The sequence below is a fragment of the Pseudonocardia sp. NPDC049635 genome (genome assembly GCF_040659795.1).
Taxonomy (GTDB): Bacteria; Actinomycetota; Actinomycetes; order Mycobacteriales; family Pseudonocardiaceae; genus Pseudonocardia.
In genome coordinates, this window is sequence record NZ_JBFAON010000023.1 from 1 (window position 1) to 56,699 (window position 56,699).

Annotated in this window: 54 protein-coding genes (1 of these 54 running past the window's edge); 34 read left to right on the forward strand and 20 right to left on the reverse strand. The window is 73.6% G+C overall.

Annotation, left to right across the window (positions count from 1 at the left end):
- Window positions 1-370: 370 nt before the first annotated feature.
- The 9 genes from hemB to AB0J24_RS22655 all read left to right on the forward strand — a co-directional run bounded on the left by hemB (window position 371) and on the right by AB0J24_RS22655 (window position 10,592).
- A complete protein-coding gene (hemB, locus tag AB0J24_RS22615) occupies window positions 371-1,348 on the forward strand; it encodes a porphobilinogen synthase (protein ID WP_358684434.1) in 978 nt (325 codons plus the stop codon).
- 73 nt (window positions 1,349-1,421) lie between these two features.
- A complete protein-coding gene (locus AB0J24_RS22620) occupies window positions 1,422-2,111 on the forward strand; it encodes a hypothetical protein (RefSeq protein ID WP_358684436.1) in 690 nt (229 codons plus the stop codon).
- Window positions 2,112-2,130: 19 nt separating this feature from the next.
- A complete protein-coding gene (gene hemL, locus AB0J24_RS22625; RefSeq protein WP_358684438.1) occupies window positions 2,131-3,453 on the forward strand; it encodes a glutamate-1-semialdehyde 2,1-aminomutase in 1,323 nt (440 codons plus the stop codon).
- A gap of 3 nt (window positions 3,454-3,456) precedes the next feature.
- On the forward strand, window positions 3,457-4,116 hold the full coding sequence (locus tag AB0J24_RS22630) for a histidine phosphatase family protein (protein ID WP_358684440.1): 660 nt from the start codon (window positions 3,457-3,459) through the stop codon (window positions 4,114-4,116).
- Window positions 4,113-4,715, forward strand: a complete 603-nt coding sequence (locus AB0J24_RS22635; protein WP_358684442.1) for a TlpA disulfide reductase family protein — start codon at window positions 4,113-4,115, stop codon at window positions 4,713-4,715. Before AB0J24_RS22630 ends, AB0J24_RS22635 begins: the two co-directional genes overlap by 4 nt.
- Window positions 4,716-4,797: 82 nt before the next feature.
- The gene (locus tag AB0J24_RS22640; protein WP_358684444.1) at window positions 4,798-5,619 is read left to right on the forward strand and encodes a cytochrome c biogenesis CcdA family protein; all 822 of its coding nucleotides are present in this window, start codon (window positions 4,798-4,800) and stop codon (window positions 5,617-5,619) included.
- 11 nt (window positions 5,620-5,630) lie between these two features.
- Window positions 5,631-7,268 carry a cytochrome c biogenesis protein ResB gene (locus AB0J24_RS22645; RefSeq protein WP_358684446.1) on the forward strand — a complete coding sequence of 546 codons (1,638 nt, stop codon included), beginning with the start codon at window positions 5,631-5,633 and terminating at the stop codon, window positions 7,266-7,268.
- 5 nt (window positions 7,269-7,273) lie between these two features.
- A complete protein-coding gene (ccsB, locus tag AB0J24_RS22650; protein WP_358684448.1) occupies window positions 7,274-8,281 on the forward strand; it encodes a c-type cytochrome biogenesis protein CcsB in 1,008 nt (335 codons plus the stop codon).
- Between the two features lie 844 nt (window positions 8,282-9,125).
- Window positions 9,126-10,592, forward strand: coding sequence for a MinD/ParA family protein (locus AB0J24_RS22655; protein WP_358684598.1), 1,467 nt, complete (start codon window positions 9,126-9,128; stop codon window positions 10,590-10,592).
- A gap of 127 nt (window positions 10,593-10,719) precedes the next feature.
- On the opposite strand, the gene AB0J24_RS22660 is transcribed toward AB0J24_RS22655, so the two are convergent.
- Together AB0J24_RS22660 and AB0J24_RS22665 are read right to left on the reverse strand one after the other, a co-directional pair.
- Window positions 10,720-10,950, reverse strand: a complete 231-nt coding sequence (locus AB0J24_RS22660) for a hypothetical protein (protein WP_358684450.1) — start codon at window positions 10,948-10,950, stop codon at window positions 10,720-10,722.
- Window positions 10,951-11,011: 61 nt separating this feature from the next.
- On the reverse strand, window positions 11,012-11,224 hold the full coding sequence (locus tag AB0J24_RS22665) for a BldC family transcriptional regulator (protein ID WP_358684452.1): 213 nt from the start codon (window positions 11,222-11,224) through the stop codon (window positions 11,012-11,014).
- Between the two features lie 256 nt (window positions 11,225-11,480).
- Here AB0J24_RS22665 and AB0J24_RS22670 point away from each other — a divergent pair, with 256 nt between their 5' ends.
- Entirely contained in the window at window positions 11,481-11,795 is a 315-nt protein-coding gene (locus AB0J24_RS22670; RefSeq protein ID WP_358684454.1) for a DUF4229 domain-containing protein, read from the forward strand.
- Window positions 11,796-11,804: 9 nt separating this feature from the next.
- On the opposite strand, the gene AB0J24_RS22675 is transcribed toward AB0J24_RS22670, so the two are convergent.
- The 3 genes from AB0J24_RS22675 to menE all read right to left on the reverse strand — a co-directional run bounded on the left by AB0J24_RS22675 (window position 11,805) and on the right by menE (window position 15,792).
- Window positions 11,805-12,677, reverse strand: coding sequence for a 1,4-dihydroxy-2-naphthoate polyprenyltransferase (locus tag AB0J24_RS22675; RefSeq protein WP_358684456.1), 873 nt, complete (start codon window positions 12,675-12,677; stop codon window positions 11,805-11,807).
- Window positions 12,678-12,780: 103 nt separating this feature from the next.
- A complete protein-coding gene (locus tag AB0J24_RS22680; protein ID WP_358684458.1) occupies window positions 12,781-14,367 on the reverse strand; it encodes a hypothetical protein in 1,587 nt (528 codons plus the stop codon).
- 249 nt (window positions 14,368-14,616) lie between these two features.
- The gene (gene menE, locus AB0J24_RS22685) at window positions 14,617-15,792 is read right to left on the reverse strand and encodes an o-succinylbenzoate--CoA ligase (protein ID WP_358684460.1); all 1,176 of its coding nucleotides are present in this window, start codon (window positions 15,790-15,792) and stop codon (window positions 14,617-14,619) included.
- A gap of 176 nt (window positions 15,793-15,968) precedes the next feature.
- Between menE and AB0J24_RS22690 the strand changes: the two genes are divergently transcribed.
- Window positions 15,969-16,184, forward strand: coding sequence for a hypothetical protein (locus AB0J24_RS22690; RefSeq protein WP_358684462.1), 216 nt, complete (start codon window positions 15,969-15,971; stop codon window positions 16,182-16,184).
- Window positions 16,185-16,205: 21 nt separating this feature from the next.
- Here AB0J24_RS22690 and AB0J24_RS22695 read toward each other — a convergent pair whose 3' ends face one another.
- Entirely contained in the window at window positions 16,206-17,108 is a 903-nt protein-coding gene (locus AB0J24_RS22695; protein WP_358684464.1) for a 1,4-dihydroxy-2-naphthoyl-CoA synthase, read from the reverse strand.
- A 21-nt stretch (window positions 17,109-17,129) separates the two neighbouring features.
- Window positions 17,130-18,023, reverse strand: a complete 894-nt coding sequence (locus tag AB0J24_RS22700; protein WP_358684466.1) for an aminoglycoside phosphotransferase family protein — start codon at window positions 18,021-18,023, stop codon at window positions 17,130-17,132.
- A 184-nt stretch (window positions 18,024-18,207) separates the two neighbouring features.
- Here AB0J24_RS22700 and AB0J24_RS22705 point away from each other — a divergent pair, with 184 nt between their 5' ends.
- Window positions 18,208-19,503, forward strand: a complete 1,296-nt coding sequence (locus AB0J24_RS22705) for a hydroxyacid-oxoacid transhydrogenase (protein WP_358684468.1) — start codon at window positions 18,208-18,210, stop codon at window positions 19,501-19,503.
- A 106-nt stretch (window positions 19,504-19,609) separates the two neighbouring features.
- Window positions 19,610-22,501: an FAD-binding and (Fe-S)-binding domain-containing protein gene (locus tag AB0J24_RS22710; RefSeq protein WP_358684470.1), complete on the forward strand. Its 2,892-nt coding sequence runs from the start codon at window positions 19,610-19,612 to the stop codon at window positions 22,499-22,501.
- Window positions 22,502-22,505: 4 nt separating this feature from the next.
- Here AB0J24_RS22710 and AB0J24_RS22715 read toward each other — a convergent pair whose 3' ends face one another.
- The 7 genes from AB0J24_RS22715 to AB0J24_RS22745 all read right to left on the reverse strand — a co-directional run bounded on the left by AB0J24_RS22715 (window position 22,506) and on the right by AB0J24_RS22745 (window position 29,262).
- Window positions 22,506-23,027 carry a histidine phosphatase family protein gene (locus tag AB0J24_RS22715; RefSeq protein ID WP_358684472.1) on the reverse strand — a complete coding sequence of 174 codons (522 nt, stop codon included), beginning with the start codon at window positions 23,025-23,027 and terminating at the stop codon, window positions 22,506-22,508.
- Window positions 23,024-24,100 carry an ABC transporter ATP-binding protein gene (locus AB0J24_RS22720; protein ID WP_358684474.1) on the reverse strand — a complete coding sequence of 359 codons (1,077 nt, stop codon included), beginning with the start codon at window positions 24,098-24,100 and terminating at the stop codon, window positions 23,024-23,026. Before AB0J24_RS22720 ends, AB0J24_RS22715 begins: the two co-directional genes overlap by 4 nt.
- Entirely contained in the window at window positions 24,088-25,770 is a 1,683-nt protein-coding gene (locus AB0J24_RS22725) for an iron ABC transporter permease (protein ID WP_358684476.1), read from the reverse strand. The genes AB0J24_RS22720 and AB0J24_RS22725 overlap by 13 nt, the downstream gene beginning before the upstream one ends.
- Window positions 25,767-26,792, reverse strand: a complete 1,026-nt coding sequence (locus AB0J24_RS22730) for an ABC transporter substrate-binding protein (RefSeq protein ID WP_358684478.1) — start codon at window positions 26,790-26,792, stop codon at window positions 25,767-25,769. Before AB0J24_RS22730 ends, AB0J24_RS22725 begins: the two co-directional genes overlap by 4 nt.
- A 7-nt stretch (window positions 26,793-26,799) precedes the next feature.
- Entirely contained in the window at window positions 26,800-27,585 is a 786-nt protein-coding gene (locus tag AB0J24_RS22735) for a metallophosphoesterase (protein ID WP_358684480.1), read from the reverse strand.
- The gene (locus AB0J24_RS22740; RefSeq protein ID WP_358684482.1) at window positions 27,582-28,247 is read right to left on the reverse strand and encodes a tyrosine-protein phosphatase; all 666 of its coding nucleotides are present in this window, start codon (window positions 28,245-28,247) and stop codon (window positions 27,582-27,584) included. The genes AB0J24_RS22735 and AB0J24_RS22740 overlap by 4 nt, the downstream gene beginning before the upstream one ends.
- Before the next feature lie 190 nt (window positions 28,248-28,437).
- On the reverse strand, window positions 28,438-29,262 hold the full coding sequence (locus AB0J24_RS22745; protein ID WP_358684484.1) for a MurR/RpiR family transcriptional regulator: 825 nt from the start codon (window positions 29,260-29,262) through the stop codon (window positions 28,438-28,440).
- A gap of 155 nt (window positions 29,263-29,417) precedes the next feature.
- Here AB0J24_RS22745 and AB0J24_RS22750 point away from each other — a divergent pair, with 155 nt between their 5' ends.
- Window positions 29,418-30,263, forward strand: coding sequence for a patatin-like phospholipase family protein (locus tag AB0J24_RS22750; protein ID WP_358684486.1), 846 nt, complete (start codon window positions 29,418-29,420; stop codon window positions 30,261-30,263).
- A 67-nt stretch (window positions 30,264-30,330) separates the two neighbouring features.
- The gene (locus AB0J24_RS22755; protein ID WP_358684488.1) at window positions 30,331-31,155 is read left to right on the forward strand and encodes an aldo/keto reductase; all 825 of its coding nucleotides are present in this window, start codon (window positions 30,331-30,333) and stop codon (window positions 31,153-31,155) included.
- A 4-nt stretch (window positions 31,156-31,159) separates the two neighbouring features.
- Here AB0J24_RS22755 and AB0J24_RS22760 read toward each other — a convergent pair whose 3' ends face one another.
- The gene (locus AB0J24_RS22760) at window positions 31,160-31,465 is read right to left on the reverse strand and encodes an NAD(P)H-dependent oxidoreductase (protein ID WP_358684601.1); all 306 of its coding nucleotides are present in this window, start codon (window positions 31,463-31,465) and stop codon (window positions 31,160-31,162) included.
- Window positions 31,466-31,643: 178 nt separating this feature from the next.
- On the opposite strand from AB0J24_RS22760, the gene AB0J24_RS22765 reads away from it, so the two are divergent.
- Complete coding sequence (locus AB0J24_RS22765) at window positions 31,644-31,961, forward strand: adhesin (protein ID WP_358684490.1); 318 nt, start codon at window positions 31,644-31,646, stop codon at window positions 31,959-31,961.
- 24 nt (window positions 31,962-31,985) lie between these two features.
- Here the strand turns inward: AB0J24_RS22765 and AB0J24_RS22770 are convergent, their stop codons facing one another.
- From AB0J24_RS22770 to AB0J24_RS22780, 3 genes are all read right to left on the reverse strand, one after another.
- Window positions 31,986-33,635 (reverse strand): ABC-F family ATP-binding cassette domain-containing protein, encoded by a 1,650-nt coding sequence (locus AB0J24_RS22770; protein ID WP_358684492.1) that lies wholly within the window; start codon window positions 33,633-33,635, stop codon window positions 31,986-31,988.
- A gap of 93 nt (window positions 33,636-33,728) precedes the next feature.
- The gene (locus AB0J24_RS22775; protein WP_358684494.1) at window positions 33,729-34,481 is read right to left on the reverse strand and encodes a dienelactone hydrolase family protein; all 753 of its coding nucleotides are present in this window, start codon (window positions 34,479-34,481) and stop codon (window positions 33,729-33,731) included.
- A 64-nt stretch (window positions 34,482-34,545) separates the two neighbouring features.
- A complete protein-coding gene (locus AB0J24_RS22780) occupies window positions 34,546-35,820 on the reverse strand; it encodes an MFS transporter (protein WP_358684604.1) in 1,275 nt (424 codons plus the stop codon).
- Window positions 35,821-36,079: 259 nt separating this feature from the next.
- Here AB0J24_RS22780 and AB0J24_RS22785 point away from each other — a divergent pair, with 259 nt between their 5' ends.
- Both AB0J24_RS22785 and AB0J24_RS22790 read left to right on the forward strand, forming a co-directional pair.
- On the forward strand, window positions 36,080-36,805 hold the full coding sequence (locus AB0J24_RS22785) for a PIG-L deacetylase family protein (RefSeq protein ID WP_358684496.1): 726 nt from the start codon (window positions 36,080-36,082) through the stop codon (window positions 36,803-36,805).
- A gap of 10 nt (window positions 36,806-36,815) precedes the next feature.
- Window positions 36,816-38,636 carry a thiamine pyrophosphate-binding protein gene (locus AB0J24_RS22790; protein WP_358684497.1) on the forward strand — a complete coding sequence of 607 codons (1,821 nt, stop codon included), beginning with the start codon at window positions 36,816-36,818 and terminating at the stop codon, window positions 38,634-38,636.
- Window positions 38,637-38,683: 47 nt separating this feature from the next.
- On the opposite strand, the gene AB0J24_RS22795 is transcribed toward AB0J24_RS22790, so the two are convergent.
- Complete coding sequence (locus tag AB0J24_RS22795; RefSeq protein ID WP_358684499.1) at window positions 38,684-39,943, reverse strand: isochorismate synthase; 1,260 nt, start codon at window positions 39,941-39,943, stop codon at window positions 38,684-38,686.
- Between the two features lie 95 nt (window positions 39,944-40,038).
- Here AB0J24_RS22795 and AB0J24_RS22800 point away from each other — a divergent pair, with 95 nt between their 5' ends.
- Window positions 40,039-40,515 carry a DUF3592 domain-containing protein gene (locus tag AB0J24_RS22800; protein WP_358684503.1) on the forward strand — a complete coding sequence of 159 codons (477 nt, stop codon included), beginning with the start codon at window positions 40,039-40,041 and terminating at the stop codon, window positions 40,513-40,515.
- Between the two features lie 15 nt (window positions 40,516-40,530).
- Here AB0J24_RS22800 and AB0J24_RS22805 read toward each other — a convergent pair whose 3' ends face one another.
- Window positions 40,531-41,337, reverse strand: a complete 807-nt coding sequence (locus AB0J24_RS22805; protein WP_358684505.1) for an inositol monophosphatase — start codon at window positions 41,335-41,337, stop codon at window positions 40,531-40,533.
- Window positions 41,338-41,502: 165 nt separating this feature from the next.
- Here AB0J24_RS22805 and AB0J24_RS22810 point away from each other — a divergent pair, with 165 nt between their 5' ends.
- From AB0J24_RS22810 to AB0J24_RS22880, 15 genes are all read left to right on the forward strand, one after another.
- The gene (locus AB0J24_RS22810) at window positions 41,503-42,663 is read left to right on the forward strand and encodes a glycosyltransferase family 1 protein (RefSeq protein WP_358684507.1); all 1,161 of its coding nucleotides are present in this window, start codon (window positions 41,503-41,505) and stop codon (window positions 42,661-42,663) included.
- 75 nt (window positions 42,664-42,738) lie between these two features.
- Entirely contained in the window at window positions 42,739-43,431 is a 693-nt protein-coding gene (locus AB0J24_RS22815; RefSeq protein ID WP_358684509.1) for a demethylmenaquinone methyltransferase, read from the forward strand.
- 318 nt (window positions 43,432-43,749) lie between these two features.
- A complete protein-coding gene (locus AB0J24_RS22820; protein WP_358684511.1) occupies window positions 43,750-44,115 on the forward strand; it encodes an NADH-quinone oxidoreductase subunit A in 366 nt (121 codons plus the stop codon).
- Between the two features lie 10 nt (window positions 44,116-44,125).
- On the forward strand, window positions 44,126-44,851 hold the full coding sequence (locus AB0J24_RS22825) for an NADH-quinone oxidoreductase subunit B family protein (RefSeq protein ID WP_358684513.1): 726 nt from the start codon (window positions 44,126-44,128) through the stop codon (window positions 44,849-44,851).
- Window positions 44,848-45,672: an NADH-quinone oxidoreductase subunit C gene (locus AB0J24_RS22830; RefSeq protein ID WP_358684515.1), complete on the forward strand. Its 825-nt coding sequence runs from the start codon at window positions 44,848-44,850 to the stop codon at window positions 45,670-45,672. The genes AB0J24_RS22825 and AB0J24_RS22830 overlap by 4 nt, the downstream gene beginning before the upstream one ends.
- A 19-nt stretch (window positions 45,673-45,691) precedes the next feature.
- Window positions 45,692-47,062, forward strand: coding sequence for an NADH-quinone oxidoreductase subunit D (locus AB0J24_RS22835; protein WP_358684517.1), 1,371 nt, complete (start codon window positions 45,692-45,694; stop codon window positions 47,060-47,062).
- Complete coding sequence (nuoE, locus tag AB0J24_RS22840) at window positions 47,059-47,889, forward strand: NADH-quinone oxidoreductase subunit NuoE (RefSeq protein WP_358684519.1); 831 nt, start codon at window positions 47,059-47,061, stop codon at window positions 47,887-47,889. Before AB0J24_RS22835 ends, nuoE begins: the two co-directional genes overlap by 4 nt.
- On the forward strand, window positions 47,889-49,238 hold the full coding sequence (nuoF, locus tag AB0J24_RS22845; RefSeq protein ID WP_358684521.1) for an NADH-quinone oxidoreductase subunit NuoF: 1,350 nt from the start codon (window positions 47,889-47,891) through the stop codon (window positions 49,236-49,238). The genes nuoE and nuoF overlap by 1 nt, the downstream gene beginning before the upstream one ends.
- On the forward strand, window positions 49,235-51,691 hold the full coding sequence (locus AB0J24_RS22850) for an NADH-quinone oxidoreductase subunit G (RefSeq protein WP_358684523.1): 2,457 nt from the start codon (window positions 49,235-49,237) through the stop codon (window positions 51,689-51,691). Before nuoF ends, AB0J24_RS22850 begins: the two co-directional genes overlap by 4 nt.
- A gap of 23 nt (window positions 51,692-51,714) precedes the next feature.
- Window positions 51,715-52,959, forward strand: coding sequence for an NADH-quinone oxidoreductase subunit NuoH (gene nuoH, locus AB0J24_RS22855; RefSeq protein ID WP_358684607.1), 1,245 nt, complete (start codon window positions 51,715-51,717; stop codon window positions 52,957-52,959).
- Entirely contained in the window at window positions 52,960-53,499 is a 540-nt protein-coding gene (gene nuoI / locus AB0J24_RS22860; RefSeq protein WP_358684525.1) for an NADH-quinone oxidoreductase subunit NuoI, read from the forward strand.
- Window positions 53,496-54,383 (forward strand): NADH-quinone oxidoreductase subunit J, encoded by an 888-nt coding sequence (locus tag AB0J24_RS22865; RefSeq protein ID WP_358684528.1) that lies wholly within the window; start codon window positions 53,496-53,498, stop codon window positions 54,381-54,383. Before nuoI ends, AB0J24_RS22865 begins: the two co-directional genes overlap by 4 nt.
- On the forward strand, window positions 54,380-54,679 hold the full coding sequence (gene nuoK, locus AB0J24_RS22870; RefSeq protein ID WP_358684531.1) for an NADH-quinone oxidoreductase subunit NuoK: 300 nt from the start codon (window positions 54,380-54,382) through the stop codon (window positions 54,677-54,679). The genes AB0J24_RS22865 and nuoK overlap by 4 nt, the downstream gene beginning before the upstream one ends.
- Window positions 54,680-54,718: 39 nt before the next feature.
- Entirely contained in the window at window positions 54,719-56,653 is a 1,935-nt protein-coding gene (gene nuoL / locus AB0J24_RS22875; protein ID WP_358684610.1) for an NADH-quinone oxidoreductase subunit L, read from the forward strand.
- Window positions 56,653-56,699, forward strand: partial view of an NADH-quinone oxidoreductase subunit M gene (locus tag AB0J24_RS22880; protein WP_358684533.1) — the start only. 1,606 nt of this gene lie beyond the right edge of the window; the window shows 47 of its 1,653 coding nt (coding positions 1-47); it begins with the start codon at window positions 56,653-56,655; the stop codon falls past the right edge of the window. Before nuoL ends, AB0J24_RS22880 begins: the two co-directional genes overlap by 1 nt.

The following is a 56,699-nucleotide window of genomic DNA, read 5'->3' on the forward strand; positions in this document are numbered from 1 at the left end:
CACCGAGGGTGTTGGTGATGCTGATGCAGGCGGCCTGCATCCACTCCCGGTTGATCGCCGAGTCCACGTTGGAGATCAGCTCGATCGGTCCGTCGCGCCCGGCGCGGAGAACATCGCCGCCGGGCAGCCGGACGCGGCCACCGTGGTCGCGGACTGGATGGCCTCAGGTGCATCTCGGCGCACGGGGAAGATGTGCCGCGGCGGAGGCAAATCGGTGGCGGGGCGGGGCGCGGCAGTCCGGCGGCGCGGTGCGGCAGGACGGCGCGGGGCGGCAGGGCGCGGCGGGGCAGGGCGGTGCGGTGCGGCGGGGCGAGCCGGTGGCGCGGCGGGGCGCGGCGGGGCCGTCGCGGCTGCGCTCTACCCTGGGCCAATGGCTTTCCCGGCGCAGCGTCCCCGCCGCCTGCGGACCACCCCCGCGATGCGGCGGCTGGTCTCCGAGACCGAGGTGCGGCCGCGCCAGCTGGTGCTGCCGATGTTCGTCCGCGAGGGCGCCACCGACCCGGTGCCGATCTCGTCGATGCCCGGTGTCGTGCAGCACACCCGGGACAGCCTGCGCAAGGCGGTCGCGCAGGCGGCGTCGGCGGGCGTCGGTGGGGTGATGCTGTTCGGCGTCCCGCAGGTGCACGATGCGACCGGCTCCGGCGCCGTCGACCCGGAGGGGATCCTGAACGTCGCGCTGCGCGACGTGCGCGCCGAGGTCGGCGACGAGATCGTCGTGATGTCGGACCTGTGCCTGGACGAGTTCACCGACCACGGGCACTGCGGCGTGCTGGACGCCGACGGCCGGGTCGACAACGACGCCACCCTCGACGTGTACGCGCGGATGGGGGTCGAGCAGGCCCGGGCGGGGGCCCACCTGGTCGGTCCGAGCGGCATGATGGACGGTCAGGTCGGTGTCATCCGGAAGGCGCTGGACGACGCGGGGTTCGCCGACACCGGGATCCTCGCTTACACGGCGAAGTACGCCTCGGCGTTCTACGGGCCGTTCCGGGAGGCGGTGAACTCCCAGTTGCGCGGTGACCGCAAGACCTACCAGCAGGACGGCGGCAACGCCCGGGAGGCGCTGCGCGAGCTGGCACTGGACCTCGACGAGGGCGCCGACATGGTGATGGTCAAGCCGGCGCTGGCCTACCTCGACGTGCTGGCCCGGGTGGCCGACGCCGCCGACGTGCCGGTCGCGGCGTACCAGATCTCCGGCGAGTACGCGATGATCGAGGCCGCGGTGGCGCAGGGCTGGCTGGAGCGGGAGCGCACCGTCCTGGAGACGGTCACGTCGATCCGCCGGGCCGGTGCCGACGTGATCCTCACCTACTGGGCGACCGAGGTCGCCGGCTGGCTGGACCGCTGACGGCGCGACACCACCTGCCCGCGGTACCGCCGAACGTGGCAAACCGGACACCCGTCCGGCTACCGTGGTGGACGTGAGCAGCAACCCCGGCGAGCAGGGCGCACCCCAGTACTACCGGCCCGGCCCGTCGACCGGGCACTACCCCCAGTACCCGCAGAACCCGTATCCGAACGGCTGGACGCCCGCCGCCCCGGCCCCGGCGCAGCAGCCCGGCCCGCAGTGGAACACCGGGAGCGCCCCGCAGGGCTGGGGCCAGCCCCCGGCGGGACTCGCCCCGGGCGGGACGGCGCCGGTCGCCCGGCCGCGGCAGGTGGTCACCGCACTGATCCTGTTGATCGCCGCGGCGCTGCCGTTCGTGCTGATGGGCGCCACCGCGATGGCCGCGGAGATCGACCAGGCCGCCCTGGACCAGGCCGGCGTCCCGCGCGCCGAGCTCGAGTCGGTGATGGCCCAGGCCGGGGTGACGATGGACCAGCTGACCCAGCTGGTCCGGGTGATGGGCGGGGTCTTCCTGGTCCTGGCGCTGGTCTACGCCGCGCTCGCGGTGGTCGCGTTCCTCGGCCGGCCGGGGGCGCGGCTCGCGCTGGCCGTGCTGACCGCGGTCTACGGGCTGCCCCTGCTGCTGCTGATGGCGCCGAGCATCCCGGTGTTCGCGGTCGCGATCCTGGCGATCGCCTCGACCGGCGTCGTGCTGCTGTACGGCCGGGCCGCCAAGGAGTGGTATGCGTCGCGCAAGGTCGGGGCCGCACGGCGCGCCGGGTGAGGGCTGCGAGACTGGCCCGGTGAGCAGTGCGCAGAATCCCGACCCGAAGGAGTCCGCCCGCCTCTTCGAGCGGGCGGCCGAACTGATCCCGGGCGGGGTGAACTCCCCGGTCAGGGCGTTCAACTCGGTCGGTGGCACGCCGCGGTTCATGGTCTCGGCGCAGGGTTACGAGCTGACCGACGCCGACGGCGCGAGCTATGTGGACCTGGTGTCGTCCTGGGGGCCGATGATCCTCGGGCACGCGCACCCGGCCGTTGTCGAGGCGGTGCGGGCGGCAGCGTCGAACGGGCTGTCGTTCGGCACCCCGACCCCCGGCGAGGTGGACCTGGCCGCCGAGATCGTCGACCGCACCCCGGTCGAGCAGGTCCGACTGGTCAACTCCGGCACCGAGGCGACGATGAGCGCGATCCGGCTGGCCCGCGGCATCACCGGCCGCCCGGTGATCGTGAAGTTCGCCGGCTGCTACCACGGCCACGTCGACGCCCTGCTCGCCGAGGCGGGCTCGGGGGTGGCCACGCTCGGGCTGCCGACCAGCCCCGGCGTCACCGGCGCGCAGGCGGCGGACACGGTGGTGGTGCCCTACAACGACCTGGACGCGGTGCGCGCGGTGTTCGCCGAGCGCGGCGCCGACATCGCCTGCGTGATCACCGAGGGCGCACCGGGGAACATGGGCGTCGTCCCGCCGGTCGAGGGGTTCAACGCCGCGTTGCGCGACCTCTGCCACGCGCACGGCGCGCTGCTGGTGATCGACGAGGTGATGACCGGGTTCCGCGCGTCGCGCCAGGGCTGGTTCGGCTGCGACGGCGTCGCGGGTGACCTCTACACCTTCGGCAAGGTGATGTCGGGCGGGCTGCCGGCCGCCGCGTTCGGCGGCTCGGTCGAGCACATGTCGTTCCTCGCGCCGGCCGGTCCGGTCTACCAGGCGGGCACCCTCGCCGGGAACCCGGTGGCCGTCGCCGCCGGCCTCACCACGCTGCGCCACGCCGACGAGGCCGCCTACGCCACGCTGCAGGCCAACGCCGACCGGCTCGGTTCGCTGATCACCGCCGCGCTGGACCGGGAGGGCGTCGGGCACACCGTGCAGTACGCGGGGACCATGCTCTCGCCGTTCTTCACCGACGCCCCGGTCACCGGTTACGCCGACGCGAGGTCGGCCGAGACGTGGCGCTACCCCGCGTTCTTCCATGCCCTGCTCGACCACGGGATCTACCCGCCGCCCTCGGCGTTCGAGGCGTGGTTCGTCTCCACCGCGCTGGACGACGACGCGTTCGCCCGGATCGAGGTCGGCCTGGCCGCCGGGGCGAGGGCGGCGGCCGCCGCCACCCGCCCGGACGGGGCCTGAGCCGTGGGCGACCGGACCAGCCCGGCGCCGACCGGCCCGGTGACCGTGGTGCACCTGCTCCGCCACGGCGAGGTGCACAATCCCGAGCGGGTGCTCTACGGCCGCAGGTCCGGCTACCGGCTCTCCGACCACGGCGAGGCACAGGCCAAGACGGTCGCGCAGTACCTCGGGGCCAACGACGTCGCCGCCGTCGTCGCCTCCCCGTTGCAGCGGGCCCAGCAGACCGCGGGCCCGATCGCCGAGGCGCACGACGTGCCGATCGGCACCGACGAGAACCTGATCGAGGCCGGGAACCTGTTCGAGGGCAAGCGGTTCGCCGTCGGCGACGGCGCGCTGCGGCGCCCGCAGGCGTGGCGGCTGTTGCGCGACCCGTTCACCCCGTCGTGGGGGGAGCCCTACCTCGACATCGCCCACCGGATGCTCGGTGCGCTGCACGCGGCCCGGCAGCTCGCACCGGGCCGGGAGATCGTCTGCGTGTCCCACCAGCTGCCGATCTGGACGCTGCGTCGCTACCTGCTCGGGCAGCGGCTCTGGCACGACCCGCGCCGCCGGCAGTGCGCGCTGGCGTCGCTGACCAGTGTCGAGTTCACCGGGGCCCGGATGACCGGCCTGCGCTACGCCGAGCCCGCCGGTTCCAGCGGGGCGATGGTGACGGGCGCATGAGGCGGTTGCTGTTCGGCCTGCTCGCCGCGCTGACCCTGCTGGCGGGCTGCGGGGTCGGGACCGACGCCGTGGCGGGGTCCGGCGAGTTCCAGTTCGTCGCGCCGGGTGGTGAGACCCGGATCGTCTACGACCCGCCGGAGAGCCGTGGGCCGGTCACCGACCTGCGTGGGGAGAGCCTGATGAACCCGGGCTCCGAGGTCGGCATCGCCGACTTCCCCGGCACCGTCCGGGTGATCAACATCTGGGGTTCCTGGTGCGGCCCGTGCCGGACCGAGGCACCCGAGCTGCAGGCGGTCGCCGACGCCGCCGCGGGTGACGCGGTGGTGCTCGGCATCGACGTCCGCGACGATCGCCAGGCCGCGCTGGACTTCAAGACCGACCGCGGGCTGAGCTACGACTCGATCTACGACCCGGCCGGGCGGACCCTGGCCCGGCTCGACGGCTACCCGCGCAACGTCGTCCCGTCGACGATCGTGCTGGACCGCGAGCAGCGGGTCGCCGCGGTGTTCCTGACCCCGGTCGGGAGCTCGGACCTGATGCCGCTGATCACCCGGCTGGCCGACGAGCCCGCCCCGGCCGGGGCTCCGGGAGCGGACTGACGCGGGCGCTACCGACCGTTGCACTACACGTTGTAGAACCCGCTGACGGGTGCGGTCGGAGGCCCTTCTACCCTGGGGTGCGATGGACCCGACGACCGCCCTCGCGATTTCGGGGCCGCTGCTGCTGGCGGTCCTGATATCGGTGCTCGCCGGGCTGGTCAGCTTCGCCTCGCCGTGCGTCGTCCCGCTGGTCCCCGGTTACCTCGCCTACCTGGCCGGTCTGGTCGGGGCGCAGCCGCCGCCGGTCACCGAGGCGGAGGCCCGCGAGCGTGAGACGGCTCGCCGCAGCGGGACCGTCGTCGAGCAGCGGACCCGCCGGGACGGCCGCTGGCGGGTCGCCGGCGCGGCGCTGCTGTTCGTGGCCGGGTTCACCGTCGTCTTCGGGGCGATCATGGTCGGCGTCGTGTGGCTGTCCGACGTGCTGATCGAGAACGAGGCCGTGCTGCAGCGGATCGGCGGCGTGGTCATGATCGTGATGGGGCTGGCGTTCGCCGGCCTGATCCCGGCCCTGCAGCGCGAGTACCGGTCGCACTGGACGCCGCGGGCGGGGCTGGCCGGTGCGCCGCTGCTCGGCGCGGTGTTCGGGCTGGGCTGGGTCCCCTGCATCGGTCCGACGCTGGCCGGTGTCGTCGCCGTGGCCGCCGGCACCGGCGGGGGCTCGTTCCGCGGTGTGGTGCTGATCCTCGCCTACTGCGCCGGGCTCGGGATCCCGTTCGTGCTGATCGCACTGGGTGCGTCCCGCGCGGTCGGGATGCTGGGCCGGCTGCGCCGGCACACGCGGGCGATCCAGGTCGCGGGCGGTGCGATGCTGATCCTGGTCGGGGTGCTCCTGGTCTCCGGGGTGTGGGCGCGCTGGCTGATCCAGCTCCAGGTGTCGATCGCCGGGTTCACCCCGCCCATCTGATGACCTCCGACATGACATCGCCGCCCACCGCCCCGCCGCAGCCGCCGGTCACCACACCGGACGGCGAACCCCCCGCGCGCCGCGACCGCATCGGGCGGCTGATCGCCTTCCTGCGCAACACTTGGCGCGGGCTGACCAGCATGCGCACGGCGTTGGTGCTGCTGTTCCTGCTGGCGCTGGCCGCGATGCCGGGCGCGCTGATCCCGCAGCGCTCGCTCAACGAGTTCCTGGTCGACGACTTCTACGCCGACTACCCGACCGCTGCTCCGATCATCGAGGCTCTGGGTGGCTTCGAGGTGTTCGCCAGCCCGTGGTTCGCCGCGATCTACCTGCTGTTGATGATCTCCCTCGTCGGCTGCGTGCTGCCCCGCTCGGTGGAGTACTGGCACAGCATGCGGGCGGCGCCGGTCGCCACCCCGCGGAACCTGGCCCGCCTCCCGCACCACGCCGCGGCCGAGTCGCCGGAGCCGCCGGAGGCCGTGCTGGAGCGCACCCGCCGGTTGCTGCGCGGCTGGCGGAAGGCCGAGCGGTCCGAGCCCGGCGGGGTGCGTGTGGTGTCCGCCGAGCGCGGCTACCTGCGCGAGACCGGCAACCTGGTCTTCCACCTGAGCCTGATCGGGCTGCTGCTCGGCTTCGCGGGCGGCAAGCTCTACGGCTACGAGGGCGACGTGATCGTCCGCGCCGACGGTTCCGAGTTCTGCAACAGCTCGATCCTCGGCTACGACACGTTCCGGCCCGGGCTGCGTGTCGACGGGACCGACCTGAACCAGTTCTGCGTGCGCGTCGACCGGTTCGACGGGACCTGGCTGCCGAACGGGCAGCCCTCGACGTTCGGTGCGCAGATCGGCTACCAGACCGGCGCGGACCTGGCCGCGGGCGTCACCGACTGGCGGCTGGGTGAGATCACCGTCAACAACCCGCTGCGGACCGACGGTGACCGGGCCTACCTCACCGGCTACGGCTACGCACCCGAGTTCACCGTGACCTGGCCGGACGGGCAGAGCCGCACCGGCGGCATCCAGTGGCGGCCGGTCGACCAGAGCGGCAGCCAGCTCTCCGAGGGCGCGACGAAGTTCGAGCAGCCCGGCATCACCGACGCCGAGCTGCGTCGCACCACCCAGCTCGCGGTGACCGGCACGTTCGCGCCGACCGGGGCGGTCGACCCCGAGGGCAACCTCGCGTCGGTGCACCCGGACCTGCGCGCACCGACCGCCGACGTGAACATCATGCGCGGTGATCTCGGCATCGACGACGGCCGCGGCCAGTCGATCTTCACCGTGGACCAGCAGAAGATCGACGACGGCGAGCTGGTCACGGTCGCCGAGTCCCGCCTCGGGATCGGTGACAGCGTCACGCTGGACGACGGCACCGTCGTCCGGTTCGACGGCGTCACCCCGTGGGTGAACCTCCAGGTGGGTCACGACCCGGGGCAGATCTGGGTGCTGGTCTTCTCGATGGTGATGGTGGCGGGACTGTCGCTGTCGCTGTCGGTCAAGCGGCGGCGTCTCTGGGTGCGGGTCGCCCCGGTCGACGGTGGCAGCCGCATCCAGCTCGGCGGCCTGGCCCGGACCGACCGGGCGGGCTACGGCGAGGAGTTCGACCGGCTCGCTTCCGAGCTGCTCGACCCGACGTACAAGAAGGACGGTTGACACCGATGCTCGTCGATCCGATCACCTCGATGTGGAGCGACCGCCTGTTCCAGGCCACGCTCGTCGTGCTCCTGCTCGCGATGATCTTCACCTCGCTGGAGTACTCGGCGACCCGGGTGGCCCGGGCGTCGCGCAGGCCGGCGGCGGTCGGGGCGGGCGCAGGCGGCACTGGGACAGTCGACAGCGACACCGACACCGCCGGGAGCGACACGGCCGGTGAGATCTCCGACACCCCGGAGGGGCCGGATGGGTCGGTGCCCCGTGCCGGCCGCACCCGGGCCGACCGGTACGGCCGGATCGGGATCTCGCTGATGATCCTGGCCGTCGTGCTGCACACCGGCTCGATCGTGCTGCGCGGGCTGGCGACCTACCGCTGGCCGCTGGGCAACATGTACGAGTTCACCTCGGCGCTGTGCCTGATGGCGGTCGGCGCGTGGCTGGTGCTGGTCCGCAAGCACCCGCCGCTGCGCCCGGCCGGGGTGTTCGTGCTGACCCCGATCCTGCTGCTGATGTTCATCACCGGCACCGTGCTGTACGCCGAGGCCGCGCCCGTCGTCCCGGCGCTGCAGTCGTACTGGATCATCATCCACGTCACCACGATCACGCTGGCGTCGGGGATGCTGCTGGTCCCCGGGGTGGCGAGCCTGCTGTTCCTGATGAAGCGCAACAACCGGCCGGCCGCGCTGGCCGCGAAGCTCCCCGGTGCCGAGATGCTCGACCGGTTGGCCTACCGGGTGACGGTGCTCGCCTTCCCGCTGTACACGTTCGGGATCATCACCGGCGCGGTCTGGGCCGAGGCGGCCTGGGGCCGGTTCTGGGGCTGGGACCCGAAGGAGACCGTCGCGTTCGTCGCATGGGTGCTCTACGCCGCCTACCTGCATGCCCGTGCGACCGCCGGCTGGCGGACCTCGCGGGCGGCCTGGATCAACACGGCCGGCTTCGCCACGATCGTGTTCAACCTGTTCTTCATCAACATGGTGGTTGCCGGGCTGCACTCGTACGCAGGGGTGTGAGGCGCCTCGACCACCGGGACCAGCACGGCTACCGTCGGTCCCCGTGAGTGAGAACGGTTCCGGCGAGCAGCCCGACGGATCGGTGGGCCGCTACGTGCGGGAGCGCTGGGGCGCGGCGGAGGCACCCGCACGATCCTTCGGACGGCGTCGTCGTTCGTCCGGTGATGACGCTGCGCAGCCGGACGGCGGTGCGCAGCCGGCTGCGTCGCAGCCGCGTCCGCCGTCGGCGGCGGAGCGGGCGGCCTCGGCTCCCGCGCCCGGCCGTGCCGCGGTCGGCACCCAGACGCCTCCCGCCGGCTCGGCGTGGGGCAGCGAGCTACCGGAGATCGACGACGACCTGGTCGACGAGATCGACCCCTCCACGCCCCCGCACGGGCTGGACCTCTCGGCACTGCAGGCGCGATCCGCTGCGGTGCAGGAGCAGCCGCCGGCGGAGCCCGGGCACCCCGGTGCGGCCCGATCGGACGACGGCCGCCACCGGGCTCCCGACGACCCCTATCCGGCGGGGCAGGACGTCGGTCCCGACGACACCGGGCTGTACCGCTCCGGAGGCGCGCCGGACCCGGAGCCGTGGTGGACGGTGCCGGGCCGCAGCGGCCACGACGACGAGGACGGCGAGCTGATCTGGCGGCGCCCGGCCCCGGCGGGGGAGCGCCGTCCCGACGGTGACGACCTCACGGCCACCGACACGCACGCGGTCGTACCGGGGAGCGTGCACGCCGGTCCGGACGCCGGACGTGCGGGACGGCAGGCCCCGGGTGCGGGTGTGGCCGAGCCGGCCGACCGGCCGGGGGAGCCCGGCCCGGTGCCCGGTGCCGACGGTGACGCGACGCACGGGACCCCGGTGGCGGGCGGTGACGCTGCAGCCGGTGCCACCACGGACGCCGACGCGGCGCGCGGCGCTGCGTCCGTCGGCGGTGCGGCGCCCGGCGGTGTCTCGCCCGGCGGTGTCTCGACCGGCGCTGCCGCGAACGAGGATGCGCCGGGCCGAGGTGCCGGGGGCGGCGGAGCACCGGACAGCGGTGCTCCGGCGGTCGAGGAGGCGCCCGCCGGGGGCCCTGCGGGCGGTGGTGAGGTGAACGGCGACCCGGCCGGGCGGCCCGCGGGTGGCGTGGGGGCCGAGCCGGGTGGTGGCCCGAGCGCCGCACGCGGTGCTCCGGCGGCGCGCGGTTCGGGCCGGGCGGCCGCGCGCCCGTCCACGGACCGGCCGTGGCGGAGCTCGTGGGACCGCGATGCGGCCGAGCGCGATGCGGCCGACCGGGCGGGCCGGGACGACGGCGCGCACGCCGGTGGGTCCCGTGCGGCCTCGGGGGCCGCGCCGCGCCGGCCGCGCTGGACGGCGCCCGAGGCGGTGGAGGCCCGTTCCGGGCAGCATCGGCGCGGCGACGGGTCGCACGGCGGCCTCGACCTGACACCGCACCGGGTGACCAGCCCGCGGCGCCCGCCGGAGAGCGGCTGGCGGCGGATGGTTTACCTGCTCACCGGAGGCCTGGTGAACCCGGGGGAGAGCCCCGCGGAACTGCACCGCCGCGACTTGGTCGCCCGCTTGAACCGGCCGCTGCTCAACGCGCACAAGATCGCGATGCTGAGCCTGAAGGGCGGGGTCGGGAAGACGACGGTGACCGCGACGCTGGGCGCCACGTTCGCCTCCCATCGCGGGGACCGGGTGGTCGCGGTGGACGCGAACCCGGACCGCGGCACGCTCAGCCAGAAGATCCCGCTGGAGACGACGGCGACCGTTCGGCACCTGCTCCGCGACTCCGACCGGGTGCGTCGCTACACCGACGTGCGTGCGTACACCTCGCAGGGGCAGTCGCGGCTGGAGGTGCTGGCCAGCGAGCAGGACCCGGCGGTGTCGGAGGCGTTCAGCGAGGACGACTACCGGCGCGCGGTCGACCTGCTCGAGCACTTCTACAACCTGGTGCTGACCGACTGCGGTACCGGTCTCATGCACTCCGCGATGTACGGGGTGCTGGGGATGGCCGACCAGCTCGTGATCGTGTCCTCCGGATCCATCGACGGGGCACGCAGCGCGTCGGCGACGCTGGACTGGCTGGACGCGCACGGTTACGGCAATCTCGTCCGGAACGCGGTCGTCGTGATCAACTCGGTGTACCGGCGTGCGGGTGGCGGTGTCGACCTCGACCGGGTAGCGGAGCACTTCGCCGGCCGCTGCCGGGCGGTGGTGCGGGTGCCGTTCGATCCGCACCTGGAGGAGGGTGCCGAGATCGACCTCGACCGTCTGGAGGAGCCGACGCGGATCGCGCTGCTGGAGCTCGCCGCCGCCGTGGCGGACGGGTTCCCGGTCTGAGCGGGGCCGGGGCGTGACGGGAAACACCGAAGGGCGGCTCCCGGATCGCGGGAACCGCCCTTCGGTCAAGAACTCTTGGGACTCTGGTCGGGCAGGTCTGGAGGGGCTGCGAACGGCTCGGACCGGGTCAGGTCCGTTCCGGTGGGTCCTCCTGGTTGCGGACCTTCTCGTCGAGCTGACGTAGGAAGTCCGGGTCGTCGTCGGGACCGGTGGCGCGGGGCTTCTGCGCCTTCTGACCGGTCATCCAGGGCAACTCGGGCTGCGGGAGCCTGTCGGCGACCACCTGCTCCGACCGGAGCGTCCGGACGAGCAGCACCGCGACGACGGCCGCGCCGAGCAGAAGGATCAGGAACAACATCAGGCCACCTCCGCTGTCCAGCGTAGCGAAGGTGACCTGACGTGTACGTGAAGTCGCGGGCTCAGTGCAGGCCGGGGCTCGCCTCGCTGGTGAGATCGGCGAGGAGACCGCGGACCTCGGACTCGCGGAACCGGCGGTGGCCACCCGGCGTGCGGATCGAGCCGATCCGGCCGGCCGAGGCCCAGCGCGTGACGGTCTTGGGGTCGACGCGGAAGAGGGTGGCGACCTCGCCCGGGGTCAGCAGTCGCTCGGGGGTCTGTGTCGGAGCTGCCATGGAATCCTCCCGGAGATGCAGCGTGGTGCCGAGTCGCGGTGCTGGGAGGGGTCTCCCGGAGCTCCTCGGAGCGGACACCGCTCGTTGTTTCCGGGTCATCGTGACACCTCAGACCCCAGGTACTCGAACGGTTGTCCGGAGGTAAAGGGTTCTTAAAGGGCAAAGCCGATGAAGTTCCTGAAGCGGACACCGAGGGTCGTTCCGGTAGGGGCGTGCGTCATCGCGGGCTCCGGTCGCGGACCGTACGCTGGGTGCCATGACGTCCCCGACACCCCCGCCGCAGGCAGCTGCGCGGGCTCGCGCCGGCGAGCCCGGCCTGGCTGCCACGGTGGCGCTCTACACGCTCGCCCGGCTCGGGCTGCTGGCCGCCGTCGCGCTGCTGCTCGCGCTCGCCGGAGTTCCGTTGCTCGTCGCGCTGCTGGTGGCGCTGATCGTCGCCCTCCCGCTGTCGATGCTGTTGTTCCGAGGGCTGCGCTCCCGGCTGGACCGCGCGCTCGCGGCGGCCAACGCCCGCCGCTCGGCGGAGCGGGAGTCGCTGCGCGCGCAGCTGCGCGGCGACGACCGGGCCTGAGCGGGCGGGTCAGCCGACCGCGAGGCCGACCGCGACGGCCACTGCCCAGGCGAGCAGCAGCAGGCCGGTGTCGCGCAGCACCGGGACCAGGTCCGGGCCGTCGGCGCCGCTCAGGACGGCGCGTACCGGACGCACCGCGGCGGGCAGGGCCAGGAGCACGATCAGCAGACCGGGACGGTCGAACGCGGCCGCGACGGCGATCACGAACGGCACCAGGGTGAGCGCCACGTACAGCATCCGGGTCGCGCGTGCGCCCAGTCGTACCGCGAGCGTCGACTTGCCGGCGATCCGGTCGCCCGGGATGTCGCGCAGGTTGTTGGCGACCAGCACCGCGCAGGTGAGCAGACCCGCCCCGATCGAGGCGCCGACGGTCGCCGGATCCACCGCACCGGCCTGGGTGAGCGCGGTGCCGAGCACCGCGACCGGGCCGAAGAACACGAACACCGCGACCTCGCCGAGGCCGGCGTAACCGTAGGGCCGGCTCCCCCCGGTGTAGAACCACGCCCCGAGGATGCAGAGCACCCCGACGGCGATCAGCCACCACTGCCCGGACACCACGGTCAGCGCGAGCCCGGCGAGCGCGGCGACACCGAAGCAGCCGAACGCGGCCGCCCGCACCGCCTCGGGCCGCGCGGCCCGGGACCCGACCAGCCGTTGCGGTCCGACGCGCTCGTCGTCGGTGCCGCGGATGCCGTCGGAGTAGTCGTTGGCGAAGTTGACCCCGATCACCAGCGCCACCGCGACCAGCAGCGCGAGCTGGGCGGAGCCGGGGGCCACGACACCGGCGCCGAGCGCCGAACCGGTTCCGACGAGGACGGGGGAGATCGCGGTGGGCAGGGTGCGCGGGCGCGCTCCCTCGATCCACTCTGCCGTGCTGGCCACGATGACGAACCTATCCCGCGCGGGGGCTCCGGGCCTGCCCGGAACGCCGGTGGCTCCGCCCGGGTCCCTGGGATCCGGGCGGAGCCACCGTGCGGGCCGTCGGTCAGCGTGTGCCGGAGGGCGCCCGCTGCGCCGAACCGGGGACGGGCGTAGCGGCCTGCGGAGTACCGTCCGGGACGGACGCCGGGGTGGTGTCGCTCGGATCGGTCCCGTGCGGATCGGACGTGCCGGCCGGGCCAGCCGTGCCGGCCGGGCCAGGCCGACCGGTCGCCGACGAGGCGGGGCCGGCGGGGGGCCCGGGGGCGGCGGCGGGCGCGGCCGGGGTTCCCGTCCCGCCGGTGGTGTCACCGGTTTCCGGAGCATCGGCCCCGGCCGGGTCGGCCGACCCGGGTGCGGCCGGATTCTCGGCCGGAGCATCGGTCCCGGCCGGGTCAGCCGGGTCAGCGGGGCCGGCCGGGGCGTCGCCGGCGTCGCAAGCGGGGAGGTCGGCGGGCAGCTCGCCGAGCACCGCCGTGGGAAGGTACTGGCCGTCGCCGATCCGGACGAAACCGTCAGCCTCACCGTGCCTGCACTGCACGGGGACCTCGGTCGTGTTCACCGCGATGCCGACGGACTCCGCTCCGGCCTCGGGCCGGGAGAGGATGTCGGTGTCCGGTTCGTTCCCGATCTGCACGGCGGACAGCTTCCGCGAGCCCGTCCACAGGTAGTCGACCTGCACCTGTGAGTTGTCCTTGAGCCCCAGGACGTCCCAGAAGATGCCGTCGGCGAGGTCGATCCCGGCCGGGTTGGCGACCCGACGGCCGAACTGGTCCTTGCCGCCGTTGTGGCCGTTGCGCGCGGCCGCGGCCTGCGGCACGCCCTGCGGCAGGTCCTTCCACATCTGCCGCTCGGACGACGGGTTCCAGTAGTCGTCCTTGGTGTTCCACGGCCCGATGTCCCAGACCGGGGCGATCGCGCAGCGGCCGTTCGGCGCGCAGACCTTCACCGAGTAGTCGGTCTTGCCCTTGCCCGACAGCGCCCGGCGGGAGGGCAGCGCGACGAACCGGTCCCGCGGGACGATCTTGTGTCCGTTCGCGGTGGTGCCGCCGACGAGACCCTCCCGGGTGGCGAACACCGAGTAGCTGCGCGGGGCGGCCTCGGTGAGCGGCTCGGCCTCGGTCACGGTGGCCGGGGTGGCGGTCAGGGTCACCTCGCGCACGGTCGGTCGTGCGTCACCGGTGGCGGTGAGCACCAGCCTGCCCTGCACCTCCCGGGCCGCCTCGGGCAGCTGGGTGAGGTCGTCCTCGGCGGGGACCCACTCGGTCCAGCTGCCGCTCTGCGTGCGTCCGCGGACGTCGATGGTCGCGTCCGACCCGGGCGGGGTGTCGGCGACCAGCTCCGAGTGCACCTCGCGGGTCGGTGCGTCGAGGACGTGGGGTTCCAGGGTGAGCAACCCGGTCGGCACGACGTCCACCGGGGCCGCCGCCTCTGCGTCACCACCCTCGACGGGGGCACCGACGGCGGTCGCCGGGTCGAACCGGGCCCCGTCCGCACCGACGACGACACCTGGCCCGCTGCCCCCGGTCAGTTCCGGCTGCCAGCTGGTACCTGGCTCGGCCGCGGCGGCCGGCGCCACGGCGACGGCGCACAACGCCCCGGCCGCGGCGAGCAGACCGACGCTCCGCAGCCCGGCCCGCGTGATCCTGCGCATCTGGACAAACCCCCGCTGCATCGCAGTTCCTGGCGTTATTCGTGTGGTTCATGTGGCGACCGTGGCCCAGGTGCTCGGTGTGGGACTTGTGTCGCCAGTGGCTGAAGCACACTCGATGTGCGGGCGGGGCGCAACGTACGCTGCGTGAAGCGACCCCATGGTGTGTACGTCCGTATCACCGTTCCGGGTGTCGCCGCGGTCCGCCGAGATCACCTTCAGCAACCGGCGGGAGAGCGCCCGCCGGATCGCTCACCGGTTCAGGAGCGCGACCACCGCGGCCCGGTCCGGCTTGCCGATGCCCCGCTCGGGCACCGCCGTCGCGCGACGCAGCACCCGCGGCACCGCGGCCCGGCCACAGGCCGCCCGGACGGTGTCACGCAGCACCGCGTCCGTGGGGCCACCGTCGGGGCCCTCCACCGGCACCACCAGCGCGCCCACGACCTGTCCCCACTCCCGGTCCGGGAGACCCACCACACAGGCCGCGCGGATCCCCGCCACCTCGAGCAGAGCGCGCTCGACGGCGGCCGGGGCGATCTTCTCGCCACCGGTGTTCACCACGTCGTCGGCCCGGCCCAGCACCGTCAGCGTGCCGTCCGGGGCGAGCACGCCGAGATCGGTGGTGCGGAAGCCGGCCGGACCGAACGCCTCCGCGGTGGCGGCGGGCGCCCCGAGATAACCCGCGGCGACGACCGGGCCACCGAGCACCACACGTCCGGAACCGGGCTCGACGGTGACCGTGACCCCGTCCAGCGCGACGCCGTCGTAGACGCAGCCGCCGCAGGTCTCGCTCATCCCGTAGGTGGCGACGACCCGGATCCCGGCGTCCGTTGCCCTGGCCCGCAGGCCGGCGTCCAGTGCCGCTCCGCCGACCAGCACCGCGTCGTAGCCGGCGAGCGCGAACAGCGGTGCGGAACCGTGATCGAGGATCCGGGCGAGCTGGGTCGGGACGAGGCTGGTGTAGCGGCGCGCGCCGTGCCCGATCCGGGCGGTCGCGCGGGCGAACCCGTCGGGACGGAACCCGTCCCGTACGTCCTGCACGACGGGCAGCGAACCGGACAGCAGTGCCCGCACGACCACCTGCACCCCGGCGACGTGCTCGGCCGGCAGGGTGAGCAGCCAGCGCCCGGGCCCGCCGAGCCGGGACGCGGTCGCCGCCGCGGAGGCGCGCAGCGCGTCGGCGGTCAGTGCGACGTGCTTGGGCTCCCCGGTCGATCCCGAGGTGGCGACGACGACGGCGAGACCGGCGGGCAGCGCGTCCTGCGCCACGGCACGGGCCACCGGCCCGGGCAGGGCGGGCTCCGCACCCGGTGCGGTCCGGACCGGGAGCACGGCGGGGCCGGTGCCGTCGAGCGCCGACCGCAGCGCGGCGGCCAGCCGGGCCACCGACTCCGGGGAACCGTCGACCCCGAGCGCGCGCACGTCCATGGACGGTCACCCTGCCATCTCGGCCTCGATCACCCTACGTGACCTGCGGGACACCGCCGTCATCAGATTCGGGGGTCCGGGCCGAGAATCGGCAACGGTGCCGGTCCGCCGGACGACAGGCGGGGTGAGAGCGACGGCGCACCCGGCCCCGCTCCCGGAGTCGAAGGAGCCCCCCGATGCCGCACACCGCGCCCGCCGGTCCGTCCGCGACCCGTGCCCCGCGCCGGCCGGGCTGCCGCCGTCCCGCCGCCGAGCGCGGTCACCGGGCCGCCGCCGGTGAGCTGGCGGCGCTGGCGTTCCTGGCACCCGTTGTGCCTGCCGCCACCGGGGCCGCCCCGCCGGCCGTGCCTGGTGGGCCCGCCGTGCCCCACCCGCGCCCGGCCGGGGAGTGAACGGTCCGGACCGGACGGTGGTCAGTAGTACCAGGGGAACGGCGACCAGTCCGGCTCCCGCTTCTGCAGGAACGAGTCGCGCCCCTCGACCGCCTCGTCGGTCATGTACGCCAGCCGGGTCGCCTCCCCGGCGAACAGCTGCTGACCGACCAGACCGTCGTCGGCCAGGTTGAACGCGTACTTCAGCATCCGCTGCGCGGTCGGCGACTTGCCGTTGATCTCCGTCGCCCACTGCAGCGCCGTGGCCTCCAGCTCCGCGTGCGGCACGACCTCGTTCACCGCGCCCATGTGGTGCATCTGCTCAGCGGAGTAGGTCCGGCCGAGGAAGAAGATCTCCCGGGCGAACTTCTGCCCGACCTGCTTGGCCAGGTAGGCGGAGCCGTAACCGCCGTCGAACGAACCGACGTCGGCGTCGGTCTGCTTGAACCGGGCGTGCTCGGCGCTGGCCAGGGTCAGGTCCGCGACGGCGTGCAGCGAGTGCCCGCCGCCGGCGGCCCACCCGTTGACGACGGCGATGACGACCTTCGGCATGAACCGGATCAGCCGCTGGCACTCCAGGATGTGCAGCCGCCCGGCGCGACCCTGCTCGACGGTGTCGGCGGTGTCCCCGGACGCGTACTGGTAACCGGTGCGGCCGCGGATCCGCTGGTCGCCGCCGGAGCAGAAGGCGCGCTTGCCGTCCTTGGGCGACGGCCCGTTGCCGGTCAGCAGCACGGCGCCGACGTCGGCGCTGGTGCGGGCGTGCTCCAGCGCGGTGAACAGCTCGTCGACGGTGCCGGGCCGGAACGCGTTGAGCACCTCGGGACGGTCGAACGCGATCCGCACCGCGCCGGTGGACACCGCGCGGTGGTAGGTGATGTCGCGGAACGCGAACCCCTCCACCGGCTTCCAGGCGTCGGAGTCGAAGGTCTCGGAGACGGGCATGGGCCCGAGCCTATGCGGCGCTCAGCCGCGGATCAGTGGGGCCAGCCGCATGGCGACGGCGAGCGCGGTCCCGTCGATCGGACCGTCCTGGGCGCACCAGACCTCGGAGAGCACGCAGACCGCGAACCCCCACGCCACCGTCCGGTCGGGGTCCAGGCCGAGCGTGTCGGCGAGCAGGGTGATCCGGTCCGGTGCGCGTCGGGCCAGCTGGTCCGGGTCGGTGCCGAGCGGGTTGTACAGGAGCTGCCCGCAGTCGTAGCCGGGATCGCCGACCCGGCCGTGCGGGTCGATCGCCAGCCACGGTTCACGGGTCGCGGCGAGCACGTTCTCATGGTGCAGGTCGCCGTGCAGCAGTACCTCGCGGGTCGCGCTCGCACACAGGTCGCCCCACAGGGCGGCGGCCCGTTCGACGAGCCACCGGGGAAGCGGGTCGTCGCCGGGGAAGCGTCGCAGGTGGGAGGTGAACGCCGCCCGCTCGGACCGGACGTGGTCGAGCCCGCCGGGGACCGGCGCCCGGTGCAGCTCGCGGAGCCGGTCGGCGAGGACCGCGGTCGCCTCGGGGTCCGGGAGGGCGGTCGCGTCGGTGCCGGGGTCGGCGCGTTCGAGCAGCAGCGCCCCACGCGCCGGATCGGACCACAGCAGCCGGACGGCGCCGCGTCCGTCGTAGGCACGCAGCGCGGCGATCTCGGGATCGAGATGACCGTCCGGCACGCCGAGCTTCAGCACGGCCGGGGTGCCGTCGGCGCGGGTGACGGCCCGGACCAGGTGGTACGACTGCGGAAGCGCCGCACCGACCTCCAGCTGCAGCTCAGCGGCGAGCCCCCGCAGGCGGGCACCTGTTGTGGACAGCCAGTCGGCGCCCGCGGTGCCCCAGGTGCGGACGACGGTGGTACGGAGTCTCCCGAAGGACGTCACGGCCCGGCTCTCCCGACTTGTGCAATGCCTTCGCGGAGCGCTACCGCGTCGGTTCCTCGACGGTAGGGCGAAGCACGGCCGACGACGTTCACCCGGCGCCGTCCCGCTGCCGGATGCACGGATCGGGCCGCGCGGGCAGACTCGGACCCGCAGTGCCCGATGCCGCGCGACCCAGGAGGCGTTGATGACGATCCCGGACATCGACCTGACCGAGGAGACGATCTTCACCTGGGGCGCGCCGCCCTTGAAGTTCGGTGCCGGCGCGATCGACGAGATCGGCTTCGAGATGACCGGGTACGGGGCGGGCCGGGTGCTGATCGTCACCGATCCGGGGGTGCGGGCGCTGGGGATCCCGGAGCGGATCGCCGAGTCGCTGCAGCGCTACGACGTCTCCAGCGAGATCTTCGACGGCGTGCACGTCGAGCCGACCGACGACTCGATGACCAAGGCCACCGAGTACGCCCGCGCGCAGGGCCCGTGGGACGGTTTCGTCGCCGTCGGCGGCGGCTCCGCGATCGACACCGCGAAGGCGATCAACCTGCTGACCAGCGGGTCGGGTGAGCTGATGGACTACATCAACAGGCCGATCGGGGGCGGGAAGGCGCCCGAGGGGCCGCTCAAGCCGCTGGTCGCCGTCCCGACGACGGCCGGCACCGGCTCGGAGTCCACCGCGATGTGCGTGCTGGACGTCCTGTCGATGAAGGTCAAGACCGGGATCAGCCACTGGCGGCTGCGCCCCACCCTGGCCGTGGTCGACCCGCTGGTGACGATGACGCTGCCGCCGGAGGTGACGGCGGCGTCCGGGATGGACATCGTCTGTCACGCGGTGGAGTCCTACACGGCCCGCTGGTACACCACGTTCGACCGGAAGAAGCCCGAGGAGCGGGTCACCTACTGCGGCTCGAACCCGGTGTCGGACCTGTGGTGCGAGAAGGCGATGACGCTGCTCGCGCGCTCGTTCCGCACGGCCGTGCACCAGGGTGCCACCGACGTCGAGGCCCGCACGGACATGATGATGGCGGCGACCTTCGCCGGGATGGGCTTCGGCAACTCCGGGGTGCACATCCCGCACGCGAACGCCTACCCGATCGCCGGGATGGTGCGTGACTTCCGGCCGTCCGGGTTCCCGCAGGACGAGCCGATGGTGCCGCACGGCATGTCGGTGTCGCTGACGGCGCCGGAGGCGTTCCGGTTCTCCTTCGACTCCGCCCCGCAGCGGCACCTGAGGGCGGCCGAGCTGATGGACCCGCGCGCCGAGCGGCGCGCCGACGACCGTGAGCAGCTGCCCGGGGTGCTGGTCGACCTGATGCGCGACATCGGCATCCCGAACGGGATCGGCGGCGTCGGCTACACCGAGGCCGACGTGCCCGACCTGGTGCCCGGCACGATGAAGCAGCAGCGGCTGCTCGCGACCTGCCCGCGCACCCCCACCGAGGACGACATCGCCGGGATCCTGACCCGCTCGGTCGAGAACTGGTGAGGGGCGCGCGTCACGGTGCGATGAGCTCGACGCGGGGGAAGTACGTCCGGTAGCGGGTCGCGTCCCGGTAGCGTCGCGGGCGTCCCGACCTGCCGAGAGGAGCTCCGTGAGCACCGCTGCGCGCCCCACCACCGCGTACCGCACCCTCGAGAACGACCTGCGAGCCGCCGTCGGAGGCGACGTCCGGTTCGACGCCGCCAGCCGCGCGATGTGGTCCGCGGACGCGTCGAACTACCGGGGCGTCCCGATCGGGGTGGTATCCCCGCGCGACGCCGCCGACGTCGAGGCGGCGATGGCGGTGTGCCGGGAGCACGACGTGCCGGTCATGCCCGTCGGGTCGCGGACCTCGATCGCCGGTCAGGCGGTGAACACCGCGGTCGCGTTCGACTTCCGCACGCACATGGACGCGATCCTGTCGGTCGATCCGGACGCCCGTACCGCGACCGTGCAGCCGGGCGTGGTCTGTGACGCCGTCCGGGACGCCGGCAAGCCGCACGGCCTGACGTTCGGCCCGGACCCCTCGACGCACAACCGCTGCTCGATCGGCGGGATGATCGGCAACAACGCCTGCGGTTCGCACTCGGTCGCCTGGGGCAAGACCGTCGACAACGTGCACTCGCTGGACGTGCTCACCTACCGCGGCGAGCGGATCACCCTCGGCGGTTCCGGCACCGAGACCGGTGCGATCCCGGACGCATTGCGCCGTCTCGGCGCCGAGCTCGCCCCGGAGGTCGACGCGCACGTCCCCGAGCTCACCCGCCGGGTGTCCGGCTACAACCTCGACCAGCTCGTCCCCGGGAACGTGAACCTGGCGAAGGCGCTGGTCGGGACCGAGGGGACCTGCGCGACGATCCTGGCCGCGACGGTCGACCTGGTCGAGTCGCCGCCGGCGCGGGCGCTGGCCGTGCTCGGCTTCCCGGACGCCTACCACGCCGCCGACAACGTGATGGTCGTCCGCGAGCAGCGGCCGCTCACCATCGAGGGCATGGACGCCGGGCTGATCGCGTCCCTGCGCGCGCTGCGGCCGAACGAGACGACCAGCAGGATGTTGCCCGACGGCGGCGGCTGGCTCTACGTGGAGACCGGCGGCGAGGACCGGGCGGCGGCGGAGGCCGCGGCGCACGCCGTGGTCACCGCGATGAAGCCGTACACGACCGGTGCGGTCGTCGTCTCCGGGCTGAAGGAGATGGCCGCGTTGTGGCGGGTCCGGGAGGAGGGCGCCGGTCTCCTCACCCGATCACCGGACGGTGGCGAGGCCTGGCCCGGCTGGGAGGACGCCGCCGTCCCGCCCGAGCGCTTCGGCGCCTACCTGCGCGAGTTCGACAAGGTCCTGGATCGGCACGGTCGCAAGGGCATCTACTACGGGCACTTCGGCGACGGCTGCCTGCACGTCCGGATCGACTTCGACCTGCTCACGAAGCCGGGTATCGCGAACTTCCGGGAGTTCATGACCGACGCCGCCGACGTCGTCGTCGCGCACGGCGGGTCGCTCTCCGGTGAGCACGGGGACGGCCAGGCCCGCGCCGAGCTGCTGCCCCGGATGTACCCGCCGCAGATCATCGACGGGTTCGAGCGGTTCAAGGGCATCTGGGACCCGGACGACCGGATGAACCCGGGCCGGGTCGTCCGCCCGGCCACGATGGACGAGAACCTGCGCACCTGGGTCGGCATGCCGACCATGCCCGACGAGCCGACGCTCGCCTTCACCCACGACCGGGGCAGCTTCCACCGGGCCACCCGGCGCTGCCTGGGCGTCGGCAAGTGCGCCGTCGACACCGGCTCCGGCGTCATGTGCCCGAGCTGGAACGTCACGAAGGAGGAGAAGCACTCCACCCGCGGGCGGGCCCGGCTGCTGTTCGAGATGGCCAACGGCGAGATCATCACCGACGGGTGGCGCTCCGACGAGGTCGCCGAGTCGCTCGACCTGTGCCTGTCCTGCAAGGGCTGCAAGTCCGACTGCCCGGTCGGCGTCGACATGGCCGCCTACAAGACCGAGTTCCTGGCGAACCGCTACCACCGCCGGATCCGGCCACGCTCCCACTACTCGATGGGCGCGCTGCCGCGCTGGCTGCGGGTGGTCGGTGCGCTGCCCGCCGCGGCCGTCGACGGGCTGAACCGGCTCGCGCAGGTGCCGCTGCTGGCGAGGATCGCCACGAAGGCGGGCGGGATCGACGCCCGCCGGTCCATCCCGCCGATCGCCCGCGAGACCTACACCGCCCGGGCCGCCCGCGGGGAGCCGACCTCACCGGTGCCCGACCTCGGCGTCGAACCGGGCTCGCGCGGCCCGCTGCTGCTGTGGACCGACACCTTCACCGACCACTTCGACCCGGACGTCGCCGCCGACGCCGTCGCCGTGCTCACCGCGCTCGGCTACCGGGTGGAGCTGCCCCCGCGCAACGTCTGCTGCGGCCTGACCTGGACCTCCACCGGCCAGGTGACGGCGGCCCGCCGGGTGCTCGCGCGCAGCCTGCGCGCGATCGGGCCCGCGCTGGACGCCGGGGTCCCGGTGGTCGGGCTGGAACCGTCCTGCACGGCGGCGCTGCGCAGCGACGCCGCGGAGCTGCTCCCCGACGACCCCCGGGTGACGCTCCTCGAACAGCAGGTGTCGACGTTCGCCGAGCTGCTCGCCCGGCACACCGGCGAGCTGTCCGCGACCGCCGGCACCGGCAACGGCGCGGTGCTGGTGCAGATCCACTGCCACCAGCACGCCGAGCTCGGCAGCGAACCGGACCGCGCGGTGCTGGCCGCGCTCGGCGTCGACGCCACCGTGCTCGACTCGGGCTGTTGCGGGCTGGCCGGGAACTTCGGCTTCGAGGACGGCCACTACGACGTCTCGATGGCCTGTGCCGAGCGGGCGCTGCTGCCCGCCGTCCGGGCCGCCGGTGACGCGGTCGACCTGCTCGCCGACGGCTACTCCTGCCGGACCCAGGTGCGCCAGGCCGGCGAGCGGGAACCGGTGCACCTGGCCCAGATCGCGCACCGCGCGCTGCGCGGGTGACCCCTCACCCCTCGACGACCTGGGCGGTCGTCCCGTCGAGCAGCACCACCTGCCCGTTCAGCAGCCGGGGACAACGGCCCCCGACGATCGCCTCGATGCCGGCCCGCAGCACCGTCCCGTGCGCGACGACGACCGTGTCACCGCCGCGCCGGAGCTGCCGGGTGAGTGCCTCGTGGGCCCGGGCGGAGAGCTCCGACCAGGTCTCCGAGCCCGGGTAGTCACCGTCCGGCCAGGTCTCCGCCGCCGCGGCGACCGCCATCCCCTCGGCGGCACCGAAGTCGCGCTCGACGAGCGCCGGATCGAGGACGTGCGGCAGCCCCAGGTGCCCGCCGACGATCCGGGCCGTCTCGACGGCCCGCACCAGCGGTGAACAGACGAGCCGGGTCCACGGCGCCCTGGCCAGGAGCCTGCCCGCCGCGTCCGCCTGGACCCGCCCGTGGTCGTCCAGCGCGATGTCGGTGCGCCCCTGCAGCCGGCGTTCGCGGTTCCAGGCGGTCCGCCCGTGCCGGACGAGGGCGAGGGTCACCCGCCCACCCCGACGGCCTCGGTCGGGACGACCCCGTCCCCGCTCGGGTAGATCCGGGCCTCGCACACGGTGACGTCGACCCGGTCGCCGACGGCCGGCCGGTATCCGGCGGTCCGGGCCCGGACCGACAGCCCGGCCCAGTCCAGCACGACGTCGCCACCGGTGGGGGTGAACAGCGACGACCGGACCACCGCGGCCCCGTCGGGCGCGGGCCGGACGTCGAGACCGGAGGGCAGGACGGCCGCGCACGCCGGGCCGGCAGGCGGCAGCCCCTCGCTGCGGTGCAGCCGCAGCGGGTGACCGTCGGCGCTGAACCCGGTCGCGTCCACGACGCCCTCGACCAGGGTGGCGTCGGAGACGAACCGGGCGACGAACGGGCTCCGCGGGTGCGTGACGATCTCGTCCGGGGTGCCGATCTGCGCGATCCGTCCGCCGTCCAGCACCGCGACCCGGTCGGCGAGCGCGAGCGCCTCCGAGCGGTCGTGCGTCACGTGCACGACGGTCAGCCCGAGCTCGCGGGTCAGCGTGTGCAGCTCCAGCCGCAGCCGGTCGCGCAGCGGCTCGTCCAGCGCCGAGAGCGCCTCGTCGAGCAGCAGCACCCGTGGCCGCGACACGAGCGCGCGGGCCAGCGCCACCCGCTGGCGCTGGCCACCGGAGAGGGTCGACGGGTCCCGGCGGGCGAAGCCGGCGAGGCCGACCATCGTCAGCGCCTCGTCCACCCGCCGTACCCGGTCAGCGCGTGGCACCCGGGCCCGGCGCAGCGGGTAGTCGACGTTGCGGCCGACGTCGCGGTGCGGCCAGACGGCGTGCTGCTGGAACACCATGCCGAGCGCCCGGCGCTCGGGCGGGACGACGGCACCGGCACCGGCGACGGTGGTACCGCCGATGACGACGCGTCCCGCGTCGGGGGTGAGGAAGCCCGCGATCACGCGCAGCAGCGTCGTCTTCCCCGAGCCGGACGGGCCGACCAGCGCCAGGAACTCGCCGTCGCCGACGTCGAGCGACACGTCGTCGAGGCCGAGCGCGCCGCCCGGGTAGCGGACCGAGACGGCGTCGAGGGTCACGGATGCCACGGGGATCCCTTCGGTCGGTCGGCACGCGGTGTCGCGAGCCCGATCACGGCGATGCCGAGCAGCGCCACCACGAGCGACAGCGCGGAGGCCGTGTTGAACGCACCGGCCTGTTGCAGGTTGAAGATCACCACACCGAGGGTCTGCGAACCGGGTGAGAGCAGCAGCACCGAGAGCGTCAGTTCGCGCACCGCGGTGACCGCCACGATCACCGCACCCGCCAGCGTCGCGGGCAGCGCGGCCCGGCACGAGACGTCGACCAGGGTGCGCAGCCGCCCGGCACCGGAGATCCGGGCGGCCTCCTCGGCGCCGGCCGGGATCCCGGCCAGCGGGGCCGTCACCGCCTGCACGACGAGCGCCACGAACGAGGTCACGTAGGCACAGAGGATCAGCCACGGCGTGTTGAACAGCCCGACGAACGGCGCCACGACGAGCCAGGCGACCGCGATGACCAGCCCCGGGACGGCCTGCGGGAGCAGCGCCACCGCGCGCAGCGCACGGTTCCCCGGAGTCCGCGTCCGGGTGACGAGAACGCCGATGCCGAGTCCCAGCACGGCGCAGACGAGCGCGGCGAGGCCCGCGAGGACCACCGAGTTCGTGGCCCCGGTGATCGTGTTGGCCGAGGTGAGGGCCCGGACCAGGTTGTCGGTGGTGAGGTTCTCGGGGACGAGCGGGAGACCCGGTGCACGGAGCAACGTCTGGCTCGCCAGCGCCAGCAACGGCAGCACGGTGACCGCCGTGACCGCGGCCCACACGAGCAGCCCGACCGGGGCCCGGCTGCGGCCCAGCGCGAGCACCTGGGGCGGGGACGCCGAGGTGTCCAGCTCCCGGTCCGCGCCGCGTCCGAGCACCGCGTCCAGCAGCACCGCCGCCAGGGCCAGCGCCAGCAGCACCGTTCCGATCGTGGCGACGACGGTCAGCGGATCGTCGACGGTGCCGGACTGCAGGTACCGGTAGACCAGGGTGGACAGCGTCACGTACCGCTCGGGCAGCCCGACGATCGACGGGATGCCGAAGTCGGCGAGGTTGCCCACCCCGACCAGGACGAACGACGAGAGCAGCGCCGGTCGCAGCAGCGGGACCGTGACCGCGAGCGTGCTGCGGACCGGCCCGGCGCCCGCGATGCGGGCCGCGTGCTCCAGGTCCGCGGGCACCCGGCGCAACGCGGCGCCGACGATCAGCATCACCAGCGGGTAGCTGTGGACGGTCAGCAGCAGTACCACGCCGTCGCCGCCGTAGACCGACCAGAGGGGCGCGCCGAACCGGTCCCGCCACCACAGGTTGAGCGGGCTGGTCGGTCCGGCGATGCCGAGCCAGGCGATCGCACCGACGAACGGCGGCACCAGCAGCGGGGTCAGGGCCAGCAACCGCAGGGCCCTGCGCCCGGGCAGGTCGGTCCGGTCCAGCAGGACCGCCAGCGCCGTGCCGGCCACGACGGCCAGGACCGCCGACGTCCCCGCCGACACCAGGCTGTTGACGCCTGCCTCGACGACGTCGTCGCCAAGGAGCACGTCGAGCCGCGATCCGCCCGCAGCGAGCACGATGATCGCTCCGAGCGGCACGAGCACCAGCGCCGCACAGGCCGCCCACAGGGCGACGGCGAGCAGGTCGACACCGTTCGGCCCGCGGCCCCGGCGGGCCGCCGGGACCGCGGTGGCGGGGGAGGCGGTCACCGGGTGAACAGCTCCCGGAAGGTCTGCACCGCCGCGTCCTGGTTCGCGCGGACGGTCTCCAGGTCGGGGGACAGGATCGCGATGTCGTCCAGGGCCGGCGCACCCTCCGGGGACCCGGCGTCGGACCGGACCGGCAGGTAGGACTGCTCGACGGCGAGTCGCTGGCCCTCGAGGCTGACGAGGAAGTCGACGAACGCCTGTGCGGCCTCGGGCTGCTCGGTGCCGGCGAAGATTCCGGCCGGCTGGGAGACGAAGGGGACGCCCTCCTCGGGGTACGCGACGGCGATCGGCGATCCCTGCTCGGCCAGCTCCCGGACCAGGTAGTCGACGACGATCCCGACCGGCTGCGCCCCGGTGGCCACGGCCTGCGCGACCGGGCCGTTGCTGTCGGCGACGACCGGGCGGTTCGCCGCGAGGTCCTGCATCCACCGTTCACCGAGCTCCGGCTCGCCCAGCCAGACCGCGGCGTTGTACGCGGCGGCCCCGGAGACGTCGGGGTTGGGCATGACCAGCCGGTCGGCGTAGACCGGGTCGGTCAGCGCGGCCCAGGACGTGGGTGGGTCGGTGACCACCCCGGTGTTGTAGGCGATCACCGTCGGGATGATCCGGGTGCCCGTGTAGTAGCCCTCGGGATCGACGACCTCGGGGCTCAGGGCGTCGACGTCGGCCGGGGTGTACTGCAGGAGCAGGTCCTCGGCGGCGTAGTCCTCGAAGGTCCCGGCGTCGGCCGCCAGCAGCACGTCGGCCTGGATCCCGCCGGACGCCCGCTCGGACTCGATCCGCGCGGTGAGATCACCGGTGCCCGCCCGGAAGACCTCGACCGCGATCCCGGGGTTCGACTCGGTGAAGGCGGCGACCAGCTCGTCGGCCTTCTCCTGCGGCTCGGAGGTGTAGAGCGTGATGGTGGCCTGTCCGGTCCCGCCGTCGGCGGGCGGATCGGCGGGGGCGCCGCTGCATCCGGCGAGCAGGGCGGCGGCCAGCCCGGTCGCGACGAGGGCGATCGGGGAACGGAGGCGGTGCATGGCGTCCTCATCTGGTCGGGGAGGTGAACAGCGGAGCGGGTGAGTGCAGTGCCATGCCGGTGGCGGCGGCGCCGTCGGCGTGCAGGTGCACGAGCGAGAACATCGCGAGGTCGTGGCCGCCGACCCGGTCCGGGCCGGCGTCCATGATCTGGTGGTAGGCCAGCGACGGTCCGACGGAGACGAAGACGCCGCGCAGGGTCGCCGAGAGCGGATGGTGGAAGTGCCCGGCGAGCACCGCGCGCACGTCGGTGCCCGCGACGGCGGCGAGCAACGCGTCGGCGTCGCGCAGCCCGGCCCTGGCGAGGGTGGGCAGCGGCGACCCGAGCGGCGGGTGGTGCAGCGCGACCACGGTGCCCTCGGGCGCCGGGGTCCGCAGCTCCGCGCGCAGCCGGGCGAGCGCGACCTCGCCGAGCTCGCCGGACGACGAGTCGAGCAGTACCACGCGCAGGCCACCGGCCAGCACCGTGCGGTGATGGCCGTCCCGGTGACCGGTGAGGGTGCGGGCCGCGACCGGGTCGTCGTGGTTGCCGATCGCGGTGAGCACCGGTGCGCCGGTGCTCACCGCGAGATCGTCGAGCGCCTCGCGCAGTGCCGGATAGGCCACCCAGTGCCCGCGCTGCACGAGATCACCGGTCACGACGACCACCTCGGGGGTGATGCCGGTCCGCCGGACGTAGGAGCCGACGAGCCGCAACCGTTCGAGGCCGTCCACCGCGCCGTAGAGCAGGTCGCCCGCGGTCGCGTGCACGTCGCTGAGGTGCAGGACGGTCAGCCGGCCCGACTCGCGGCTCATCGGCCGACCTTGCGGCGCAGCGAACCGGCCTGCTCCGGGGCCAGCCCGTGGTCGGCCAGGTAGGTCTCGACACCACCCAGCGCGTCGAGCACCGCGAGCGCGTGCCGCAGCGCCTCGGGCGGGCTCTCCAGGTGCAGGCGCAACACCTCGGCCCGTTCCCCGGGCGGCAGTGTCCCCGCCAGCGCCTCGGCCTGCGCGAGGCGGACCGGCCGGACCTGGTCACCGGAGAGCGCGTAGTCGTCGAGCACGTCGGCCGGGTCGGCGCCGGCCAGCAGCCTGGCCAGGGCGACCACCAGACCGGTCCGGTCCTTGCCCGCGGTGCAGTGCACCAGCGCGGCGCCCTCGTCGTCGGCGACCACCCCGACCGCCGTGGCCAGCGCCGCCCCCCGGTGTCGCAACAGGTCCTCGTAGATGTCCTCCAGGCGGCCGGTGCGCGGCGGCGGGCCACCGTAGAGCGGCACCGGGACGACCGGGATGCCGAGCGGGGCCGAGCTGCCGACGCCCGCCTCGCCGGGCTCGCGCAGGTCCACCACGACCGTGACCCCCAGCCTGCGCAGCGTCGTGACACCGGCGTCGTCGAGTGCGTCCGGTGCGGCGGAGCGCATCAGCCAGGGGCGGGTGTCTCCGGTCCATCGGGCGTTGACCAGGCCGTGCACGGCCACCACCCTCTCCGTTACATCCGTTCCGCTCGGTGCGGAACGTCGTTACGGCGCCAGCTTCGCCGGGCACGGTGAACGGCGGGGGAGTCGCGGTCGACCCCACGCGGAACGATCGGTGTGCACCTGGGTTCACCCGGACGAGGGGTTCACCGAGGCCGCCCGGCCGATCAGCCCTCGGTCAGAGCTGTGCTGATCAGCCCTCGGTGAGCGCGTCAGCCACGACGTGCCGCATCCCGCTCACGTCCGGCCGGTCCGGGCGCCGGGCGAGCGCCACCAGGATGGCGTGCAGCGCGACCGTGTGGCCGATCCGGGCTAGGAACGGGTCGACGTCGTGCGTTCCCCCCGCCGGCCCGGTCGAGATCACGACGTCGGCGACCCGGCCCAGCGGGGACCGTGCGTAGCTGGTGACCAGGACGACGGTCGCACCGCGCTCCCCGGCCGCGCTGCACGCGCGCAGCGTCTGCACGTTCGCACCGGAGTAGCTCAACGCCAGGCAGACATCGCCCGGCGCCAGCGTCTGGACGGTGAACTGCTGCGCCTGCGGGTCGATCGGCGCCTCCACGACGTGGCCGATCGTGCTGAGCCGCATCGCGAGATCCTGCAGGGGAGGGCCGGAGAACCCGTGCCCGACCAGCACTGTCCGCCGTGCTCCGGCCAGCGCGTCGGCCGCCGCGTCGAGCTGCCGCGGATCGGCGCACTCCTGGGCGATCCGCAGCGCGTCGACCGCGTCGTCGAACAGCGAACCCTCGTGCTCGGGCTCGCGGGGCGCCAGAGGTGCGGAACGGGCGACCTCCAGGCGCAGGTGCTGGAACCCACGGAACCCCATCCGCTGGCACGCCCGGATCACCGTCGCCGTCGAGGTGCCCGCGGCGCTCGCGAGCTCCGCGGTCGACCACTCGACGACGTCGTCCGGCCGGGCCAGCACCACCGCGGCGACCCGCCCCTCGCCGGGGCCGAGCAGGGCGGACGCCGCACGGACCCGGCTGAGCACGCCGGGCTCCGGCCGTCTGACGCTCATGGTGTTCCGTTCGGGGGCGACTCGGTCTCACCGGCAACATAGCGCGGCACACCGGCCGTGCGCCGGAGTGCGGCGGCGGATGTACCCGGGACCGTCGCCACCGGGCTCGTGGCACTGTGGGCGCGGACGTGCGGGCTTCCGTGGGAGGGGACGCGATGAGTGACGACCGGCGTGCGCTGGTCCTGGGCGGCGGCGGGGTGACCGGTGTCGCCTGGATGTACGGCCTGGTCGCCGGGCTCGCCGCGAACGGCGTCGACCTGCGCCGGGCCGATCTCGTCGTCGGGACCTCCGCCGGGTCCGTGGTGGGCGCCAACCTGGCCGCCGGGCGGGACCCGCAGGCGCTGCTGGAGTCCCAGCTCGCGCCGCCCACCGGGGAGATCGCCGCGCAGCTCGGACTGCGGGCCGCGGCCCGGATCGGGATCGCCGCGCTGGCCGGCCCCCGCGACGCCGAGCGCGTCCGGGCCCGGCTCGGCCGGATGGCGCTCGCCGCCGACACCGGACCGGAGTCCGCGCGGCTCGCCGTGATCGAGTCCCGGCTGGCCGGCGTCGACTGGCCGTCCGAGGGGGACCTGCGGATCACCGCGGTGGACGCCCGCACCGGCGCGTTCCGGGTCTTCGGCCCGGGCGACGGCGTCCCGCTCGCCACCGCGGTCGCCGCGAGCTGCGCCGTCCCCGGGGTCTGGCCACCGGTCAGCGCCGCCGGCACCCGCTGGATCGACGGCGGTGTCCGCTCCACGGCGAACGCCGACCTGGCCGCCGGGTACGGCCGGGTCGTCGTCCTGGCGCCGTTGCAGGGTGCCGTCGGCGGTGCGGCCCGGCCCCGGGCGCAGGCCGAGGCGCTGGCGGCGCTGGCCCGGGTGGCGTTCGTCGAGCCGGACCGGGCGTCCCGGCGGGCGTTCGGCCGCAACGTCCTCGATCCGGCCCGCCGCGCCGGATCGGCGCGGGCCGGGCTGGCCCAGGCCGCCGCCGTCGCCGCGGAGGTCGCCCGGGTCTGGGCCTGAGTATTCCCGGCTGAGAGCTGTCCGACGTCCCGGTATGGCCGCGCGGCGGTGCGGGTAGACCTGAGGCATGTCTGTTCCCACCATCAAGCTGAACGACGGCCGCGAGATCCCGCAGCTGGGCTTCGGCGTCTTCCAGATCGAGGCCGGTCGCACCGCGGAGAAGGTGAAGGCGGCCCTGGACGTGGGCTACCGGCACATCGACACCGCGCAGATGTACGGCAACGAGGAGGGCGTCGGGCAGGCGATCGCCGATTCCGGCATTCCGCGCGAGGAGCTGTTCGTCACCACCAAGCTGAACAACGACGGGCACGGCCGCGCCGAGGCCGTCCGCCGCCTCGACCAGAGCCTGACCAGGCTCGGGCTCGACCACGTCGACCTCTACCTGATCCACTGGCCGCGGCCCGCTGCGGACCGCTACGTCGAGACCTGGCAGGGCTTCGAGGACGCGCGCGACGCCGGCAAGGCGCTCTCGATCGGCGTCTCGAACTTCCAGATCCCGCACCTGGAGCGGCTCGCCGCGCAGACCTCGACGGTGCCGGCGGTCAACCAGATCGAGTTCCACCCGCAGCTGGTGCAGCGCGAGCTGCGCGAGTACCACCAGCAGCACGACATCGCGACCGAGGCATGGAGCCCGATCGGCCAGGGCAAGGGCCTGCTGGACGCCCCGGAGCTGGCCGAGCTCGCCGAGAAGCACGGTCGTTCGGCCGCCCAGGTCGTCCTGCGCTGGCACATCCAGCTCGGCAACATCGTGTTCCCGAAGTCGAACGACCCGGACCGGATCCGGGAGAACTACGAGATCTTCGACTTCACCCTGTCCGACGACGACATCGCCGCGATCGAGACGCTGCACACCGGCACCCGCATCGGCCCGGACCCGGACACCCTCGGCTGAGCTCTCACGCGCCAGGGTAGGGGGCGGCCGCGCGGGCCCGGGCCAGCGCGGCCGCCCACCACGCGAGCGCGTCGAGCACCAGCTTCGCCTGCGTCTCGGCGGCCGGGTCGCCCGGCAGGCCGTCGTCCCAGTGCAGGTAGTACTCGCCGAAGCTCAGCCCGTCGCGCACCGGGACGGCGTGCAGCTCGGCCAGCACGTTCTCCAGGTGCAGCACCGCGTGCCGGCCGCCCGACGGGCCGCCGTACGACGCGAACGCCACCGGCTTCGCCGTCCACTGGGTGAAGTGCGTCCTGCTGCCCGCCGACGACAGCTCGGACGACGCGTTGCGCGCAGTCGTCCGGGACCGGGGTCTGCGGGCCGTGCCATGACCGGGTGACGTAGCTCACAGACGGTGTTCTGCGAGCGCACGGCGTCATCGACCACCCGATGGGGGCCGGTGGCCGGGTGCCGCGGTGGACGTGGCACGGCGCATCCGTACGGTGGGGACGATGTTGGCGATCACCGAGAACGCTGCCGAAGCCATCAAGACCCTGAGCACCGACGCCCAGCTGCCCGAGGAGGGCGGCCTGCGGATCACCGCTCCGGACCCGGAGCAGGGCCTGGAGCTGGCGCTGGCCCCGACGGCCGACGCGCAGGACACCGTGCTCCGCGGCGAGGGCATCACCGTCTTCCTCGAGCCCACCGCGGCCCAGATGCTCGACGACAAGGTCCTCGACGTGCAGCCCGTGCAGACCGACGGGGGCGAGCAGGAGCTGCGCTTCGCGATCGTCGCGCAGGGCGACGCCGAGGAGCCCGCCCAGGGCTGACCGCGGTCCGGGGCCCTGCCGGGGTCAGGACTCCAGCAGGGCCCCGTCGCGGACCTCCCAGCGGCGGGTGGCGCGGACCGTGTCGAGCATCCGCCGGTCGTGGGTGACCAGCAGGACCGTCCCGGCGAACCCGTCCACCGCCTCCTCCAGCTGTTCGATGGCGGGCAGGTCGAGGTGGTTGGTCGGTTCGTCGAGCACCAGCAGGTTCACCCCGCGGGCCTGCAGCAGCGCCAGCGCGGCGCGGGTCCGCTCGCCCGGTGACAGCGACGCGGCCGGGCGCAGCACCGTGTCCGAGCCGAGCGAGAACTTCGCGAGCAGCGTCCGCGCCTCCGACTCCGGCCAGTCCGGCACCTGCTCGCCGAACGCGCGCAGCAGGGAGTCCTCGCCGAGGAAGGCGCCGCGGGCCTGGTCGATCTCGCCGACCAGCACGCCCGAGCCGAGCCGGGCCGTCCCGGACTCCGGTTCCAGCCGCCCGAGGAGCGCGGCCAGCAGCGTCGACTTCCCGGCCCCGTTCGCGCCGGTGACGACCACCCGGTCGGCCCACTCGACCTGCGCCGTCACCGGGCCGAGCACGAACCCGCCGCGGCGCAGCACGGCGCCGTCCAACCGGGCGACGACCGAGCCCGAGCGGGGCGCCGACGCGATCGTCATCCGCAGCTCCCACTCCTTGCGGGGCTCCTCGACGACCTCGAGGCGCTCGATCGCCCGCTCGGTCTGCCGGGCCTTCGCGGCCTGCTTCTCGCTGGACTCGGCGCGCAGCGCCCGCACGTTCTTGTCCGGGTCCTTCGTCTTGCGCCGGGCGTTGCGGACGCCCTGGGCCATCCAGTTCCGCTGCATCACCGCGCGGTCCTTGAGCGACGACAGCTTGTCCGCGTACTGCTCGTAGTCCTCGCGGGCGTGCCGCCGTTGGGTCGCCCGTTCGGCCAGGTAGGACTCGTAGCCGCCGTCGTAGATCCCGATCCGGTGTTGCGCCCTGTCCAGCTCGACGATCCGGTTCACCGTGCGGGACAGGAACTCCCGGTCGTGGCTGACCAGCACCGTCGGTGTACCGCCGCGACGGGCGAGCCCGCCGACGAATGCCTCCAGCCGGTCCAGGCCGTCCAGGTCGAGATCGTTGGTCGGCTCGTCGAGCAACAGCAGGTCGTAGCGGGACAGCAGCAGCGCGGCCAGGTTCGCGCGGGCCGCCTGACCGCCGGACAGCCCGGTCATCGGCACCTGCGGGTCGATCGGCAGGCCGACCTCGCGCAGGACCTCACCGGAACGCTCCTCCATGTCGGCCCCGCCGAGCGCGAGCCAGCGGTCCAGTGCGGTCGCGTACCGGTCGTCGGCCCCTGCCGCGCCCGCGCCGAGCGCTTCGGCGGCCGCGTCCATCGCGGCCTGCGCGTCGGCGACCCCGGTCCGGCGGGCGAGGAAGCCGGCCACCGTCTCACCGGGGCGCCGGTCCGGCTCCTGGGCCAGCAGGCCGACGGTCGCGTCCGGCGGGGCGAGCGTCACCGTGCCCGCGTCCGGGGCACGCAGGCCGGCCAGGATCGACAGCAGCGTGGACTTGCCGGCCCCGTTGGCGCCGACCAGGCCGATCACGTCACCCGGCGCGACGACCAGGTCCAGGCCGGAGAACAGGGTGCGGTCGCCGTGCCCGGCGGCGAGGCCGGAGGCGTGCAGGGTCGCGGTCATCTCCCGCGGGAGATTACCCGGACCCCTCGCAGGTGATCGGGGGTCGGGCACCGGAACGTCCGCCGCAGGGCCGCTCCGGTGCCCGATCCGTGATCATCGTGCGGGGCCGGGGCGCAGGTGGGTGGTCAGGAGGGTGTTCAGGGCCTCCCAGTGCCGCTGCTCGGCGGTGGCGTCGTGGGCGAGCGTGTCGGGGACGGCGAAGCCGTGCGCCGCCGGGTAGGTCTCGACGGTGTGGTCGACGCCGGCATCGGAGAGCGCCGCCACGAGGCGTTCGCGCTGCTCGTCGGGGAACGACCGGTCGTTCTCGGCACCCGCGACGTAGACGCTGGCCCGGATCCGGTCGGCCAGCCGGTGCACGCTCGCCGGGTCGTCGGTCGCGAGGTTCCCGGCGTGGAACGCCGCCGCCGCGGCCACCCGCTCCGGCTGGGCGGCCGCCGTCCGCAGGCTCATCACCCCGCCCATGCAGTAGCCGGTGACCCCGACCCGGGAACCGCTCACCTCGGGCCGGTCGAGCAGAGCGCCCACCCATGCCTGCGCGTCGGCCGTGACCAGTCCCGGCTCCAGCGAACCGAGCATGCCCATCAGGCGCTCGCGCTCGGCGTCGTCGGAGAACACCGTGGACATGTCGAACGGTGCCCAGTCGCCGTGCCGGTGGTAGACGTCGGGCAGCAGCACGGCGAAGCCGAGACCCGCGAGACGGGCGGCCATGTCGTGCATGGCCTTCCGCACCCCGCCCGCGTCGACGTAGAGGATCACGCCGGGCCAGGGGCCCGCACCGCCGGGCGTGTGCAGGAACGCGGGCGCGTCACCGTCGGGTGTGGCGATCGTCAGGTCGGTACGTGGCATCGGTCGGCTCCCGGGGACGAAGATCAGGTCGTACCCGTTCTACGCCCTCCGGGAGCCGGCCCGCTCAGCCGTGCTGCAACGCGTCGTCGTCGAGGCGGCGGGTGCGGGTCTCGGAGTAGGCGGCGACCGCGATGATCGTGAGCACCGAACTGGCCGCGATGTAGGCCGCGATCGCGTATCCGCTGCCCGTCGCGACCAGCAGCGACGCCGCGATCAGCGGGGCGAGCCCGCCGGCGAACACCGATGCCAGCTGGTAACCGATCGAGATGCCGGAGTAGCGCACCTTCGTGCCGAACAGCTCGGACAGGAACGCGGCCTGCGGGCCGTACATGGCACCGTGCAGCACCAGGCCGACGGTCACCGCGAGCGCGGTGAGCGCGAAGCTCTGCGTGTCGATCAGGAAGAAGAAGGCGAACGCCCACACGCCGACGCCCGCCGCACCGAACAGGTACACCGGCTTGCGGCCGACCCGATCGGAGATCGCGCCCCAGAGCGGGATGGTCACCAGGTGCACCGCGGCGCCGATGAGCACCGCGCCCAGCACGAACGACGACGGCAGGTCGAACCGTTCCTGCAGGTAGGTGGCGATGACGATGGTGAAGATGTAGTAGGAGACGTTCTCCGCGAACCGGGCACCCATCGCGGTGAGCACCTCACGCGGGTACTCGCGCAGGACGTCGAGGATCGGCATCGACTCCTTCTCCCCGGCCGCGGCGCGCTCGGCGGCCCTCGCCTGCGCGTCCCGGAACACCGGGGACTCCTCGACGGCGAGCCGGACGTAGAGGCCGATCAGCACCAGCACCGCGGAGAGCAGGAACGGGATCCGCCAGCCCCAGGACAGGAACGCCTCCTCGGGCTGCACCAGCGCCATCACGCCGAGCATCGCCTGGGCGAGCAGCTGCCCGGCCGGGGCGCCGGCCTGCGGCCAGCTCGCCCAGAACCCGCGGTGCTCGGGCCTGCCGTGCTCGGAGACGATGAGCACCGCGCCGCCCCATTCGCCGCCGAGCGCGAAGCCCTGCACGATGCGGAGCAGCACCAGCAGGACCGGTGCGAGGATCCCGATCGTGGCGTAGCCGGGGAGCAGCCCGATCGCGAAGGTCGCGAAACCCATCATCAGCAGCGACAGCACCAGCAGCTTCTTGCGACCGATCTTGTCGCCGTAGTGGCCGAACACCAGCCCGCCGAGCGGGCGGGCGACGAACCCGACCGCGAACGTGCCCATCGACAGCAGGATCCCCACGGCACCCTCGCTGTCGGGGAAGAACACCATCGGGAACACCAGCGCGGCCGCGACGCCGTAGAGGAAGTAGTCGTACCACTCGACCGTCGTGCCCAGCATGCTCGCGGCCACGACCCGCACGATCGGTGTGTGCGGGCGGTCGGCCGCGGTCGCGGGCCCGTCGCCCCCGGATCCCGGCGCGGTGGCGCCGGGCTGTGTGTCGGACACGGTCTCTCCCCATCGTGAGACTGGTTACCTCGCTCGATTGCGTCACGATAGGGCGAGGGGTGACGATTTCACCGGTTGCGGCCACATCCGGGCTCCGCTCGCGACGTGGCCCGGCCACATCCGGTCCCCGGTGACCGGCAGACTGAGCCGCATGGCCGACGACGAGTACCTTCCGCTGCCCGGGGGCGCCGAGCGCGTGCTGGTGGTGGTCGCGCACCCCGACGACATGGAGTACGGCGGCGCCGCTGCGGTCGCGCGCTGGACGTCCGAGGGGGCGCAGGTCGCCTACCTGCTGGTCACCCGGGGTGAAGCGGGCATCGACACGCTGTCGCCCGGGGAGTGCGCCGCGGTCCGCGAGGCCGAGCAGCGGGCCGCCTGCGCCGCCGTCGGGGTCGAGGTGTGCGAGTTCCTCGACCACCCGGACGGGCTGGTCGAGTACTCGGTCGCGCTGCGCCGCGACATCGCCGCGGCGATCCGGCGGCACCGGCCCCAGCTCGTCGTCACCGGCAATCATCGCGAGTCCTGGGACGCCGAGGGGATCCACCTGAACCAGGCCGACCACGTCGCGGTCGGCCGGGCCACCATCGACGCCGTCCGGGACGCGGCCAACCGATGGATCTTCCCGGAGGCCGGGCAGCGGTGGGACGGTGTGCGCGGCGTCGCGCTGGCCGGGTCGCCGCGGGCCCGGCACGCGGTGGACGTCTCCGGCCACATGGACGCCGCGGTCGCCTCGCTCCGGGCGCACGAGCGGTACCTGGCCGCGCTGTCGGGCCCGATGGCCGATCCGGACACGTTCCTGCGCGAGGCCGCCCGGGAGGCCGCGACCCGGCTGCCGGGGGCATCGGCGGCCGCGACCTTCGAATGGCTGCAGCCGTAGGGTCGGGACCGTGAACGGCTCCACCGCCCAGGCCAGGGTGATCGTCGACGAACTGGTGCGCTCCGGTGTCACCGACGCGGTCCTCTGCCCGGGATCGCGCAACGCGCCACCGGCGTTCGCGCTGGCCCGCGCGGACGAGCTGGGCCTGATCCGGTTGCACGTGCGGATCGACGAGCGCACCGCGGGTTTCCTCGCGTTGGGGTTGGCCGCGGCGTCCGGCCGCCCGGTACCGGTCGTCGTGACCTCGGGGACGGCGGTGGCGAACCTGCACCCGGCGGTGCTCGAGGCGTCGCACGCCGGGGTGCCGCTGCTCGCGCTGACCGCGGACCGCCCGCCGGAGCTGGTCGGGACGGGGGCCAGCCAGACGATCGCCCAGGCCGGGATCTTCGGGTCCGCGGTGCGCTGGTCGGGTTCGCTCGGGGTGCCTTCCGGCGGGGCCGAGGTGGCCGGCGTATCGGAGGCGGAGGCACGTCGGTGGCGGTCCGGGGTGGCCCGGGCACTGGCCGCGGCCACCGGTGGCGGTTCGGGCGCGCCCGGCCCCGTCCAGCTGGACCTGCCCTACGCCGAACCGCTCGTCCCCGACCCCGCCGGGCCTGCCGACCCCGCCGGTCCGGTCGACCGCACCGAGCCTGCCGGTCGATCCGGCGCCGCCGGTCCCGTCGGCCTTGCCGGTCCCGTCGATGCTGCCGGTCCCGTCGGTGCTGGCGGTCCCGCCGAGCCGGTCCCGGACGGGCCGGACCTGCTCGGTCCGGGGATCCCGGCGGGCCGCCCCGGCGGCGCCGGGTGGACGGCGGTGCCCCGGCCGGTGCGCGCGCTCCCGCCGCTCCCGCTGGACCCGGCCGCCCCGACCCTGGTGATCGCCGGCTCCGGCGGCCCGGCCGCCGACCCCGCCCTGCTCGGCGGCGCACCGCTCGCGGCCGAGCCGTCGTCGCCGTGGTGGCCCGGCGCGCTGCGCACCGCACCGTGGCTGCTCGACCGGTCCGAGCTGCGGCCGTCGCAGGTGGTCGTGCTCGGCAGGCCCACCCTGCACCGGGCGGTGGCCCGGCTGCTCGCGGACCCGGACGTCGCGGTGTACGCCGATCCCGGCCCGGACGGCGCGCCCTGGACCGACGTCCCCGGCACCGTGCGCGCCGTCGGTGCGCTGCCCGCGCTGGCCCCGCCGGACGAGTTCGCCGATGCCTGGGCCGCCGCCGATCGGGCCGCGGCGAAGGCCCTCGACGCCGCGCTCGACGGTGATCTGGCCGTGGGTGCGCCCGGGATGCGGCTGGCCAGGGACCTGGTCGCCGCCCAGCCGGACGGCGCGCAGCTGGTGCTCGGCTCGTCGAACCCGGTGCGTGACGTCGCGCTCGCCGCCGTGCCCCGGAACGGCCTGGTGGTCCGGTCCAACCGAGGGGTGGCCGGCATCGACGGCACCGTCTCGACCGCCGTCGGTGCCGCGCTGGCCCACGACGGCCCGACGACACTGTTGCTCGGCGACCTGACGCTGCTGCACGACACCACCGGTCTGGTGGCGGGGCGCGCGGAGCCGGTGCCCGACCTGACCGTGGTGGTGCTCGACGACGACGGCGGCGGCATCTTCCACCTGCTGGAGCAGGGCGGTCCGGAGCACGCGAGCGCGTTCGAGCGGGTGTTCGGCACGCCGACCGGCGCCGACCTGATCGGCCTGGCGCGGGCGCTGGGCTGGGCTGCGGCGGACTGGTCCGGTGACCGGGCGGAGCTGGCGGCCCGGGCCGGGGCGGGGCGCCGGCTGGTCCGGGTCGCGGCGACCCGGAGCGGTCTGCGGGACGCGCACGCCGCGCTGCACGAGGCGATCGGGGTCGCGGTCGGCTGACCGCGACGTCGGCCCCGAGCACGGGCCGGCCACACCGCGCCCGGCCCTCAGCCCTCCAGCGCGTCGCGGACGGCGCGCATCTTGGCGGCCGCCTCGCGGACCTCGGCGTCCGGGTCGGAGTCGGCGACGATCCCGCACCCGGCGAACAACCGGGCGGTGCGGCCCTGCAGTTCCGCGCAGCGCAGTGCGATGCCCATCTCACCGCCCCCGTCGGCGTCGACGTAACCGACCGGGCCGGCGTAGCGGCCCCGGTCGAGCCCCTCGATCTCGCTGATCAGCGAGATCGCGTCGGGGGTCGGGGTGCCACCGACGGCGGCGGTCGGGTGGACGGCGCCGATCAGCGTGAGCAGCGACGCCGGCCGGTTCGGGTCGAGCCGGGCGCGTACGTCACTGGCCAGGTGCGACACGTTCGGCAGGGTCAGCACGGCCGGGGCGTGCGGCACGGTCAGCTCGGCGACCAGCGGATGCAGTGAGGCGGCGAGCGAGTCGACGGCGTAGGCGTGCTCGCGGCGGTCCTTCGCCGACCCGTACAGCGCCGCTCCCACGTCGCCGCCGGAACCCGACGGCCACATCGTCCCGGCCAGCACCCGGGACTCGACGGTCTGCCCGTCGAGCCGCAGCAGCAGCTCCGGGGTGGCGCCGACCAGGCCGTCGACGGCGAAGCTCCAGCAGGTGGGGTAGCGCCGCGCGAGCCCGCGCAGCAGGAACCGCGGATCGAGCGGCGCGTCCGCGTGCGCCAGCAGGTCGTGCGCGAGCACCGCCTTCGCCAGCTCACCGCCGCGCATCCGCGCCACCGCCTCGGCCACGGCGACCCGGTAGCGGTGCGCGGGCACGTCACCGTCGGCGTAGCGCAGCCGCCCGCCGGGGCGTACCGGCGAGGGCGGCCGGATCGCCGTCCGCTCGAACGGCGAGTCGGCCGGGGTGATCTCGGTGATCCACGACCGGGATCCGCGCCGGCCGACGACCACCCGCGGCACCACGAGGACCGAGCCGGGGGAGTCGTCGTCGAAGGTGAAGGAGGCGAACGCGACGGCTCCGGTGCCGGGCAGTGCGACGTCGTCGGTGTGGCCGTCGAGCCGGTCCACGACCGCGCGCCACCAGCGGTCCGCCTCGGCGAACCGGTCGGGGCCCGAACCGGCGAACCGGGCGACCTCACCCCAGCCGACGAGTCCTTCGTCACCGCCGGTGTCGCCACGCACCCAGCAGAGGTCCCCGGAGTCGCCGGGGAGCGTGTCCAGCAGCGGTCCGTCCAGCCGGAACGGGCGGGTGCGGACGCGCAACGCGGTGGTGGCCGGTGCGACAGTCACAATCCGAGAGTAGGCAACACGGCGTATCGGTGCGGCCTCCCGGGGCGAGGTACCGGCCACACCGGGGTGACCGGCCCTTCCTAGAATCGCCGATCGTGACCAGTCCGACGGGCGACGTGCTGACCGAGACCCGGGCCGCGGCGGGCCGGGTCCTGAGCAGGGTCCGCTATCGCGTCCCGGAGATCGTCGCGGGTGTCGGTGCCACGCTCACGCTGCTGGCCGTGGTCGCCCTGGGCGGGGCGTTCCTGAACGACGCGCAGATCGACGCGAACCGCGCCACGACCGCGGCGACCGTGCTGGAGGGATCGGACTACTGGCGCACGGTCGTCCGGTTCGTCGACGACCAGGGCCGTCTGCAGACCCCGGGGTCGGGGATCTCGTACCCGGTGGGGCTCACGCCCGGTGAGAACATCTACGTCGAGTACGACCGGACGGAGCCGACCCGGGTGCGGGTCGCGGGCCGGTCCGCGGTCGACGGGATCCTGCCGATCGCGGGCGGTATCGCGGCGGTCTGGGCGGTCGTCGGCCCCGCCTACGTGCTGCTGCGGCGGCGGCGCGACCGGCAGGGCTGAGAGGCCCTGCCCGCGTCAGTCCTGCCACAGCGCGGCGACCTCGGCCGCCGCCTGCGGCGCGACGACCAGCATCCCGCCCTCGGGCATCGGCGCCGCCCGGCCGTCGCGGCCGAGCACCAGTGCCCCGGCCTCGGTGGCGAGGCACAGTGCCCCGGCGACGTCCCACTCGTGGTAGTGCTCCAGCGTCGCGGCCACCGCATGCCCCAGCGCGACCTGGGTGATCGCGAGCGCGGCCGAGCCGAGCACCCGTACCCCGGCGTGCGCGGACCGGCAGCGCCGGAGGAAACCGGGCTCGGGGTCCTCGGCGCAGACCAGGGACCCGGCGAGACCGACGCTGCGCGGGGCGGGCACCGGCACCCCGTTGGCCCGGAACCCCCGGCCCCGGGCGGCGGCGTAGATCTGGCCCCGGCCCGGGTCGGCGACGACGCCGACGACCGGCCCGTCGGCGTCGACCAGGGCGAGGCTGTAGGCGCACCAGGGGAGCCCGGCGACGTAGTTCGCGGTTCCGTCGACCGGGTCCACCACCCACCGCATGGCCGCGGTGGCGGCTCCGGTGTCCGCGCCGTACTCCTCACCGACGACGGGGCAGCCCGGGAAGTCCGCCGCCAGCACCCGCCGGGTGTGCCGTTCCAGGGTCCGGTCGGTGTCGGTGACCCAGTCGAACGGGTTGGCCTTGACACTGCGCGCGTGTTCGTGGCCGAGCGTCGCGGTGATCACCTCGGCGGCGTCGTTCGCCAGCCTGCCCGCGGTCTCCAGTGCGCGGGAGAGCAGCACCGGGTCGACCGGTCGGGCGGGTCGGGAGGCGTGCGGGACGGCCGTCATGCCACCCGAGTGTCCGGGCGGGGGGTGACCCGGTCACGACCGCGAGATGACGCGTGCGCACCGGGAACGCCAACACGCGTGCCCGTACCCGATGTTCGCGCGTCGTTCGACGGGCGATCACGCCGCGGACCCGGCCCGGCGTTCCGTCACGACCACTGTCGGACCGTGCGTGTCGCGATCGTCTCCGAATGCTTCCTGCCGGTGGTCAACGGCGTCACCAACTCGGTGCTGCGGGTGTGCGAGCACCTGCGTGCCCACGGCCACGACGTCCTGGTGATCGCCCCGGGGACCGGGGAGTCCACCGAGCACGAGGGCGTCCCGGTCGTCCGGATCCCGGCGGTCGGGCTGCCGGTGGTCAACTCCATGCCGGTCGGCGTGCCGAGCCGCCGGGTGCTGACGGCGCTGCGCGCGTTCCGGCCCGACGTCGTCCACCTGGCCGCCCCGTTCGTGGTCGGCGCCCGCGGGCTGGCCGCGGCCCGCCGGCTCGGCATCCCGACCGTCGCGGTCTACCAGACCGACGTGGCGGGGTTCGCGTCGTCCTACGGGCTCGGCCTGACCGCCCGCGCGGCCTGGCGCTGGACCTGCCGGCTGCACTCGCAGGCCGACCGCACGCTCGCCCCGTCGAGCTGGGCGACCGGTGCGCTGCGCGAACGCGGCGTGCCGCGGGTGCACCAGTGGGCGCGCGGCGTCGACACCCGCCGGTTCACCCCGTCCCGGCGCAGCGACGCCCGGCGGGCCGAGCTCGCCCCGAACGGCGAACGGCTGATCGGCTTCGTCGGCCGGCTCGCCCCGGAGAAGCAGGTCGACCGGCTCGCCGTGCTGGGCGGGCTGCCGGGGACGCGCCTGGTCGTCGTCGGCGACGGGCCGAGCGCCGAGGGGCTGCGCGAGCGGCTGCCCTCCGCGGCGTTCCTCGGGCACCGTGGCGGTGACGAGCTCGCCGAGATCTACGCCAGCCTGGACGTGTTCGTCCACACCGGGCAGGCCGAGACGTTCTGCCAGGCGGTCCAGGAGGCGCTCGCGTCCGGTGTCCCGGTCGTCGCGCCGGACGCCGGTGGCCCTCGCGACCTGGTGCTGCCCGGGCGGACCGGTTACCTGGTGGCGCCGCGGCCCGAGCCGGCCGGTGAACCGGGAGACCCCGCCACCGACGCCGCCGATCGCGAGCTGGTGGCCGCCGTGCGGGCGCTCTGCGAGCCGGAGCGCAACCGGGCCTTCGGTGCGGCCGCCCGGCAGTCGGTCCTGCGCCGCACCTGGTCCGCGGTGGGTGACGAGCTGCTCGCGCACTACGCGCAGGTCCTGAGGGACGCCCAGGGCGGCCTTGCCGCGTGACGTCGCGGGCGTGTGCGGTGGCGCCCGGGCCGTGCGGTACGGGTCGCGGTTGCGGCGCGTGCGTAGGCTCGTGACGTGTCCCGCGCCGAGCTCGACCGGAACCCGCACGACGTCGCCCGCATGTTCGACGGCGTCGCCCGGCGCTACGACCTGACCAACACCGCGCTGTCCGGCGGGCAGGACCGCTACTGGCGGATCCAGACCCGGCGCGCGCTGGCCCCGCAGCCGGGGGAGCGGGTCCTCGATCTCGCCGCCGGCACGGCGGTGTCCACGGTCGAGCTCGCGAAGGACGGCGCCTGGTGCGTCGCCGCGGACTTCTCGCTGGGGATGCTGCGCGCCGGTGGTCACCGCGACGTGCCGAAGGCCGCCGCCGATGCGCTCCACCTGCCGTTCGCCGACGGTGTGTTCGACGCCGTCACGATCTCGTTCGGGCTGCGCAACGTGTCCGACCCCGAGGCCGGGCTCCGCGAGCTCGCCCGGGTCACCCGTCCCGGCGGGCGGCTGGTCGTCTGCGAGTTCTCCACCCCGACCTGGGCGCCGTTCCGCGCGTTGTACCAGGGCGTGGTGCTGAGGCGCGTGCTGCCGGCGGTGGCCCGCTCGCTGTCGTCGAACCCGGATGCCTACCTCTATCTCGCCGAGTCGATCCGGGACTGGCCGGACCAGCCCGCGCTGGCGCGGATGATCGCCGGCGCCGGGTGGGAGCGGGTCGCCTGGCGGAACCTCACGGTCGGCGCTGTCGCGCTGCACCGGGCCGTCCGACCGGTCTGATCCCACCGCACTCCACCGCGCCGGTCTCGTTGCGCCGCAGCGTGTCCGAATCGTCTCCTCGGTCCGCCGAGACGGATTCCGTGCGCACCGCCTACACTCGGCCCCGCGTTCGTGAAGTTTTTCACAAGCGTGGTGGTCGACATACCGGCCGGAGGGGGCCGACCTGGGTGGACGCGCATCGGGGCCGACGCGCGCGCCGCCCCAGGTAAGGCTCGCCTGGGTCGTTCGTCACACGACGACGGACATAGGGTCTGCGGCGACCGGCTTGTGGATCACCACTACCAACGGCGGCGGCCGCGCGACTACGAAGGTGTACGGATGCTCGATCCCTATCTCCCGCTCGTTCTGCTGTTCGCGTTGGCGGCCGGTTTCGCGCTGTTCTCGGTCGCCTCGGCCCCGCTGATCGGGCCGCGCCGGTACAACCGGGCGAAGCTCGACTCCTACGAGTGCGGCATCGAGCCCTCGCCGCAGCCGGTCGTCGGTGGCGGCCGGATCCCGGTCGCCTACTACCTCACCGCGATGCTGTTCATCCTGTTCGACATCGAGCTGGTGTTCATGTACCCCTACGCCGTCATCGCGGACGCGGTCGGTGTCTTCGGGTTCGTGGCCATCACGCTCTACATCGCCACCATCGCCTTCGCATACGCCTACGAATGGCGGCGCGGCGGACTCGAGTGGAGCTGACGGAGCCGAAATGGGACTCGAGGAGAACCTGCCCAGCGGTGTCCTGCTGACCAGCGTCGAGAAGCTGGTCAACTGGACCCGGAAGTCGTCGCTCTGGCCGGCCACCTTCGGCCTGGCCTGCTGCGCGATCGAGATGATGACGACCGGCGCGCCGCGCTACGACCTCGCCCGCTTCGGCATGGAGGTCTTCCGGGCCTCACCGCGGCAGGCCGACCTGATGATCGTCGCGGGCCGGGTGAGCAACAAGATGGCGCCGGTCCTGCGGCAGATCTACGACCAGATGCCCGAACCGCGCTGGGTGCTGGCGATGGGCGTGTGCGCCAGCTCGGGCGGCATGTTCAACAACTACGCGATCGTCCAGGGCGTGGACCACGTGGTGCCGGTCGACATGTACCTGCCGGGATGTCCGCCGAGGCCGGAGATGCTGATGGACGCCATCCTCAAGATCCACGCCAAGATCTCCGACGAGCCGCTCGGCCCGAAGCGGGCCGCCGAGCTGGCCGAGTCCGGCCACCGGACACCGATGGTCCCCTCCTCGATCAGGTTCGCGCCGAAGCACAAGGGGCTGGACGCGTTGAAGAACACCCCGACCCCGTACGTCCCGAACTACCTGGAGCCGGGTGCGCAGCCGAAACCGCGTACCGACGCCCTCCCCGCGGCCGAGGAGCCGGCCGGCGCGGCGCTCCCGTCGCTGGCCGACGCCGCGCGCCGGCAGCCCGGGAGTGAGGACAAGTGACCGAGCCGACCGGCACGTCCAAGGACGAGACCTCCGGCGCCGAGCCCACCGGCGGTCCGCACTCGTCGGCGCAGGAGGGTGGCGCCGACCTGGAGCGGCAGCGGGCCACCGGCGGCGGTGACGCACTGGCCGGCACCCGCCCGGCGGCCGCCGTCCCCGGTACCCGCACCCGGTCGGGCATGTTCGGTGTGCGCGACGCCGGCGACACCTCCGGCTACGGCGGGCTGCGGCTGCCCGGTTACGCCCCGGCCCCGGCCGAGCGGCCCTTCGGCGGCTGGTTCGACGAGTTCGCCGACGAGCTGGGCGCCGCCCTCGACGAGCGCGACATCCCGCGGGACTCGATCGAGCAGGTCACCATCGACCGCGACGAGCTGACCCTCTACGTCCTCCCGGCCCGGCTGAACGCGGTCGCCCGTACCCTGCGCGACGACCCGGGCCTGCGTTTCGAGTTCTGCTCGGGGGTGTCCGGTGTGGACTACTCGGCCCCGGACGGCGAGCCGGTGGACCGGCCGTTGCACGTCGTGTACCACCTGCTCTCCATGACCTACCGGCGGCGCATCCGGCTCGAGGTCGCGCTGGACCTCGATCAGCCGCACGTGGACAGCGTGGTCGACGTCTACCCGACCGCGGACTGGCACGAGCGCGAGACCTGGGACATGTTCGGCATCGTCTTCGACGGTCATCCCGCGCTCACCAGGATCCTCATGCCCGACGACTGGGACGGCCATCCGCAGCGCAAGAGCTACCCGCTCGGTGGCATCCCGGTGGAGTACAAGGGCGCGGAGATCCCGCCCCCGGACGAACGGCGGGCCTACTCGTGACCGAGCGGAGGACGAATCCGTGACCAGCACTGACGACCGCTCCACCACCACATCGCAGGCGGGTGCACCGAAGCAGGACCCGTACGCCGCACCCGGGCGGTCGACCACCGAGGGCACCGTCTACACGGTCACCGGTGGCGACTGGGACACCCTGATGGACGCGGACCACGAGGACCGCATCGTCATCAACATGGGTCCGCAGCACCCGTCCACGCACGGGGTGCTGCGCCTGGTCCTGGAGCTCGAGGGCGAGACCGTCACCCAGGGCCGCGCCGTCATCGGGTACCTGCACACCGGCATCGAGAAGAACTGCGAGTACCGGACGTGGACCCAGGGGGTCACGTTCGTGACCCGCGCGGACTACCTGTCGCCGCTGTTCAACGAGGCCGCCTACTGCATGGCCGTGGAGAAGCTGCTCGGCGTCACCGTCCCGGACCGGGCCGAGCACATCCGGGTGCTGCTGATGGAGCTGAACCGGATCGGTTCGCACCTGGTCGCGCTCGCCACCGGCGGCATGGAGCTGGGCGCGCTGACCGGCATGACCTCGGGCTTCCGCGAGCGCGAGGAGGTCCTGCACCTGCTGGAGCACCTGACCGGGCTGCGGATGAACCACGCGTTCTTCCGGCCGGGCGGGCTCGCCCAGGACCTCCCCGCCGACTACAAGGAGAAGGTCACCGACTTCCTGAAGGTGATGAACTCCCGGCTGCCGGACTACGACAAGCTCCTCACCGGCCAGCCGATCTGGCGCCAGCGCCTGGAGGGCATCGGCTACCTGCCGGTCGACGGCTGCCTCGCGCTCGGTGCGTCCGGTCCGATCCTGCGCTCCGCGGGTCTGGCCTGGGACCTGCGCAAGCACATGCCGTACTCGGTCTACGACCAGTACGACTTCGAGGTGCCGACGGCCACCGAGGCCGACTGCTACGCCCGGTACCGGCTGCGCGTCGCCGAGATCCACGAGTCGCTGAAGATCATGGAGCAGGCTCTGGTCAAGCTCGACGAGGTCGGGCCGGGCCGGGTGATGGTCGACGACCCGAAGGTCGCCTGGCCGGCCCAGCTGTCGATCGGCAGCGACGGGATGGGCACCACCCTCGAACACGTCCGCAAGATCATGGGTCAGTCCATGGAGTCGCTGATCCACCACTTCAAGCTGGTCACCGAGGGGTTCCACGTCCCGCCGGGGCAGGCCTACTCGGCCGTCGAGTCGCCGCGCGGCGAGCTCGCCGCGCACCTGGTCTCCGACGGCGGAACCCGCCCGGTCCGCGTGCACCTGCGCGACCCCAGCTTCGTGAACCTGCAGACGATGCCCGCGATGAGCGAGGGCGGCCAGGTCGCCGACGTGATCGCGGCCGTCGCCTCGATCGACCCCGTGATGGGAGGTTGCGACCGATGACCCTCCCGGAGGGGAACCCCGAGACGAACTCGCCCGCCCCGGTCACCCCGGCCGAGCGTGAGTTCCCGTCCCCGGCGGAGCCGTCGCCGGTGTCGCCGAGGTTCGACGAGCTCACCCGGCAGCGGACCAAGGAGATCATCTCCCTGTACCCGCAGGCGCGGTCGGCGCTGCTCCCGCTGCTGCACCTGGTGCAGTCGGTGGAGGGTTACGTCAGCACCGACGGCATCCGCTACTGCGCCGAGGCACTGGACCTGACCACCGCCGAGGTCTCCGCGGTGGCGACGTTCTACACGATGTACAAGCGCAGCCCCTGCGGTGAGCACCTGGTCAGCGTGTGCACCAACACGCTGTGCGCGGCGCTCGGCGGTGACGACATCTACCAGCGGTTGCGCACCCACCTCGGCTCCGAGGGGCGGCCGCTGCGGCACGAGGAGACGGCGGGCGAGCCCGGCACCCCGGGGTCGATCACCCTGGAGCACGCCGAGTGCCTCGCGGCCTGCGACCTGGCGCCCGTCCTGCAGGTCAACTACGAGTACTTCGACAACCAGACGGTGGACTCCGCGGTCGAGCTGGTCGACGCGCTGCGGCGCGGTGAGCGCCCGCAGCCGACCCGTGGTGCCCCGCTCACCGACCTGCGCACGGTCGAGCTGGAGCTGGCCGGTTTCACCGACGACGCCGCGGCCGTGGACGCCACGGCCCGGGTGGAGGGCCCGTCCTCGGCCGTCGAGTCGGTCCGCGGGGTCCGGCTGGCCGAGGAGAACGGCTGGACCGCCCCGGCGATGCCGGACACGCCCCCCGCGATGCCCGCGCTACCGGAGAAGAAGTGATGAGCACTCCCGATCCGATCACGCCCGTCCTGACCCGGCGCTGGCTGTCCCCGCGCTCCTGGTCGATCGACACCTACACCCGGCTCGAGGGTTATTCCTCGCTGCGCACCGCGTTCGCCGCGCATCCGGACCAGCTGATCCAGCTGGTCAAGGACTCGGGGCTGCGCGGGCGTGGTGGCGCCGGGTTCCCGACCGGGATGAAGTGGGGGTTCATCCCGCAGGACGACGGCAGCGGCAAGGGTCCCGGTGCGAAGCCGAAGTACCTGGTGATCAACGCCGACGAGGGCGAGCCGGGTACCTGCAAGGACATCCCGACGATGATGGCCGACCCGCACGCGCTGATCGAGGGCTGCATCGTCACCTCCTACGCGATCCGGGCGAACTTCTGCGCGATCTACGTCCGGGGCGAGGCGCTGCACTGCATCCGCAGGCTGCGCGCCGCGGTCCGGGAGGCGAAGGAGGCCGGTTACCTGGGGCGCGACATCCTCGGGTCCGGGTTCGACCTGGAGATCGTGGTGCACGCCGGGGCGGGTGCCTACATCTGCGGCGAGGAGACGGCGCTGCTGGACTCGCTGGAGGGCCGGCGCGGCCAGCCGCGGCTCAAGCCGCCGTTCCCCGCGACGTCCGGCCTCTACGCCAGCCCGACCGTCGTCAACAACGTGGAGACCATCGCCTCGGTCCCCGCGATCGTGAACGGCGGGGCGGACTGGTTCCGCTCGATGGGCCGGGAGCGCTCGCCCGGCCCGAAGATCTACTCGATCTCCGGGCACGTGGAGCGCCCCGGCCAGTACGAGGCCCCGCTCGGCATCACGCTGCGCGAGCTGCTGGAGCTGGCGGGCGGGATGAAGGACGGGATCCCGCTCAAGTTCTGGACGCCCGGTGGCTCCTCGACGCCGCTGCTCACCGCCGAGCACCTCGACGTCCCGCTGGACTTCGAGGGCGCCGCCGAGGCCGGTTCGATGCTCGGCACGACCGCCGTGCAGGTCTTCAACGAGACCGTCTCGGTCCCGTGGGCGGTCATGAAGTGGACCGAGTTCTACAAGCACGAGAGCTGCGGCAAGTGCACCCCGTGCCGGGAGGGCACCTACTGGCTGGTGCAGGTGCTGCAGCGGATGGTGCGCGGCGAGGGGACGGCGCAGGACATCGACACGATGGTCGACGTCTGCGACAACATCCTCGGCCGGTCCTTCTGCGCACTCGGTGACGGTGCCACCAGCCCGATCACCAGCGCGATCAAGTACTTCCGCCAGGAGTTCCTCGACCTCATCGCGGAACAGCCCGACGTCGCCCGCCCCGACCAGCTGGCGGAGCTGACCGGCGGCACCGCACTCACGGGAGCCACCACATGACCCTCTCTCCCGAGACGACGACCGAGACCCCGGTCCCGGAGGGCCACGTCCGGCTCACGATCGACGACCGGGTCGTCGACGCGCCCAAGGGCGAGTTGCTGATCCGCACCTGTGAGCGGATCGGGATCGTGATCCCGCGGTTCTGCGACCACCCGCTGCTCGATCCGGCGGGTGCCTGCCGGCAGTGCCTGGTCGAGGTCGAGATGGGCGGCCGGCCGATGCCCAAACCGCAGGCCAGTTGCACGATGACCGTCGCCGACGGGATGGTCGTCCGGACCCAGCACACCTCCGAGCGGGCGGACAAGGCGCAGCAGGGCGTGATGGAGCTGCTGCTGATCAACCACCCGCTGGACTGCCCGATCTGCGACAAGGGCGGCGAGTGCCCGCTGCAGAACCAGGCGATGGCACACGGCCGGGCCGACTCGCGGTTCGTGGAGCGCAAGCGCACCTTCCCCAAGCCGCTGCCGATCAGCTCCCAGGTGCTGCTCGACCGCGAGCGCTGCGTGCTCTGCCAGCGCTGCACCCGGTTCTCCGAGGAGATCGCCGGGGACCCGTTCATCGACCTGCTGGAGCGCGGCGCGAACCAGCAGATCGGGATCGCGCCCGATCAGCCGTTCCAGTCCTACTTCTCGGGCAACACCATCCAGATCTGCCCGGTGGGTGCGCTGACCAGTGCCGCCTACCGGTTCCGGTCCCGGCCGTTCGACCTGCGCTCCACCCCGGGCACCTGCGAGCACTGCAGCTCCGGTTGTGACATGCGGACCGACTCCCGGCGCGGGACGGTGCTGCGCCGGCTCGCGGGCAACGACCCCGAGGTGAACGAGGAGTGGCTCTGCGACAAGGGCCGCTTCGCCTTCCGTTACCTGGGCAGCGCAGGCCGGATCACCCGGCCGCTGGTGCGCCGCGCCGACGGTGAGCTGGCGGAGACCTCCTGGACCGAGGCGTTGCAGATCGCCGCGGAGGGCCTGCTCGCGGCCCGGGACGGTGCCGGCATCGGGGTGCTGCCCGGCGGCAGGCTGACCGTCGAGGACGCCTACGCCTACGCGAAGTTCGCCCGGGTGGCGGCGCGCACCAACGACATCGACTTCCGGGCCCGCCCGCACTCGGCGGAGGAGCTGGACTTCCTCGCCGCGCACGTGGTCGGGACCGCGCCCGAGGGTGTCCCGGGCGAGGCCGCCGTGACGTTCGAGAAGATCGAGAACGCCCCCGCGGTGCTCACCGTGGCCACCGACCCCGAGGAGGAGTCGGGCATCGTCTTCCTCCGGCTGCGCAAGGCGTGGCGGAAGAAGGGACTGCGGCACTTCCAGGTCGCACCGTTCACCACGACCGGCGCCGAGAAGACCGGTGCCACCGTGCTGCACGCGGTGCCCGGCGCCGAGGCCGCCGTCGTCGCCGACCCGGGTGCCGACGTCACCGCCGCACTGGAGCAGCCGGGCGCGGTGATCCTGGTCGGCGACCGGGCCGCCGAGTCGCCGGGGCTGTACTCCGCGGTGTCGGCGCTCGCCGCCCGCACCGGAGCGTCGATCGGCTGGCTGCCGCGCCGGGCGGGGGACCGCGGTGCGCTGGAGGCGGGCGCGGTGCCGACCCTGCTGCCCGGGGGGCGTCCGGTCACCGACGCTGCCGCCCGCGCCGAGGTGGAGCGGCTGTGGGGATCCGGCCCGCTGCCCGCCGAGCCGGGCCGCGACGGTGACGCGATCCTGGCCGCCGCCGCGGCCGGTGAGCTGGCCGCCCTGGTGGTCGGCGGGGTGGACCCGCAGGACATGGCGGACCCGCAGGCGGCGATCACCGCGCTGCGCGAGGTCGGCTTCCTGGTCAGCCTGGAGATGCACACCTCGGCGGTGACCGAGCTCGCCGACGTCGTGCTCCCGGTCGCGCCGGACGCCCAGCGCTCCGGCACCTACGTCAACTGGGAGGGCAGGCACCGGCCGTTCGGCGTCGCGCTGGACGCGACCGGGGTGCTCCCGGACTGCCGGGTGCTGGACACCCTCGGCGTCGAGATGGACGCCGACCTGTTCACCCAGACCCCGGCGGCCGCGGCCGGTGAGCTGGCCCGGCTGGGCGCGCGGCGGGCCGGCACGCTCGCCCCCGCGGTCGCGGCCGGCGAGGCGAAGCGGCCCGGTTACGGCCAGGCCGTCCTCGCCACCTCCCGCCAGCTGGTCGACGACGCCTCGCTGGCGATCGACGAGCCCGCGCTCGCCGGCACCGCCCGGCGGCCCTACGTCAAGCTGAACGCGGCGACCGCCGAGCGGCTCGGCCTGACCGAGGGGCAGGACGCGGCGGTCCGCACCGACCGCGGGACGATCACGCTGCCGGTCGCGCTCACCGACACCCCGGACGGCGTCGTCTGGCTGCCGACCAGCTCGCCCGGGTCGCACGTGCGCCCCACGCTCGGCGCCGGGCACGGTGACCTGGTCGGAGTGGTTCCGGCCACCGGAAACGGAAGTGCGTCGTGAACCTCCTCCAGACCCCGGACGGTCTGACCCGCACGCAGGAGCTGCTCGCGAGCGACCCGCTCTGGCTGACCCTGCTCAAGGTGCTCGGGCTGTTCGTGATCGGGGTCGTGCTGACCCTGTTCATGATCAACTGGGAGCGCAAGGTCGTCGGCCGGATGCAGCACCGGCCCGGGCCGAACCGGACCGGCCCCGGCGGGTGGCTGCAGAGCCTCGCCGACGGGCTGAAGCTGGCGTTCAAGGAAGACATCATGCCGGCGCTGGCCGACAAGAAGGTCTACTTCATCGCCCCGGTCATCTCGACGATCCCGGCGTTCGTGGCCCTGTCGGTGATCCCGTTCGGCGGCGAGGTCACGATCTTCGGCCAGCAGACGGTGCTGCAGCTGGTGGACGTCCCGGTCGGCGTGCTCGTGGTGCTGGCCTGTTCCTCGATCGGTGTCTACGGCATCGTGCTCGGCGGCTGGGCGTCCGGGTCGCCGTACTCGCTGCTCGGCTCGTTGCGCTCGGCCGCCCAGGTCATCTCCTACGAGATCGCGCTGGGACTCGCCGTGGTCGGCGTCGTGCTCTACGCCGGGTCGCTCTCGACCGCCTCGATCGTGGGGGCGCAGGCCCAGGGCTGGTACGTCTGGCTGCTGTTCCCCAGTTTCGTGGTCTTCGTGATCGCGATGGTGGGTGAGACCAACCGGGCGCCGTTCGACCTCCCCGAGGCCGAGTCCGAGCTGGTCGGTGGCTTCCACACCGAGTACTCGTCGCTGAAGTTCGCGCTGTTCTTCCTCGCCGAGTACGTGAACATGGTGACCGTCTCGGCGATGGCGGTGACGCTGTTCCTCGGCGGCGGGATGTGGCCGTGGCCGTTGAGCTTCCTCAACGAGTACGGCTGGATGCAGTTCCTGGCCTTCATCATCAAGACGCTGATGTTCCTGTTCGTGTTCATCTGGCTGCGCGGGACGCTGCCGCGGTTCCGCTACGACCAGTTCATGAAGCTGGGCTGGAAGGTCCTGGTCCCGGTGATGCTGGTCTGGATCGTCGCGATCTTCGGCATCCGCGCCTTCCAGTCGACCGGCGGCGACAACATCGTGCTGCTGCTCTCGCTGATCGGGTTCGCACTGGCCGTCGTGCTGGCGGTGGCGTTCCTGCTGCCGGACAAGCAGGTCGAGGCCCCGCCGGTCGAGCCGGCGTCGGACTACCCGGTGCCACCACTGGACCTGAAGGTCCCCGAGTCACCACCGAAGCGCCGCAAGGCCGTGCGGGCAGGACAGGAGGCCGAGTAGATGTTCGACTTCTTCAAGGGGTTCGGCGTCACCTTCTCGACGATGTTCAAGAAGGTCGTCACCGAGGAGTACCCGGAGGACTTCCCGCCCGCCGCGCCCCGCTACCACGGCCGTCACCAGCTCAACCGGCACCCGGACGGGCTGGAGAAGTGCGTCGGCTGCGAGCTGTGCGCCTGGGCCTGCCCGGCGGACGCGATCTACGTCGAGGGCGGGGACAACACCGAGGAGGCCCGGTACTCCCCGGGTGAGCGCTACGGCGCGATCTACCAGATCAACTACCTGCGGTGCATCGGCTGCGGCCTGTGCATCGAGGCCTGCCCGACCCGGTCGCTCACGATGACGAATTTCTACGAGCTCGCCGACGACAACCGGCAGGACCTCATCTACACCAAGGAGCAGCTGATGGCTCCGCTGCTGCCCGGCATGGAGCAGCCGCCGCACCCGATGCGTCTCGGCGACGACGAGCAGGACTACTACGTGCAGGGCCCGGCCCTGGCGAAGTCCTCGGTGCCGGACCAGACCGGGGAGCAGGTCCGATGAGCTCGCTGTCCACGGTGCTGGCCCAGGCCGCGGGCGAGGTCAGCACCGGCGAGGCGATCGCCTTCTGGATCCTCGGCCCGGTCGCGCTGGCCGGTGCGCTGGGGCTGGTGTTCGCCCGGCACGCGGTGCACGCCGCGCTGCTGCTGGTGCTGACGATGTTCTCGATCGCCGTGCTCTACCTGGTGCAGTCGGCGCCGTTCCTCGGCTTCGTGCAGATCATCGTCTACACCGGCGCGGTGATGATGCTGTTCCTGTTCGTGCTGATGCTGGTCGGCCGGGACTCCAAGGACTCGGTGATCGAGGTGCTGCGCGGGCAGCGCGCCGCGGCACTGGTGTTCGGTGTCGGGCTGGCCGCACTGCTGGTCGGCGGGTTGTCCCGCGGGCTCACCGACGTCACCCCGGCCGGTCTGGCGCAGGGTGGGCTCGACTGGAACGGCAACGTCCCCGAGCTCGGCCGGCTCATCTTCACCGACTACCTGCTGGCGTTCGAGCTGACCGCGGCGTTGCTGATGGTCGCCGCGCTCGGGGCGATGGTGCTGACCGGCTCGCAGAGCGCGCAGCACGCGAAGCTCTCCCAGCGGGAGACGGTGCTGCGCCGGCTGCGCGGTGAGCACGCCCGCATCTCGCCGCTGCCCGGGCCGGGCGTCTACGCCACCGCGAACTCGGTGGCGGTGCCGGCGCTGCTGCCGGACGGTTCGATCGCGCCGGAGTCCCTCGCCGAGATCATCGAGTCGGTGTCGGTGGACGTCCCGGACACCACGACGCCCGACGCGCACGCGCTGACCGGCCGTCCGGCGCCCGACCGGACGATCGAGTCGGGTGAGGCCGGCGAGGCGAACGGTACCGGGGCGGGCCCCGCAGCTGATTCCGGAGAGCACCGATGACCCCCGAGTACTACCTGCTGCTCTCCGCGCTGCTGTTCACCGTCGGCGCGGTCGGCGTGCTGGTCCGCCGCAACGCGGTCGTGGTGTTCATGTGCATCGAGCTGATGCTGAACGCGGTGAACCTGTCGCTGGTCACGTTCTCCCGGATCCACGGCAACCTCGACGGGCAGGTGATGGCGCTGTTCGTGATGGTCGTCGCCGCCTGCGAGGTGGTCGTCGGGCTCGCGATCATCACCGCGATATTCCGCACCCGTCAGTCGTCCTCCGTGGACGACGCGAACCTGCTCAAGTACTAGGAGCCCCGGGTGACCCTCCAACTCGCACAGGCCACTGCGCTGGCGCAGGACGCGGCCGAGGCCTCCGGCGCCGCGTCGCTGGCCTGGTTGCTGATCGCGCTCCCCGCCGCCGGTGCGCTCGTCCTGTTCCTCGCGGGCCGCCGGGCCGACGCCTGGGGCCACTGGCTCGGCGTCGCCACCGTCGCCGGCTCGTTCGCGATCGGTCTCGCGATCTTCGTGCAGACGCTCGGCCTGGCCCCGGACGAGCGGCTGCGCGAGCAGTCGCTCTGGTCCTGGATGTCCTCCGGGGCGCTCGACGTCGACTTCGGACTCCGGCTCGACCCCCTGTCCATCACGTTCGTCCTGCTGATCACCGGTGTCGGCGCGCTCATCCACCTCTACTCGGTGGGCTACATGAGCCACGACCCGAACCGGCGCCGCTTCTTCGCCCAGCTGAACCTGTTCGTCGCGGCGATGCTGGTGCTGGTGCTGGGCAACAACTTCGTGATGCTCTACCTCGGCTGGGAGGGCGTCGGCCTGGCGTCCTACCTGCTGATCGGGTTCTTCCAGGACCGGCCGGCCGCGGCGACCGCGGCGAAGAAGGCCTTCATCATGAACCGGGTCGGTGACGTCGGCCTGGCCATCGCGATCTTCCTGATCTGGCTGGAGCTCGGCTCCCTGCAGTACTCGGAGGTCTTCGCCCGGATCGGTGAGGTGCCCGGCGGGACGGTCCTGGCGATCACCCTGCTGCTCCTGCTCGGCGCCTGCGGCAAGTCCGGTCAGTTCCCGCTGCAGGCGTGGCTGCCGGACGCGATGGAGGGCCCGACCCCGGTCTCCGCGCTCATCCACGCGGCGACCATGGTCACCGCGGGTGTCTACCTGATCGCCCGCGCCGCGCCGATCTACAACCTCTCGGAGACCGGCCGGCTGGTCGTCTGCCTGATCGGCGTGGTGACGCTGATGATCGGCGCGATCGTCGGCTGCGCCTACGACGACATCAAGAAGGTGCTCGCGTACTCGACGGTGAGCCAGATCGGCTACATGATCCTGGCGGTCGGGCTGGGGCCGGTCGGTTACGCGCTGGGCATCCTGCACCTGCTCACGCACGGCTTCTTCAAGGCGGGGCTCTTCCTCGGCGCCGGATCGGTCATGCACGCCATGAACGACGACGTCGACATGCGCCGCTTCGGTGGCCTCTGGCGCACGATGCCGGTCACCTTCGTGACCTTCGGCCTCGGCTACCTCGCGCTGATCGGGTTCCCGTTCCTGGCCGGCTACTACTCCAAGGACGCGATCATCGCGGCCGCCTTCGCCCAGGGCGGCTGGCAGGGCTGGGTGTTCGGCGGGTTCGCGACGCTGGCGGCCGGGCTCACCGGCTTCTACATGACCCGCCTGATGCTGATGACCTTCTTCGGCGAGAGCCGCTGGAAGGAGCTGCGCTCCACCGACGGCCGCGAGTACCACCCGCACGAGTCACCGGTCTCGATGACCGCGCCGATGGTCGTGCTCGCGTTCGGCTCGGTGTTCGCCGGGTTCCTGCTCTACCCGGTGCTGCCGGGCTGGCTGGCCCCGTCGGTCGGGGAGCGGGTGGCCGCCGAGGGCGGCCCGGTGCCGTACTCGGTGGTGCCGTTCCTGGTGGTCGGCGTGTCGCTGCTCGGTGTGCTGCTGGCCTACCTGTTCGTCGGGCGCCGCCCGGTCCCGGTGCAGCGCCCGCAGCGGGTCTCGCCGGTGGTCGCCGCGGCCCGCGCGGACCTGGGCGCGAACGCGTTCAACGAGGCGTTCCTCGAACGGCCCGGGATCTGGCTCACCCGGCTGCTGGTCTTCTTCGACAACCGCGGGATCGACGGCCTGGTCAACGGCACGGCCGCCGCGTTCGGCGGCGGCTCCGGCAGGCTCCGCCGGACACAGACCGGGTTCGTCCGGTCCTACGCACTCTCGATGCTCGGCGGCGGGGTCCTCATCGTCGCCGCGATGCTGGCGGTGAGGTTCGCCTGATGATCGCTCCCCTTGACCCCATCGTCCCGGGCAGCGGCGGCAACCC

Coding starts and splice junctions, on each gene's coding strand:
- AB0J24_RS22770 (WP_358684492.1), bottom strand. CDS start 33,635: ATGACCGCGACCCTGCACGCCTCCGGCCTCGCCGCCGGGCACGGCGAC.
- AB0J24_RS22750 (WP_358684486.1), top strand. CDS start 29,418: ATGAGTGACGACCGGCGTGCGCTGGTCCTGGGCGGCGGCGGGGTGACC.
- nuoE (WP_358684519.1), top strand. CDS start 47,059: ATGACCCTCCCGGAGGGGAACCCCGAGACGAACTCGCCCGCCCCGGTC.
- menE (WP_358684460.1), bottom strand. CDS start 15,792: ATGGACGTGCGCGCGCTCGGGGTCGACGGTTCCCCGGAGTCGGTGGCC.
- AB0J24_RS22780 (WP_358684604.1), bottom strand. CDS start 35,820: ATGCTGGGCACGACGGTCGAGTGGTACGACTACTTCCTCTACGGCGTC.
- AB0J24_RS22705 (WP_358684468.1), top strand. CDS start 18,208: ATGACGATCCCGGACATCGACCTGACCGAGGAGACGATCTTCACCTGG.
- AB0J24_RS22735 (WP_358684480.1), bottom strand. CDS start 27,585: ATGAGCCGCGAGTCGGGCCGGCTGACCGTCCTGCACCTCAGCGACGTG.
- AB0J24_RS22660 (WP_358684450.1), bottom strand. CDS start 10,950: ATGTTGTTCCTGATCCTTCTGCTCGGCGCGGCCGTCGTCGCGGTGCTG.
- AB0J24_RS22820 (WP_358684511.1), top strand. CDS start 43,750: ATGCTCGATCCCTATCTCCCGCTCGTTCTGCTGTTCGCGTTGGCGGCC.
- AB0J24_RS22695 (WP_358684464.1), bottom strand. CDS start 17,108: ATGCCCGTCTCCGAGACCTTCGACTCCGACGCCTGGAAGCCGGTGGAG.
- nuoK (WP_358684531.1), top strand. CDS start 54,380: ATGACCCCCGAGTACTACCTGCTGCTCTCCGCGCTGCTGTTCACCGTC.
- AB0J24_RS22690 (WP_358684462.1), top strand. CDS start 15,969: ATGCCGCACACCGCGCCCGCCGGTCCGTCCGCGACCCGTGCCCCGCGC.
- AB0J24_RS22670 (WP_358684454.1), top strand. CDS start 11,481: ATGACGTCCCCGACACCCCCGCCGCAGGCAGCTGCGCGGGCTCGCGCC.
- AB0J24_RS22730 (WP_358684478.1), bottom strand. CDS start 26,792: ATGCACCGCCTCCGTTCCCCGATCGCCCTCGTCGCGACCGGGCTGGCC.
- AB0J24_RS22825 (WP_358684513.1), top strand. CDS start 44,126: ATGGGACTCGAGGAGAACCTGCCCAGCGGTGTCCTGCTGACCAGCGTC.
- AB0J24_RS22640 (WP_358684444.1), top strand. CDS start 4,798: ATGGACCCGACGACCGCCCTCGCGATTTCGGGGCCGCTGCTGCTGGCG.
- AB0J24_RS22665 (WP_358684452.1), bottom strand. CDS start 11,224: ATGGCAGCTCCGACACAGACCCCCGAGCGACTGCTGACCCCGGGCGAG.
- AB0J24_RS22755 (WP_358684488.1), top strand. CDS start 30,331: ATGTCTGTTCCCACCATCAAGCTGAACGACGGCCGCGAGATCCCGCAG.
- hemB (WP_358684434.1), top strand. CDS start 371: ATGGCTTTCCCGGCGCAGCGTCCCCGCCGCCTGCGGACCACCCCCGCG.
- AB0J24_RS22775 (WP_358684494.1), bottom strand. CDS start 34,481: ATGCCACGTACCGACCTGACGATCGCCACACCCGACGGTGACGCGCCC.
- AB0J24_RS22765 (WP_358684490.1), top strand. CDS start 31,644: ATGTTGGCGATCACCGAGAACGCTGCCGAAGCCATCAAGACCCTGAGC.
- AB0J24_RS22635 (WP_358684442.1), top strand. CDS start 4,113: ATGAGGCGGTTGCTGTTCGGCCTGCTCGCCGCGCTGACCCTGCTGGCG.
- AB0J24_RS22805 (WP_358684505.1), bottom strand. CDS start 41,337: ATGACGGCCGTCCCGCACGCCTCCCGACCCGCCCGACCGGTCGACCCG.
- AB0J24_RS22680 (WP_358684458.1), bottom strand. CDS start 14,367: ATGCGCAGGATCACGCGGGCCGGGCTGCGGAGCGTCGGTCTGCTCGCC.
- nuoF (WP_358684521.1), top strand. CDS start 47,889: ATGAGCACTCCCGATCCGATCACGCCCGTCCTGACCCGGCGCTGGCTG.
- ccsB (WP_358684448.1), top strand. CDS start 7,274: ATGCTCGTCGATCCGATCACCTCGATGTGGAGCGACCGCCTGTTCCAG.
- AB0J24_RS22645 (WP_358684446.1), top strand. CDS start 5,631: ATGACATCGCCGCCCACCGCCCCGCCGCAGCCGCCGGTCACCACACCG.
- AB0J24_RS22850 (WP_358684523.1), top strand. CDS start 49,235: ATGACCCTCTCTCCCGAGACGACGACCGAGACCCCGGTCCCGGAGGGC.
- AB0J24_RS22785 (WP_358684496.1), top strand. CDS start 36,080: ATGGCCGACGACGAGTACCTTCCGCTGCCCGGGGGCGCCGAGCGCGTG.
- AB0J24_RS22865 (WP_358684528.1), top strand. CDS start 53,496: ATGAGCTCGCTGTCCACGGTGCTGGCCCAGGCCGCGGGCGAGGTCAGC.
- nuoI (WP_358684525.1), top strand. CDS start 52,960: ATGTTCGACTTCTTCAAGGGGTTCGGCGTCACCTTCTCGACGATGTTC.
- AB0J24_RS22745 (WP_358684484.1), bottom strand. CDS start 29,262: ATGAGCGTCAGACGGCCGGAGCCCGGCGTGCTCAGCCGGGTCCGTGCG.